This is a genomic window from Achromobacter sp. 1014246743 (assembly GCF_059760725.1).
In genome coordinates, this window is the sequence record NZ_JCBANA010000033.1 from 1 (window position 1) to 56,343 (window position 56,343).

The 56,343-nt window shown below is 68.6% G+C and carries 50 protein-coding genes, 1 pseudogene and 2 riboswitches (1 of these 53 only partly in view); of the genes and pseudogenes, 25 read left to right on the forward strand and 26 right to left on the reverse strand.

The genetic code is table 11. The features are described from left to right. Positions 1-265, reverse strand: a pseudogene (locus AC6LJ2_RS15320) (lytic murein transglycosylase); the annotation flags it as partial. A gap of 208 nt (positions 266-473) precedes the next feature. After that, entirely contained in the window at positions 474-1,127 is a 654-nt protein-coding gene (locus tag AC6LJ2_RS15325; protein ID WP_263911110.1) for a hypothetical protein, read from the reverse strand. Positions 1,128-1,339: 212 nt separating this feature from the next. On the opposite strand from AC6LJ2_RS15325, the gene AC6LJ2_RS15330 reads away from it, so the two are divergent. The 8 genes from AC6LJ2_RS15330 to AC6LJ2_RS15365 all read left to right on the forward strand — a co-directional run bounded on the left by AC6LJ2_RS15330 (position 1,340) and on the right by AC6LJ2_RS15365 (position 11,029). Then, positions 1,340-2,257, forward strand: a complete 918-nt coding sequence (locus tag AC6LJ2_RS15330; protein ID WP_498151665.1) for a LysR family transcriptional regulator — start codon at positions 1,340-1,342, stop codon at positions 2,255-2,257. A gap of 12 nt (positions 2,258-2,269) precedes the next feature. Then, positions 2,270-3,220, forward strand: coding sequence for an adenosine deaminase (locus AC6LJ2_RS15335; RefSeq protein WP_263911113.1), 951 nt, complete (start codon positions 2,270-2,272; stop codon positions 3,218-3,220). A 155-nt stretch (positions 3,221-3,375) separates the two neighbouring features. Beyond that, complete coding sequence (locus AC6LJ2_RS15340; RefSeq protein ID WP_498151666.1) at positions 3,376-4,704, forward strand: carboxylesterase/lipase family protein; 1,329 nt, start codon at positions 3,376-3,378, stop codon at positions 4,702-4,704. Between the two features lie 71 nt (positions 4,705-4,775). Further along, positions 4,776-5,726 (forward strand): Bug family tripartite tricarboxylate transporter substrate binding protein, encoded by a 951-nt coding sequence (locus AC6LJ2_RS15345; RefSeq protein WP_498151667.1) that lies wholly within the window; start codon positions 4,776-4,778, stop codon positions 5,724-5,726. Positions 5,727-5,856: 130 nt separating this feature from the next. After that, on the forward strand, positions 5,857-7,350 hold the full coding sequence (locus AC6LJ2_RS15350) for an MFS transporter (RefSeq protein WP_498151668.1): 1,494 nt from the start codon (positions 5,857-5,859) through the stop codon (positions 7,348-7,350). Between the two features lie 212 nt (positions 7,351-7,562). After that, complete coding sequence (locus AC6LJ2_RS15355) at positions 7,563-8,951, forward strand: amidohydrolase (protein WP_445656936.1); 1,389 nt, start codon at positions 7,563-7,565, stop codon at positions 8,949-8,951. Positions 8,952-9,137: 186 nt separating this feature from the next. Beyond that, the gene (locus tag AC6LJ2_RS15360; RefSeq protein ID WP_498151669.1) at positions 9,138-10,115 is read left to right on the forward strand and encodes a Bug family tripartite tricarboxylate transporter substrate binding protein; all 978 of its coding nucleotides are present in this window, start codon (positions 9,138-9,140) and stop codon (positions 10,113-10,115) included. Then, positions 10,112-11,029, forward strand: coding sequence for a BMP family ABC transporter substrate-binding protein (locus tag AC6LJ2_RS15365; RefSeq protein ID WP_445656938.1), 918 nt, complete (start codon positions 10,112-10,114; stop codon positions 11,027-11,029). Before AC6LJ2_RS15360 ends, AC6LJ2_RS15365 begins: the two co-directional genes overlap by 4 nt. Before the next feature lie 22 nt (positions 11,030-11,051). On the opposite strand, the gene AC6LJ2_RS15370 is transcribed toward AC6LJ2_RS15365, so the two are convergent. Continuing rightward, entirely contained in the window at positions 11,052-11,552 is a 501-nt protein-coding gene (locus tag AC6LJ2_RS15370) for a GNAT family N-acetyltransferase (protein WP_263911123.1), read from the reverse strand. Between the two features lie 274 nt (positions 11,553-11,826). Here AC6LJ2_RS15370 and AC6LJ2_RS15375 point away from each other — a divergent pair, with 274 nt between their 5' ends. The 3 genes from AC6LJ2_RS15375 to AC6LJ2_RS15385 all read left to right on the forward strand — a co-directional run bounded on the left by AC6LJ2_RS15375 (position 11,827) and on the right by AC6LJ2_RS15385 (position 15,948). Then, positions 11,827-12,630, forward strand: coding sequence for an aspartate dehydrogenase (locus AC6LJ2_RS15375; RefSeq protein ID WP_263911125.1), 804 nt, complete (start codon positions 11,827-11,829; stop codon positions 12,628-12,630). An 87-nt stretch (positions 12,631-12,717) separates the two neighbouring features. Further along, positions 12,718-14,448, forward strand: coding sequence for an Hsp70 family protein (locus AC6LJ2_RS15380; protein ID WP_498151670.1), 1,731 nt, complete (start codon positions 12,718-12,720; stop codon positions 14,446-14,448). A gap of 3 nt (positions 14,449-14,451) precedes the next feature. Continuing rightward, positions 14,452-15,948, forward strand: a complete 1,497-nt coding sequence (locus AC6LJ2_RS15385) for a TonB family protein (protein WP_498151671.1) — start codon at positions 14,452-14,454, stop codon at positions 15,946-15,948. Here the strand turns inward: AC6LJ2_RS15385 and AC6LJ2_RS15390 are convergent. Then, entirely contained in the window at positions 15,945-17,774 is a 1,830-nt protein-coding gene (locus AC6LJ2_RS15390; RefSeq protein WP_498151672.1) for an ABC transporter ATP-binding protein/permease, read from the reverse strand. The two genes, AC6LJ2_RS15385 and AC6LJ2_RS15390, sit on opposite strands and share 4 nt — an antisense overlap. A 152-nt stretch (positions 17,775-17,926) precedes the next feature. Then, positions 17,927-18,814 carry a LysR family transcriptional regulator gene (locus tag AC6LJ2_RS15395; RefSeq protein WP_263911130.1) on the reverse strand — a complete coding sequence of 296 codons (888 nt, stop codon included), beginning with the start codon at positions 18,812-18,814 and terminating at the stop codon, positions 17,927-17,929. Between the two features lie 129 nt (positions 18,815-18,943). Between AC6LJ2_RS15395 and AC6LJ2_RS15400 the strand changes: the two genes are divergently transcribed. The 4 genes from AC6LJ2_RS15400 (at position 18,944) to AC6LJ2_RS15415 (ending at position 23,107) form a co-directional block, all read left to right on the forward strand. After that, entirely contained in the window at positions 18,944-19,780 is an 837-nt protein-coding gene (locus AC6LJ2_RS15400; protein WP_498151673.1) for an amidohydrolase family protein, read from the forward strand. After that, the gene (locus AC6LJ2_RS15405) at positions 19,777-20,766 is read left to right on the forward strand and encodes a tripartite tricarboxylate transporter substrate-binding protein (RefSeq protein WP_263911134.1); all 990 of its coding nucleotides are present in this window, start codon (positions 19,777-19,779) and stop codon (positions 20,764-20,766) included. The genes AC6LJ2_RS15400 and AC6LJ2_RS15405 overlap by 4 nt, the downstream gene beginning before the upstream one ends. 191 nt (positions 20,767-20,957) lie before the next feature. Then, complete coding sequence (locus tag AC6LJ2_RS15410) at positions 20,958-22,667, forward strand: putative bifunctional diguanylate cyclase/phosphodiesterase (RefSeq protein ID WP_498151674.1); 1,710 nt, start codon at positions 20,958-20,960, stop codon at positions 22,665-22,667. A gap of 59 nt (positions 22,668-22,726) precedes the next feature. Next, complete coding sequence (locus AC6LJ2_RS15415) at positions 22,727-23,107, forward strand: RNA-binding S4 domain-containing protein (protein ID WP_263911137.1); 381 nt, start codon at positions 22,727-22,729, stop codon at positions 23,105-23,107. A gap of 82 nt (positions 23,108-23,189) precedes the next feature. Here AC6LJ2_RS15415 and ppk2 read toward each other — a convergent pair whose 3' ends face one another. Beyond that, positions 23,190-24,443 carry a polyphosphate kinase 2 gene (ppk2, locus tag AC6LJ2_RS15420; RefSeq protein WP_498151675.1) on the reverse strand — a complete coding sequence of 418 codons (1,254 nt, stop codon included), beginning with the start codon at positions 24,441-24,443 and terminating at the stop codon, positions 23,190-23,192. A gap of 242 nt (positions 24,444-24,685) precedes the next feature. On the opposite strand from ppk2, the gene AC6LJ2_RS15425 reads away from it, so the two are divergent. Together AC6LJ2_RS15425 and AC6LJ2_RS15430 are read left to right on the forward strand one after the other, a co-directional pair. Further along, the gene (locus tag AC6LJ2_RS15425; protein ID WP_498151676.1) at positions 24,686-25,144 is read left to right on the forward strand and encodes a hypothetical protein; all 459 of its coding nucleotides are present in this window, start codon (positions 24,686-24,688) and stop codon (positions 25,142-25,144) included. A gap of 77 nt (positions 25,145-25,221) precedes the next feature. Further along, positions 25,222-26,286: a hypothetical protein gene (locus AC6LJ2_RS15430; protein WP_498151677.1), complete on the forward strand. Its 1,065-nt coding sequence runs from the start codon at positions 25,222-25,224 to the stop codon at positions 26,284-26,286. Between the two features lie 86 nt (positions 26,287-26,372). On the opposite strand, the gene AC6LJ2_RS15435 is transcribed toward AC6LJ2_RS15430, so the two are convergent. From AC6LJ2_RS15435 to AC6LJ2_RS15465, 7 genes are all read right to left on the reverse strand, one after another. After that, positions 26,373-27,563 (reverse strand): trans-sulfuration enzyme family protein, encoded by a 1,191-nt coding sequence (locus AC6LJ2_RS15435; protein WP_498151678.1) that lies wholly within the window; start codon positions 27,561-27,563, stop codon positions 26,373-26,375. 48 nt (positions 27,564-27,611) lie between these two features. Beyond that, positions 27,612-28,268, reverse strand: coding sequence for a methionine ABC transporter permease (locus AC6LJ2_RS15440; RefSeq protein ID WP_263911145.1), 657 nt, complete (start codon positions 28,266-28,268; stop codon positions 27,612-27,614). Then, entirely contained in the window at positions 28,249-29,364 is a 1,116-nt protein-coding gene (locus tag AC6LJ2_RS15445) for a methionine ABC transporter ATP-binding protein (protein ID WP_445656948.1), read from the reverse strand. The genes AC6LJ2_RS15440 and AC6LJ2_RS15445 overlap by 20 nt, the downstream gene beginning before the upstream one ends. Positions 29,365-29,371: 7 nt before the next feature. Next, positions 29,372-30,211, reverse strand: coding sequence for a MetQ/NlpA family ABC transporter substrate-binding protein (locus tag AC6LJ2_RS15450; RefSeq protein ID WP_445656949.1), 840 nt, complete (start codon positions 30,209-30,211; stop codon positions 29,372-29,374). A 197-nt stretch (positions 30,212-30,408) separates the two neighbouring features. Then, positions 30,409-30,834 (reverse strand): CopD family protein, encoded by a 426-nt coding sequence (locus AC6LJ2_RS15455; protein WP_498151679.1) that lies wholly within the window; start codon positions 30,832-30,834, stop codon positions 30,409-30,411. 144 nt (positions 30,835-30,978) lie between these two features. Then, the gene (locus AC6LJ2_RS15460) at positions 30,979-31,884 is read right to left on the reverse strand and encodes a DUF2242 domain-containing protein (protein ID WP_498151680.1); all 906 of its coding nucleotides are present in this window, start codon (positions 31,882-31,884) and stop codon (positions 30,979-30,981) included. A 158-nt stretch (positions 31,885-32,042) separates the two neighbouring features. Then, a complete protein-coding gene (locus AC6LJ2_RS15465; RefSeq protein ID WP_498151681.1) occupies positions 32,043-33,443 on the reverse strand; it encodes a spinster family MFS transporter in 1,401 nt (466 codons plus the stop codon). Between the two features lie 182 nt (positions 33,444-33,625). On the opposite strand from AC6LJ2_RS15465, the gene AC6LJ2_RS15470 reads away from it, so the two are divergent. The 3 genes from AC6LJ2_RS15470 to AC6LJ2_RS15480 all read left to right on the forward strand — a co-directional run bounded on the left by AC6LJ2_RS15470 (position 33,626) and on the right by AC6LJ2_RS15480 (position 36,888). Then, entirely contained in the window at positions 33,626-34,618 is a 993-nt protein-coding gene (locus tag AC6LJ2_RS15470) for an AraC-like ligand-binding domain-containing protein (protein WP_498151682.1), read from the forward strand. Between the two features lie 174 nt (positions 34,619-34,792). Then, positions 34,793-35,890 carry an NAD/NADP octopine/nopaline dehydrogenase family protein gene (locus AC6LJ2_RS15475; protein ID WP_498151683.1) on the forward strand — a complete coding sequence of 366 codons (1,098 nt, stop codon included), beginning with the start codon at positions 34,793-34,795 and terminating at the stop codon, positions 35,888-35,890. A gap of 2 nt (positions 35,891-35,892) precedes the next feature. Further along, entirely contained in the window at positions 35,893-36,888 is a 996-nt protein-coding gene (locus AC6LJ2_RS15480) for a 3-hydroxybutyryl-CoA dehydrogenase (RefSeq protein ID WP_498151684.1), read from the forward strand. A gap of 6 nt (positions 36,889-36,894) precedes the next feature. On the opposite strand, the gene AC6LJ2_RS15485 is transcribed toward AC6LJ2_RS15480, so the two are convergent. The 7 genes from AC6LJ2_RS15485 to ampC all read right to left on the reverse strand — a co-directional run bounded on the left by AC6LJ2_RS15485 (position 36,895) and on the right by ampC (position 45,425). Beyond that, the gene (locus tag AC6LJ2_RS15485) at positions 36,895-37,881 is read right to left on the reverse strand and encodes an ABC transporter ATP-binding protein (RefSeq protein WP_498151685.1); all 987 of its coding nucleotides are present in this window, start codon (positions 37,879-37,881) and stop codon (positions 36,895-36,897) included. After that, positions 37,878-38,933: an ABC transporter ATP-binding protein gene (locus AC6LJ2_RS15490; protein ID WP_498151686.1), complete on the reverse strand. Its 1,056-nt coding sequence runs from the start codon at positions 38,931-38,933 to the stop codon at positions 37,878-37,880. The genes AC6LJ2_RS15485 and AC6LJ2_RS15490 overlap by 4 nt, the downstream gene beginning before the upstream one ends. Further along, on the reverse strand, positions 38,930-39,820 hold the full coding sequence (locus AC6LJ2_RS15495; RefSeq protein WP_498151687.1) for an ABC transporter permease: 891 nt from the start codon (positions 39,818-39,820) through the stop codon (positions 38,930-38,932). Before AC6LJ2_RS15495 ends, AC6LJ2_RS15490 begins: the two co-directional genes overlap by 4 nt. A 5-nt stretch (positions 39,821-39,825) precedes the next feature. Next, positions 39,826-40,779 carry an ABC transporter permease subunit gene (locus AC6LJ2_RS15500; RefSeq protein WP_263911158.1) on the reverse strand — a complete coding sequence of 318 codons (954 nt, stop codon included), beginning with the start codon at positions 40,777-40,779 and terminating at the stop codon, positions 39,826-39,828. A gap of 63 nt (positions 40,780-40,842) precedes the next feature. Continuing rightward, on the reverse strand, positions 40,843-42,504 hold the full coding sequence (locus AC6LJ2_RS15505; protein ID WP_263911160.1) for an ABC transporter substrate-binding protein: 1,662 nt from the start codon (positions 42,502-42,504) through the stop codon (positions 40,843-40,845). Positions 42,505-42,817: 313 nt separating this feature from the next. Beyond that, positions 42,818-44,095, reverse strand: a complete 1,278-nt coding sequence (locus AC6LJ2_RS15510) for a Zn-dependent hydrolase (protein WP_498151688.1) — start codon at positions 44,093-44,095, stop codon at positions 42,818-42,820. Between the two features lie 121 nt (positions 44,096-44,216). Next, the gene (gene ampC, locus AC6LJ2_RS15515; protein WP_498151689.1) at positions 44,217-45,425 is read right to left on the reverse strand and encodes a class C beta-lactamase; all 1,209 of its coding nucleotides are present in this window, start codon (positions 45,423-45,425) and stop codon (positions 44,217-44,219) included. 134 nt (positions 45,426-45,559) lie between these two features. Beyond that, positions 45,560-45,650: riboswitch (glycine riboswitch) on the forward strand. Between the two features lies 1 nt (position 45,651). Further along, a riboswitch (glycine riboswitch) is annotated at positions 45,652-45,742 on the forward strand. A 44-nt stretch (positions 45,743-45,786) separates the two neighbouring features. On the opposite strand from ampC, the gene AC6LJ2_RS15520 reads away from it, so the two are divergent. Next, positions 45,787-47,016: a D-amino acid dehydrogenase gene (locus AC6LJ2_RS15520; protein ID WP_498151690.1), complete on the forward strand. Its 1,230-nt coding sequence runs from the start codon at positions 45,787-45,789 to the stop codon at positions 47,014-47,016. Between the two features lie 3 nt (positions 47,017-47,019). Here the strand turns inward: AC6LJ2_RS15520 and AC6LJ2_RS15525 are convergent, their stop codons facing one another. From AC6LJ2_RS15525 to AC6LJ2_RS15535, 3 genes are all read right to left on the reverse strand, one after another. Beyond that, positions 47,020-47,763 (reverse strand): sulfite exporter TauE/SafE family protein, encoded by a 744-nt coding sequence (locus AC6LJ2_RS15525; protein WP_498151691.1) that lies wholly within the window; start codon positions 47,761-47,763, stop codon positions 47,020-47,022. A 174-nt stretch (positions 47,764-47,937) separates the two neighbouring features. Continuing rightward, positions 47,938-48,525 carry an SUKH-4 family immunity protein gene (locus AC6LJ2_RS15530; protein ID WP_498151692.1) on the reverse strand — a complete coding sequence of 196 codons (588 nt, stop codon included), beginning with the start codon at positions 48,523-48,525 and terminating at the stop codon, positions 47,938-47,940. A gap of 13 nt (positions 48,526-48,538) precedes the next feature. Next, positions 48,539-49,327, reverse strand: a complete 789-nt coding sequence (locus AC6LJ2_RS15535) for a PhzF family phenazine biosynthesis protein (RefSeq protein WP_445656958.1) — start codon at positions 49,325-49,327, stop codon at positions 48,539-48,541. Between the two features lie 221 nt (positions 49,328-49,548). Between AC6LJ2_RS15535 and AC6LJ2_RS15540 the strand changes: the two genes are divergently transcribed. Then, positions 49,549-50,364 carry an alpha/beta fold hydrolase gene (locus AC6LJ2_RS15540; RefSeq protein ID WP_498151693.1) on the forward strand — a complete coding sequence of 272 codons (816 nt, stop codon included), beginning with the start codon at positions 49,549-49,551 and terminating at the stop codon, positions 50,362-50,364. On the opposite strand, the gene pdxR is transcribed toward AC6LJ2_RS15540, so the two are convergent. After that, positions 50,365-51,921: a MocR-like pyridoxine biosynthesis transcription factor PdxR gene (pdxR, locus tag AC6LJ2_RS15545; RefSeq protein WP_498151694.1), complete on the reverse strand. Its 1,557-nt coding sequence runs from the start codon at positions 51,919-51,921 to the stop codon at positions 50,365-50,367. A gap of 152 nt (positions 51,922-52,073) precedes the next feature. Here pdxR and AC6LJ2_RS15550 point away from each other — a divergent pair, with 152 nt between their 5' ends. Beyond that, positions 52,074-53,774, forward strand: coding sequence for a M24 family metallopeptidase (locus AC6LJ2_RS15550; RefSeq protein ID WP_498151695.1), 1,701 nt, complete (start codon positions 52,074-52,076; stop codon positions 53,772-53,774). Between the two features lie 42 nt (positions 53,775-53,816). Here the strand turns inward: AC6LJ2_RS15550 and AC6LJ2_RS15555 are convergent, their stop codons facing one another. After that, positions 53,817-54,311 carry a nucleoside deaminase gene (locus tag AC6LJ2_RS15555; protein ID WP_498151696.1) on the reverse strand — a complete coding sequence of 165 codons (495 nt, stop codon included), beginning with the start codon at positions 54,309-54,311 and terminating at the stop codon, positions 53,817-53,819. A 150-nt stretch (positions 54,312-54,461) separates the two neighbouring features. On the opposite strand from AC6LJ2_RS15555, the gene AC6LJ2_RS15560 reads away from it, so the two are divergent. Then, complete coding sequence (locus tag AC6LJ2_RS15560) at positions 54,462-54,908, forward strand: SRPBCC family protein (RefSeq protein WP_498151697.1); 447 nt, start codon at positions 54,462-54,464, stop codon at positions 54,906-54,908. A 74-nt stretch (positions 54,909-54,982) separates the two neighbouring features. Here AC6LJ2_RS15560 and AC6LJ2_RS15565 read toward each other — a convergent pair whose 3' ends face one another. Next, the gene (locus tag AC6LJ2_RS15565) at positions 54,983-55,930 is read right to left on the reverse strand and encodes a Dyp-type peroxidase (protein ID WP_263911177.1); all 948 of its coding nucleotides are present in this window, start codon (positions 55,928-55,930) and stop codon (positions 54,983-54,985) included. A gap of 118 nt (positions 55,931-56,048) precedes the next feature. Between AC6LJ2_RS15565 and AC6LJ2_RS15570 the strand changes: the two genes are divergently transcribed. Continuing rightward, positions 56,049-56,343, forward strand: the 5' portion of a protein-coding gene (locus AC6LJ2_RS15570; RefSeq protein WP_263911178.1) for a CorA family divalent cation transporter. It continues 749 nt past the right edge of the window; 295 of the gene's 1,044 nt are visible here — the first part of the coding sequence; its start codon is at positions 56,049-56,051; the stop codon falls past the right edge of the window.

The window sequence follows — 56,343 nt, forward strand, 5'->3', positions numbered from 1 at the left end:
GCGCAGCATCGGGCACGCGGGTGCCGGGGTCTGCGGCAGGGGCCGGCGCCGCGGCGGGCGCGGCCGGCGTGGCTGCCGGTTCATCGAAGCTGCGCTTGGGCGTGAGCACCGGCGCGGGCGCCGGCTGGCTGGCGGAACTGCGCGAGCCCGTGGCCGAGGACGGCCCCTCGGCCTGGGCGACGCCGGTGGCGGCGGCGCAGAATGCAGCGGCCAGGACCACGCGGGCAAAGGGATCAATTCGAGCGCGAAGGGAATGCTGACGCATGGCAATCCTGAAAAATCGGAGTCAGCCCGGATCGTACCCCGACCGGCCGCCGAAATCGAACCCGGTGGCACCGATTTATCCATCGGTAACCACCGGCCCCGCCTGCGCACCAGAGATCGCTACCGCATGCCTGCGGGCACCGCCGCGGCGGAAGAGGCAGCCGCGTCCCTCGCGATTCGATCCGCACGCCGTCGCGCGCTCGCGCACCTCATGGACGCACCGTCGCCGGCGCGAACCAGTACTGCGCCTGCTCGCTGTCGGACGAATACCAGGGCAACAGACCGATGCTGTGGGATTCCCGCTGCACGCTGACCAGCAGCCCACCCTGCTGGGGCCGCAGCAGCGCGACGTAGCGGTACACGCCCATGGATTCGTACTGATGCCAGTCGCGCCGCGCCGTCACCCAGAAGCGGCCTTGGGTGCAGCCGGTATAGCGGCTGGCGCCGACCCGGGGCGGTTGCGGCGGGTCGGCAGGATCGGGGTCTGCCGCGCCATCGCGTTGCCGCAACAGCGCCGCGCTCTGGCCGCCCTGGCCGTCTTCGGCCTGGATGTTCCAGCCGCCGGCAGCGGGACTGAAGGTCACGCGGGCCGCGGCCGTGGGCTGCCATTGGCGCTCGGCGGTGTCTTGCAGGTCCGGCAGCGCCAGCGCGTTGGCCAGGAAGCGCTGCAGGTCGGACAGGCCGGCCACCGAGGCCTTGCCGCCGCGCAGTTCGCCGGCCGCGAGATACGTGCCGCCCAGGTCCGGGCATTGCGCCGGGTCCGACGGCAGCACCAGCGGCGCGCCCTGCTTGAAGTCGGGCCAGGCGACGCGCACGTCGTCCACCGTGGTGACGCCGCAGGCCGACAGGCCGGCCAGCGCCATGACCGCCCACGCCAGACGGGCGGCGCGGGCCGCGACCCCGCCTGCCCTGCCCGTCCGCAACGGCGCAGGCAGTGTCTCCGAAGGGTCCGTCTTTATTACCATCGTGTCGTGTCCCATGGCCACGCACTATACCGAAACCCCGCGTTGCCAAGGCCGTGGCGGGGGGGAATAATCGGCGGATCGCCCTGCGCCCTCTGCCCACCGCCGCTCCCATGACGCCCTTCAAAGGAAAACTCCGCACCCGGCACCTGGAAATCGTGCTGACGGTGGCCGAGCTGGGCAACCTGTCCAAGGCGGCCACGCAACTGCACAGCACGCAGTCGGGCCTGTCGCGCGCCATCGCCGAAATCGAGGAACTGGTGGGTGCGCGGTTGTTCGAGCGCACGGCCCGCGGCACCAGCTGCACGCCGCTGGGCGAGGCCATGTGCCGCCATGCGCGCCAGTTGCTGACCGGCTTTCGCAAGGCCGAGGTCGACCTGGCCGCGCTGTCGCGCGGCGACGAAGGCAGCCTGACCGTGGGCTGTTTTTCCATGTTCGCCGGCTGGCCGGTGGCCCAGGCGGCGACGCGCTTTCGCCAGGCCTATCCGCGCATCACCCTGACGCTTGAGATCGGCACGCACGAGCGCCTGATCGAAGACCTGGACGCCGGCGCGCTGGACGTGCTGATCAGCCGCTTCTCGTCCACGGTCAATCCGCAGGTGTACCGGTCGGCCACCTTGCTGGAAGACGACGTGGTGCTGGTCTGCGGACCGAACCATCCGCTGGCGGGCCGGCCCGACGCCGACCTGGCCGAGTGCGTGACCTATCCGTGGATCACCGCCCTGCCCGGCAGCCGCATCCGCGGCGAGCTGGAAATGCTGCTGCACCAGGAGGGCCTGCCGATTCCGGATATGATCGGCGCCCTGTCGCTGGAATTCGGCCGTGAAATGCTGCTGGACGGGCACTATCTGTGGATGCTGCCGGGCAGCGTCGCGGCAGTGCGGGCGGCGCGCGGCGAAGTCGTCGTGCTGGCGGCCCGGCCGGCCCTGCGCAAATCGCCGCTGGCGGCCATCTGGCGCCGCGACCGACCCAGCACCCGCCAGGCCCGCGCGTTCGCGGACACGCTGGCCCAGGCCATCAACGCAATATAGGAGCACCCATCCATGTACGACTGGCTCAATGCCCTGCCCAAGGCGGAACTGCACCTGCACCTGGAAGGCTCGCTGGAACCCGAGCTGCTGTTCCGGCTGGCCCGCCGCAACGGTGTCGCCCTGCCATGGCCCGACATCGATGCGCTGCGCGCCGCCTACAACTACGGCAATCTGCAGGAATTCCTGGATCTGTACTACCTGGGCGCCGACGTGCTGCGCACCGAACAGGACTTCTACGACCTGACCTGGGACTACCTGGTCAAGTGCCACGAGCAGAACGTGGTGCACACCGAACCCTTCTTCGATCCGCAGACCCACACCGACCGCGGCGTGCCGTTCGCGGCGGTGCTGGGCGGCATCAGCCAGGCGCTGGAAGATGGCCGCAAGAAGCTGGGCATCAGCAGCGGCCTGATCCTGAGCTTCCTGCGCCACCTGCCCGAAGAGCAGGCCATGCGCACGCTGGAAGAAGCGCTGCCCTACCGCGACGCCTTCATCGCCGTGGGCCTGGACAGCAGCGAAATGGGCTTTCCGCCGCGGCTGTTCCAGCGCGTATTCGACCGCGCCCGCGCCGAAGGGCTGCCCGCCGTGGCGCATGCAGGCGAAGAAGGCCCGCCGGAATACATCTGGGAAGCGCTGGACCTGCTGAAGGTGCTGCGCATCGACCACGGCGTGCGCGCCGCCGAAGACCCGCGCCTGATGGCCCGCCTGATCGACGAACAGATCCCGCTGACCGTCTGCCCGCTGTCCAACACCCGCCTGCGCGTGTTCGAACACATGTCGCAGCACAACATCCTGTCGCTGCTGGATGCGGGGGTGAAGGTCACCGTCAATTCCGACGACCCGGCCTACTTCGGCGGCTACGTCACCGAGAACTTCCATGCGCTGTACGAGCACCTGGGCATGAGCCAGGCGCAGGCGCAGGCGCTGGCCGACAACAGCATGGATGCGCGCATCCTGAAGTAACCGGCGTCGCCCGCGACGGCCGGGCCATGCGCAACCCGCATGGCCCGGATCGAAACCGGCATGCCATGCCGGCCCCGTTCGTCCCTACCATAGTCCGAAGACGGCAATGCCATCCGGCGTTGCCGCCCACGATGACAATGACCAGGGGCAACACCATGACCGAATCCGTCCAGGTCCGGCTGCGCGCCGGCCTGCTGACCGGCCTGCGCGAAGGCGGCGTCAGCCGTTTCAGCGCCATTCCCTACGCCGCGCCGCCCGTGGGCGCGCTGCGCTTCGCACCGCCCGAACCCGCCCGCTGGCAAGGTCCGCGGGACGCCACCCGCCCGGGCCCCGTGCCGCCACAGCTGCCGTCGCGGCTGCGCGGCGCCATGGGCGACTTCGATGCGCCGCAGTCGGAAGACTGCCTGCACCTGACCGTCTGGACGCCGGCAGCCGGTACGCCGGTAGCCCGTATGCCGGCAGCCCGTACGCCGGCAGCCCGTATGCCGGCCCCCGATGCGCGGCGCCGACCGGTCGTGGTGTGGCTGCACGGCGGGGCCTGGCAAAGCGGCGCGGGCGCACTGGACTGGTACGACGGCGCCCGCCTGGCCGCGCTGGGCGACGTGGTGGTGGTGGCGGTGAACTACCGGCTGGCCGCCCTGGGCTGGCTGCACGTGCCGGGGCAGACCGCCAACGTCGGGCTGCTCGACCAGGAAGCCGCCATCGATTGGGTGATGGACAACATCGAAGACCTGGGCGGCGACCCCGCGCGCGTCACGCTGATGGGACAGTCCGCCGGCGCCTCGTCGATCTGCGCCATGCTGGCGCGCCGGCCGCGCTTTGCCCGCGCCATTCTGCAGAGCGCCGCGCTGGGCCGCGGTTTTCGCAGTTCGGCACAGGCCGCCGCATTGGGCCAGGCGTTCCTGGAAGCGGCCGGCGCCAACTCGCTGGACGAGGCCCGCGCCCTGCCCGTCGACCGCCTGCTCGCCGCACAGCAGGCGCCGCAAGTGGTCGCGGCGCTACAGGCCGAGGGCGGCCGCCGCAGCCTGTTCGGCCCGGTGCTGGATGGACAGGTGCTGCCCGCCGACATCGCCCCGGCATTGCACCGGGCGGCCGGCCGCGCCGATGTGCTGGTGGCCTATACCCGCGATGAGATGGCCGCGTTTCCTGGCTACGGCACCGGCCCCGACAGCCAGGCCGCCAGCGAGGCCGTGTTCGGCGCGCCGTCGCGCCAATGGGCCGAACACGCCGCCGCCCAGGGCCGCCAGGCCTGGCTCGCGCGCTTTGACGTGGCGCCCACCGATGCCTTCCGGGCGTGCCACTGCATCGAACTGCCGTTCGTGTTCGGCACCCTTGACGCTTTTGCCCAGGCGCCCATGCTGCACGGCCTGCCGCCCGCGCAGGCGGCGCGGCTGACCGCGACGACCCAACGCGCCTGGCTTGCCTTCATCCGCGGCGAGGCGCCCGACTGGCCCGCGGCGCCGCACCAGCAATTGCTCGACTGAGCCACACGCCGGTCGGCTGCGACCCGGCTCGCGCGGCCGGCGCACCCACAACATACATAAGGGGAATATCCATGTTGAAGTCTCTCGCGATCTCGCTTGCCCTGCTGTCGCCCGCCGCCGCCAGCGCGGCCTATCCCGACAAGCCGGTCAAGATCATCGTGTCCAACCCGCCGGGCGGCCCCGTGGACGTCATGCTGCGCGTGCTGGCCAGCAAGCTGTCGCAGGTGTGGGGCCAGGCGGTGGTGGTGGAGAACAAGCCTGGCGCGTCCGGCATCATCAGCACGGGCGCGCTGGTCAAGTCGGCTCCGGACGGCTACACGCTGGGCATGGTGGTGGCCTCGTCCGTGACCATCGTGCCGTTCGCGGTGGACAGCCTGCCGTTCGATCCGCAGAAGGACCTGCAACCGGTGGCGCTGGTCGCGCGCACGCCATTCCTGTTCATCGTGCCCGCCGACAGCCCGATCAAGACCTGGCAGGACTTCGTGCGGGAAAGCCGCGCGCGCAACCTGTCGGTGGGCTCGTTCTCGATCGGCACCGCGTTTCACCTGGTGTGGGAGCAGACCGCGCGCCGTGCCGGCATCAAGGCGCTGTACATCCCGTCGTCATCGTCCGGCAAGACGCAGAACGACCTGATCGGCGGCCAGCTCGATGTGGGGCTGGACGCGCCATCCAGTTCCAAGGGGTTGATCGACAGCGGCCGCCTGCGTGCGCTGGCCATCACCAGCCCCGAACGTTTCGCCGGCCTGCCGGACACGCCGACGCTGCGCGAATCCGGCATGGCGGACTACGCGCCGCAGCCGTGGATCGGCCTGATGGCGCCCGCCGGCGTGGCGGCCGACCGCGTGGCGCTGATCCAGAAGACGGTGTCCGACATCCTGAAGGAACCTGCCATGAAGGCGCAGATGCAGACGCTGGGCATGATTCCCATCGGCGGCACCGCGCAGGAATTGGCGGACACCATCGCCGCCGATCGGGCAGAGATGGGTCCGCTGATCAAGGAACTGGGGATCAAGCTGAATTAGGGCCGTCATGCGGCCTGCGGACGGCCCGCCCTGCGCCGGCACGATTCGCCGCGGAATGATTCTCTTACTCATTGACCGACGGTCAGTCAGTAATTAGAATACGGCTCACTTTCCTTTCCTGGCGATCCGTATGACCCCCAGCCGCCGCCGTGCCCTGGTGCTTGCCGTCAACCTGGGCAGCTTCATCACCATCCTGGACATCAGCATCGTCAACGTGGCCCTGCCCACCATGCAGGCCGCGCTGCGCATCGACATGGCCGGCTTGCAGTGGGTGGTGGACGCGTACGCGCTGTTCCTGTCCGCCTTCATGCTATCGGCGGGTCCGCTGGGCGACCGCTACGGCCGCAAGCGTTCGTGGCTGGGCGGCGTGCTGCTGTTCACCCTGGGTTCCGCGCTGTGCGGCGTGGCGGACAGCCTGCCGATGCTGCTGATCGGCCGTGCCGTGCAAGGGGTGGCCGGGGCCTTGCTGATCCCCGGCGCCCTGTCGCTGTTGACGCAGGCCTTTCCCGACCCGCGCGAACGCGCCCAGGCCATCGGCGTCTGGGCCTCGTGCAATGCCATTTCGCTGATCGTGGGGCCGATGCTGGGCGGCGTGCTGGTGGCGCATTTCAGCTGGCAGAGCATCTTTCTCATCAACCTGCCCGTGGGCGCGCTGGCCATCGGGCTGGGCCTGTGGGGCATCCAGGAAAGCGCGCACCCGGAACACGCCGCGTTCGACCCCGCCGGGCAAGCGCTGAGCGTGATCTGGCTGGGCGCCCTGACCTACGGCCTGATCGCCGCGGGCGAGCATGGCTGGCGGGCGCCGGACACCGTGGCGGCGCTGGCCATCGCCGCCGTCGGCCTGAGCGCCTTCCTATGGGTCGAGCAGAAGGTGGCGCGGCCGCTGCTGCCGCTGGGCCTGTTCCGCGATGCGGGCTTCGCGGTCACCAACTTCGCGTCGTTCGTGCTGGGCTTCGGCGGCTACAGCAGCCTGTTCTTTTTCTCGCTGTACCTGCAACACGTGCAGGGCCTGTCGCCGCTGGCCAGCGGCTGGCAGCTGGCGCCGCAATTCGTGGCGTCGGGCCTGGTGTCTACCGTCTTTGGCCGCCTGAACGCGCGCGTCGGCCTGCCGCGCCTGATGATTGCCGGCTACAGCCTGATCGGCCTGGCCATGCTGGGCATGATGAGCCTGGACGCGCACACCCCCTACGCGCTGACGGGTTCGCTGATGGTGGTGCTGGGGCTGGGCATGGGGCTGACGGTGCCGTCCACCAGCATGGCCGTCATGGCGACGGTGCCGCGCGAACGCTCGGGCATGGCGTCGGCCACCATGAATGCGCTGCGCCAGACCGGCATGACCATCGGCATCGCGCTGCTGGGCGCGCTGATGAGCGGCCGCGCGGTCGACCACCTGGCCGCGGCACTGACCCGGCTGGGCCAACCCGACGCGCAGGCGGTGGCGCGCGCCGCGGTCACGCAGCATGTGCTGCCCGCGCAGCCCGACGGCATGGCGGCGTTGTTTGCCGATGCGCTGGCCGGCGGCTTTCATGCCGCGATGCTGGGGGCCGGCGCGATGTCGGTGCTGGCCGCGCTGCTTTTGCTGGCGGTCACCCGGGGCGCGCGGCCGGTCTTGCGCACGGTGTGAGGATAGCGGGTCTGCCCCCTTGCAACGCCGGACGGACCGCGCGGCAAGGCGACGCAACAGGCCGCGCCGCGCCCGGTTCCATCGTTCGGAATTCCAGCGCGCGGAATCAAACGGCAGGGTGTTTAAGCAGGCGTAAAAAACGCGGCAAGGGACGGTTGCTCCGGTAATATCTTCGGCCAATAACAGGTTAACAACCGAAGAGGAGACAAGCCATGAAGCACCATAGAACCCTGTTCCGCCTGGCGCCGCTGGCGCTTGCCGCGCACCTGGCCCTGAGCGGCCCCGCCGCCGCGCAAAGCGCGCCCGGCACGCAAGGCCCGCTGCAAGCGGCGCCCGACGCGGCGCTGGCCGCGCAGATCGACCAGCGCGCCAAGGCCATCGAAGACAAGCTCATCGCCTGGCGCCGCGACATCCACCAGCATCCCGAACTGGGCAACCAGGAAAACCGCACGTCCAAGCTGGTGGCCGACCACCTGCGCGCATTGGGCATGGACGTGAAGACCGGCGTGGCCGGCACGGGCGTCGTCGCGGTGCTCAAGGGCGGCAAGCCCGGCCCGGTGGTGGCGCTGCGCGCCGACATGGACGCGCTGCCCGTGAAGGAACAGGTCGACGTGCCGTTCGCCTCGAAGGCCAAGGGCACCTACCTGGGCAAGGAAGTCGACGTGATGCACGCCTGCGGCCACGACGCGCACACCGCCATCCTGATGGCCACGGCCGAAGTGCTGGCCGGCATGAAGGACCAGTTGCCCGGCAGCGTCAAATTCATCTTCCAGCCCGCCGAGGAAAGCCCGGCCGACTTCGAACCGGACGGCAAGAAGATCTGGGGCGCCAAGATGATGGTGCAGGAAGGCGTGCTGGACAATCCTAAGGTCGACGCGATCTTCGGCCTGCACGTGTCCAGCAGCTACCCCGTGGGCAAGCTGTCGTGGCGCAGCGGCCCGGCCATGGCGGCGGCCGACCAGTTCTGGATCGACGTCACCGGCAAGCAGACCCACGGCGCGCGGCCCTGGTCGGGCATCGACCCCATCGTGGTCAGCTCGCAGATCATCCTGGGCCTGCAGACCATTCCCAGCCGCCAGATCAACAGCATGCTGGAGCCCGCCGTGATCACCGTGGGCGCCATCCACGGCGGCAACCGCATGAACATCGTGCCGGACAGCGTCGCCATGACGGGCACCATCCGCACGTATGACGAGGGCATGAAAAAAGACATCCACCAGCGCATTGAACGCACGGCCACGATGATCGCGCAGAGCGCGGGCGCCAAGGCCGATGTGCGGGTGGTCGAGCTGTACAACGCCACCGTCAACAACCCCGGCCTGACCGAGGAAATGGGCCCCACCCTGCGGCGCGTGGCCGGCGAAGGCAACTACGGGCTGCAGCCCAAGTCGACGGCCTCGGAAGACTTTTCCTTCTACCAGGAAAAGGTGCCGGGCATGTTCTTCTACCTGGGCGTGACGCCCAAGGGCACCGATCCGGAGACCGCCGCGCCCAACCACTCGCCGCGCTTCTATGTGGATGAATCGGGCCTGATCAACGGCGTGCGCGCCTTGTCGAACCTGACCGTGGACTACATGGCCAAGGCCAAAAAAGGCAGCTAGCCTTCTTCGCCTGCCGGCCCGGGCCTGCCCCGCGCGGCAGGCCTGCAAGGCGCACGTGCAAGGCGTGCGCCGCCCGCCCCGCCCGCGTCTGGCGCGGCGGGCATAAGCAAACCGCCATAAAGTCTTTGTGGGACGCCGCGCGGTTTCCTACAGTACGGCCCTTTGCCGCCCAAGAGCCGTACCGCCATGCCGATTTCCCGACGCCGACTATTGCTTGCCAGCGCGCTGGTGCTACCGCTTGCACGGCCCCGCCCGGCACGCGCCGCCGCCTGGCCCGAACGTCCCATCCGGCTCGTGGTGACCTTTCCGCCCGGCGGCGCCAGCGACATCGCCGCGCGCATCATTGCGCCGGGTCTGGCAGACCTGCTGGGCCAGCCCATCGTGATCGAGAACCGCCCCGGCGCCGGCTCGACCCTGGGCGCGGCGCAGGTGGCGCAGGCCCCGGCCGATGGCTACACGCTGCTCATGTCGAACTCGGCGCCGCTGTCGATCTCGCCCGCGCTGATGCCGCAGCACAGCTACGACCCGCTGGCCAGCTTTCGGCACGTGGCTTATATCGGCGCCGTGCCGACGGCCTTCGTGGTGCATCCGGCGGTGCCCGTCGACACCTTCTCGCAACTGACCGACTGGATCAAGGCGCAGCCCGAGCCCGTGCAATACGGCAGCGGCGGCCTGGCCTCGGTCGGCCAGATCGTGGGCGAACTGTATGCGCGCCAGACCGGCGCGCCGCTGCAGCACATTCCGTACAAGGGGTCGGGCGCGATGCGCAATGACCTGCTGGGCGGCCAGATCCGTTTTGCGGTGGACGCACTGCCGCAGAACCTGCCGTTCCTGCGGACCGGCCAACTGCGCCTGTTGGCCGTCACCACGCAGCAGCGCGTGCCGCAGGCACCGGCCATTCCGGCGGTGGGCGAGCTGGGTTACCCCGGCCTGGTGGCCGAGAACTTCATCGGTCTGTCCGGGCCGGCCGGTTTGCCCGACGCCGTCAGCCAGCGGCTGCACGCCGCCTTGACGCAGGTGCTGCAAACGCCTGACGTGCGCGCCAAGCTGGAGGGCCAGGGTTTCGTGCTGGCCCGGAAATCGCCCAGCGAATTCACCGACTTCGTGCGCCGCCAGGCCGACGCCTGGGGCCCGGTGGTGCGTGCAACCGGAGCCAGCCTGTGAGCGCCCGCCGCGTGCTGGTGCTGTTCGGCCACCCCGGCCGAGGCGGCTTCAACGAAGCCGCCGTCGAAGGCGCTGCACGCGCGGCCCGGGCCGGTCATGCGTTGCAGATCGAATGGATCGCCGACAACGATACGGACCGACGCACCGAACGCCTGGCGCAGCTGTGCGCGGCCGCTCCCGACCTGGTCATCGTGCATGGCGGCCAGGGCGACGTGCCGGTGGCGCGCATCGCGCCACGGTTTGCGCGCACGCAGTTCGCCATCACGCAGGGCAGTCATCACGCCGCCAATGTGGCCTCGTACGACATCCTGCAGGAACACACCGCCTTTCTGGCCGGCGTGCTGGCGGGGCTGCGCGGCGGCGCGGCTCACCTGTCCGGCGAACGCGTGCGGCCCGGCCTGAAGGGCCGTGCGGCCTATGCCGACGGCGTGCGCCGCGTGCGGGGCCAGGACCCGCTGACCGGCTTTTGCGGCAACCAGCACGACCCGGACCTGGCCAGCGCCTGGACCGACGGCCTGGCCGCGCGCGGCGCCCGAGTGGTGTTCGCGATGATGGATGGCGGCCGCGAGGGCATCACCCGGTCGTGCCGCCGCCACGGCCTGCGCCAGATCGGCAACGTGCTCGACTGGGTCGCGCGCGATCCCGCCGTGTTCCTGGCGTCGGCGCTGGCCGACTCCGGCCTGTGCGTGGAGCGCGCCGCCGCCGACCACGCGGCCGGGGCGCTACGGGTGGGCGAGGTCACGCATTTCGGCCTGCAAGCCGATGCGTCGCTGCGACTGGTGCTGGGCGCGGACGTCAGCGCCGAGGAACGCCGCATTCTGGACGACTGGTCGGCCCGCCTGGCGCGCGGCGACGTGCAGGTGGCGGGCGAGTACCGCGGACGGGAGTTCGCGCTGGAGGGCGCGGCGGCTTGAGGGCACCGGATAAGGCGGCAGGCTATGCCCCGGTTGCCGCGAAGCCCTGGTGGTACGTCACCTGCCCCGACGCCGGCCGCCTGTAGGCCTGCGCCATGAAGTATTCCGGCGGCACGCCGGGATAGACCAACGCCGCAGTGGCCGTGAAGCCGAAGCGGCTGTAATAGGCCGGATCGCCCAACACCACGCAACCGGCCGCGCCAAGCGCCTTCAGTTCGGCCAGGCCCGCCTGGATCAACGCCGTACCAATGCCCAGGCCCTGCATCGCAGGCAGCACGGCCACCGGCCCCAGCCCGTACCAATCGGCCGCGCCGTCGCTGATCGTCACGGGTGAAAATGCGACGTGGCCCACCGGACGCCCCCCATCGCGCGCCACCAACGATACCGTCAGCACGCCGGCAGCACGCAAGGCGTTGATGATGTGCCCCTCGGTCTGCTGACTATGCGGATGGTCGCGAAACGCTTGCTGCGTCAAGGCGAAAATGGCGTCGATGTCGGCGGGAGTCTCGGCGGAAATCTGCATGGCCTTTCTCGTTGCGATGGCAAGCATGGTGCGAAAGCGCAAGTTTACGCGGCCGACACCGGGATGGCTGTCCCCGCTCGACTGTCGCGGCTCGACTCGCCGGGCCACGCCCCGGCGAGCGATGGCCCGTCCGGGCGTCCGACAATTCCCGACCCGGATTGACGCCTGCCCGCCCCCTCGCTACAGTGACCGCCGATCCTGGCCGGGCGGCCCGCCGCCCGCATGCCGAGCCTTCGACCCCGCGGTTCGCCGCGACCTTCATCCGGAATCTTCCATGAACAGCTACCGCGTCGGCATCGCCGGCTTCGGCGCCATCGGCCAGGCCGTGGCGCAATCCCTGGATGCCGGCCTGCCCGGCCTGACGCTGGCCGCCGTAGCCGTGCGCGACCCCAAGGCCCCGCCCGCCTTCGCCTGGCAGCAGGCCACGCCCACGTTCACCACCATCGACCAACTGGTCGAGCACTGCGACGTCGTGGTCGAATGCGCCCCCGCCGCCGTGTTCCGCCAACTGGCCGAACCGGTGCTCAAGGCCGGCAAGAAGCTGGTGGTGCTGAGCTCGGGCGCGCTGCTGCGCCACGACGACCTGATCGAACTGGCGCGCGCCCACCAAGGCCAGATCCTGGTGCCGTCCGGCGCCATCCTGGGGCTGGACGCCATCACCGCCGCCGCCGAAGGCGTCATCCATTCAGTCACCATGATCACCCGCAAGCCGGTACGCGGCCTGCTCGGCGCACCGTACCTGACGGACAACCACATCGACATCGCCGACATCACCGAACCGCGCCTGATCTTCCGTGGTTCGCCGCGCGAAGCGGCCGTGGGTTTCCCGGCCAACCTGAACGTCGCGGTCAGCGTATCGCTGGCCGGCATCGGGCCGGATCGCACCACGCTGGAAATCTGGGCCGACCCGTCGCTGGAACGCAATATCCACCGCGTCGAAGTGGTGTCCGATTCGGCCTCGTTCTCGATGGAAATCCAGAACATCCCGTCGGCCAACCCCAAGACCGGCCGCATCACCGCGCAAAGCGTCATCGCCGCGCTGCGCAAGCTGACCGGGCCGCTGCGCGTCGGGACTTGAGCGATCCTCGCCCCTGACCGAGTCTTGCAGGCCCGCCCCGGGCCTGGCGTACCCGCTTTGGCGGAATCTGAACGGAAGCACGTTTTCATGATCATCGGTATCGACCTGGGCACGACCAACAGCCTGGTGGCATTGTGGCAAGACGGCAAACCCAGGCTGGTGCCCAACGCCCTGGGCAGCCTGCTCACCCCGTCATGCGTCAGCCTGGACGACGACGGCACCATCCTGATCGGCGCCGCCGCGCGCGACCGCCTGCAGACCCACCCGGAGCGCACGGCGTCGCTGTTCAAGCGGCATATGGGCAGCGATAAGCGGTTCCGCCTGGGAACGCAGGAATTCCGCGCCGAAGACCTTTCTTCGCTGGTGCTGCGCGCCCTGAAAGAGGACGCCGAGGCCGTGCTTGGCCAAGCCGTCACCGAAGCCATCATCAGCGTCCCGGCGTATTTTTCCGACGGCCAGCGCAAGGCCACCCGCATCGCGGGTGAACTGGCCGGCCTGAAAGTGGAACGGCTCATCAACGAACCCACCGCCGCGGCGCTGGCCTACGGTCTGCACCAGAGCGAGGTCGAAACGCAGTTCCTGGTCTTTGACCTGGGCGGCGGCACATTCGACGTGTCGGTGCTGGAACTGTTCGAAGGGGTGATGGAAGTACGCGCCACCGCGGGCGACAACTTCCTGGGCGGCGAAGACTTCGTCAACGAGATCGTCCAGAAATTCTTCCTGACGCATGGCCTGTCGAACGCCGCGCGCGATGACCGGCGTTTCATGCAGCAATTGCTGGCGCAGGCCGAAGCCGCCAAGCGGCAGTTGTCGCAAGACGCTGACGCCCGCATCGCCGTATCGTGGCGGGAATCCGAGTACGCGCTGGACCTGACCCAGAACCAGTTCGCCGAACTGAGCGAACCGCTGCTGGCGCGGCTGCGCGGGCCGGTGGAACGATCATTGCGCGATGCCGACATCCGCACGTCCGACATCGCCACCGTGGTGCTGGCCGGCGGCGCCACCCGCATGCCGCTGGTGCGCCAGCTGGTCACCCGCATGTTCGGCCGCTTTCCTTCCATCGACATGAATCCCGATGAAGTGGTGGCCGCAGGAGCGGCGGTCATGGCGGGCCTGAAAATGAAGGACCAGACGCTGGACGAAGTGGTCATGACCGACGTCTGCCCCTATACGCTGGGGGTGAATACCTCGCGCACGACGGCCACCGGCCAGCATCTGCCCGGACATTTCTCGCCGATCATCGAGCGCAATACCATCGTGCCGATCAGCCGCCAGGAAACCTACTATCCGCTGCACGACAACCAGGCCTACGTCGAACTGGAAATCTACCAGGGCGAGTCGCGACTGGTGCGCGACAACATCCGTCTGGGCGCGCTGAATCTGCCGCTGCCGCGCCTGTCGCGCCAGGAATGCGCCATCGACGTGCGTTTCACCTACGACGTCAACGGACTGCTTGAAGTCCAGGCATCCCTGCAGCGCGGCGGTCCGGTGCAGAGCGTCGTCATCCAGGGCGGCGGCACGCAGATGTCGGAAGCCCAGGTGCGCAAACGCCTGGCGGAACTGGCTGAACTGAAGATCCATCCGCGCGAGCATGCCGCCAACCGCGCCTTGCTGGCCAAGGCCGAGCGGGTCTATCAACTGCTGCGCGGGGAACAGCGCCAGGGCCTGGCCGATGAGATCCTGCTGTTCGAACAGGTGCTTGAACAGCAGGACGAACGCTTGGTGCCCGATGCCCGCGACCGGCTGCGCCAGGTCGTAGACCATCTCGAACGCGCCAGTGTCTTCGACCAGGCGTTCGACCCATCTCACCGCGACTAGCCCATGCCCGCCGCCTTTTTTTCGGTGCTGGGCATCACGCCCACCCCAGACCAGAAATCCATCCGGCGCGCCTACGCCGTGGCATTGAAGAAGATCGACCAGGCCGCGAACCCGGAAGGCTTCGCAGCGCTGCGCGACGCCTACGAGCGTGCGCGCGCCTGGGCGGACGGTCAGGGCTCGTCCGCGAAGGCGGCAGCGCCCTTCCCTGACCCGGCCGCCGCCCCCGCGGGGCGCCCTGGCCCAGAGGTCCCACCAGACGCCCTGCGGCGCTCGTGGTCTGACGAACCCGCCCCCGACGAGCCGGCTCCGGAATCGGGGCCGGCGTCGGCCCAGGACACGCCGGCCTCCGGCCGCCGACGACCACCTCGCCAGTCGGCAGACCGAGCCCACGACACGTCTTCACGGCCCGACCCGGCGCCGCCTGCCGACCCCGCCCTGCCCAGCGCCACCGAACGGGCCGAAGCCGTAGCGCACTGGACCGAAGAACTGATGGCTGCGGCGGACGACCAAGTGCAGCCGATGATGGACCGCGCGCTGCTGGACGAACGCCTGGCCCACCTCGATGCCCGGCAGGACCTGGCCGTGAGCTTGGCGCATGCCCTGCGCGCCCGGCCCGGCGGGCGGCTGGCGCTGTTCAATACGGCTCGCCGCGCGTTCGATTGGAACGGCTTGAATGCCCCCTTTCCCTCCGATCCGGAGCTCTCCCGCTGGCTCGGCCACTTGCACGACCAGATGGAACTCTACGTCCATCTTCCCCCGGAACAACGGGTGCCCCTGGACGCCGTGCTGGCGCTGGCGCGCACGCGGGCCCAGCCCAGCCGCGTCGATGCGGTATTGCACGGTGAACAATTCGAGCGGCTCTATCTGGTCGCCCCGGAACTGGCGATGCTGGACCTGGGCGAAGCCCGCATCACTGCCTGGCGCACCGCCATCGCCCGCGCCGAACGCCTTCGGCGACTGGCTGACTGGCCCGCCAAGAACAAGCTGCTGATCGTCCTGGGCATCGTGGTCATCCTGGGCCTGGCAGCCATGTACCGGGACGCTCGCGACGGCACCACCTACCGGCCGGACCCCGCCAAGATGGCCCTGGCCGATACCCGCATCACCTTGCAGGCCCAACGCGCTGCGGCCGCGATCCGCCCCTGCGACAAGCAGGTGCTGGGCCCGCCGCTGGGTTGCCCGGCGCTGATCGACGGGCAATCCGAGCCCTGGCCCCTGGATACGCCAAAGGTGTTGGTCATCACGGAAAAACCAGACCTGCGCTATCCCTACGAAGCCCAGATCAAGGGCTATGCCGGTCCGGTCTGGGTGCGCGTGCTGCTCGACGAGCACGGCCGGGTCCAACGGACCGCCTTGCTGTTTTCATCGAACCACGCCGACCTGGACGTGGCGGCGGTGAACGCCGCCCGGGCGGTGCGCATGATGCCTGCCACCCGCGACGGCCAGCCCGTGCCCAGCCAGGTGTTGTTGATGTTCGACTACAAGCTGGACAAGCGCTAGGCGGCCGCGCGTTGCGGTGCCGCCGCGACCGCATCCATCCCTCCCATCGTCCACCCGCCCTCGCCGTCCAGCGCCAGCCGATGCGTATGGAACGGGTCCAGCGTGCTGCGATGCCCCACGCTGACCAGCATGCAATCCGGCAGGTCCTGGCGCAGCAGGCTGTACAGCATGTGTTCCAGGCCTTCGTCGGTAGCCGACGTGGCCTCGTCCAGAAAGACAATGGCGGGCCGGTTGAACAGCACGCGGGCAAACGCCACGCGCTGCTGCTCGCCAATGGACAGGATGCGCGACCAGTCGGCCACTTCGTCCAGGCGGCCGGCCAGGTGGCCCAGGTTCACCTGCCGCAGCGCGGCCGCCAGGCGGGCGTCATCGCCCGGCTGCGCGTGGCCCGGATACGCCACCGCGTCGCGCAGCGCGCCCAGCGGCAGATAGGGCCGCTGCGACAGGAACAGCGCTGCCGCGCCCAGCGGCCGCTTCACGTTGCCCTGCGCGTACGGCCACAGCCCCGCCAGGGCGCGCAGCAAGGTGGTCTTGCCGCTGCCTGAAGGCCCTTTGATGAGCAGGGCCTGACCGGGACGTAGCGACAGATTCAACTGGCACAGCAGGGCCTGCCCATCGGGCCGCGAGACGTCCAGGCCGGTGATCTCCATGCCGTCGGGCAACGGTTGTGGTTCGATCGCCGGCAGGTCGCGCGCCGCCGCGTTGGCATCCAGAAAGCCCGCCAGCCGGTTCAACGTGGCGCGGTACTGGGCGAAGGAATCGTACGAGGTACGAAAGAACGACAGCGAATCCTGCACCTGGCCAAAGGCCTGCGCGGTCTGGATCACATCGCCCAGCTTGATCGCGCCACTGAAGAAGCGCTGCGCCTGCAACAGGAAGGGGAACACCACCGCCACCTGGCTGACCGCCAGGTTGAAGCCGTCGAACTTCAGGCCCCGGTACACCCGCGCCCACAGGTTGGCGATGTAGGCCGAAAAGCGCGTCCAGAGCGTGGCGCGCTCGACGGCTTCGCCCTGGTAGAAGGCCACGTTCTCGGCGTTCTCGCGCAGCCGCAGCAGGGCATAGCGGAAGTTGGCGGTCAGGCGTTCGGACAGGAAGTTCAACAGAATCAACGGCCGCCCGATCTTGAAGGCGAACAGCGTGGCGACGATGACGTACAGGTACACCATGAAGACCATGGCGCGCGGAATCTCGACGCCCGCCACGTCCAGCGGACCGGACAGATTCCACAGGATGGCGGTAAACGCCACCAGCGACACCATGGCGCTGAGCGCACCGATGGCCAGGCTGCGCGAACCGGTGACGAACAGGGCGATGTCCTGCTCGATGCGCTGGTCGGGGTTGTCCACCGGCTCGCCGACGAAATGGCTGCGATAGTAGGCGCGCGCGCCGAGCCAATCCCCGGTCAGGCGCTCGTTGAGCCACACCCGCCAATGGATGTCGAAGGCCTGGCCGGCGTAGCTGTCCACCAGGGTGCGCACCACGTGCACGCAGGCCAGCACCGCGAAGATGCCCAGAAAGCGCCAGAAGGCGGTCGGGTCCAACGCCTGCAAGGCGCTGTAGAAGCCGTTGTACCAATACGAAAACAGCACGGTCATGCGGACCGAGAACATCGCCAGGAACAGCAGCGCGGCCAGCGTCAACAGCGGCCGCCAACTGCGCCGCGGCGTCAGGTAGGGCCAGGCCAGGCGCCAGAACTTGCGCCCCCAATCGGTCCAGCGCGACAGCGCCAGGGTCACCCCCACCAGCCCGACGGCGGCAATGCCAAATGCGCGCGCCAACCAAAGCGCGCTTTCCCACAGCTGCTGCTGCCAGTTCAGATCCATGTCATGCCCCTGTCACATCGTTTCTGGTTAGAACGACGCAGGAGGGCTAGTTCCGGCAAAAGCGGCGTCTTAAGCGTGGCTTAAGCGTTCGGCGGCGCAACTGAAGGCGGACTGAAAGCCTGGGTGAACCCGGGGCGAGGCCGTCCTCGGCCCTACTGTGCGCCCAGATCCAGATTGGCGAACGTATCGGCCAGCGTCGGCACCGACCGCGCCGGCCAGATGGCGCTCAGGTCGAAGCTGGGCAGGCGTTCGCCATCGCGCACCTCGCAGAAACGCACGCCGCTGAAATCCAGCGACCGGATCCAGCTGGGCAGCAGCGCCACGCCGCAGCCGCCGGCCACGCACGCCAGCACGGTGAGCGTGCGATTGGCTTCCTGGTTCACGTGGGCGTCGTGGCCGCCCTTGCGCATGGCGTCCAGGATGTCGGCATAGAAGGCCGGCAATTGCGACTGCGGATACATCACCAGGCCGGCCTGCGCGATCTGCGCCATCGACACCTGGCCATCCGGCGCAACCTCGAATTCGTCCGGCACCGCCGCCACCAGGCGGTCGCGCAGCAGCTGGCGTTCGCGCATGCGGCCGCCCACGGCCACCGGCGTGTGCATCAGGCCGATATCGATCTCGCCGGTCTGCAGGGCTTCGGCCTGCTCGGCATTGCTCATTTCGCGCAGGATGATGCGCACGCCGGGCGCTTGCCGGCGCATTTCGCGCAGCGCCCGGGGCAACGTGTTGAACAGCGCCGAGGACACCAGCCCCACCGTCAGTTGCCCGGCGCTGCCGCGGCCGATTTCCTGGGCGCGGCGGGCGGCCGCGTCGATGCGGGTGACGCTGGCACGCACATCTTCCAGGATGGCGAGGGCGGCCGGCGTGGGCGTGCTGCCCTGCCGCGAGCGTTCAAACAAGCGCACGCCCAGGTCCTTTTCCATGCGGCCCAGCGCCTGGCTGAGCGCCGGCTGGGCAATGCCCAGCCATTCGGACGCGCGGCTGACGCTGCCGTGGTCGACCACCGCCAGGAAATAGCGCAGATGCCGGGTTTCCATATCGATTCAATATAAATAAAGCGTTTTCAAACAATAGAAAACTATACCCGGTCTTCCTACAATCCCGCCTTACAAAACCTTACAGAAGCGGGTGGGCCCCCGGCGCCGCACCCGCCCCAGGAGACTGCCTTGCCCCCGTCCGCGACCGGCCCCGCCGTCGACACCCACGCCCACGTATTCCGGCAAGGCCTGGCGCTGGCCGATACGCGCCGCCACACGCCTGACTACGACGCCACGCTGGCGCAATACCTGGCCCTGCTGGACGCACACGGCCTGACGCACGGCGTGCTGGTGCAGCCCAGCTTCCTGGGCACCGACAACAGCCATCTGGTCGAGGCGCTGCGCGCGCAGCCCGAGCGGCTGCGCGGCGTGGCGGTGGTCGATCCCGCCATCACGGACGAGGCCTTGCAGGCCCTGGCCGCAGCCGGCGTGGTCGGCATCCGCCTGAACCTGATCGGCCTGCCCTTGCCCGAGATCCAGACGCCGGCCTGGCGCCACCTGCTGGACCGCATCAATGCACTGGGCTGGCATGTTGAAATCCACGTGCAGGCCGCGCGCCTGGCCGATATCATGCCGGCGCTGCTGCAAGCCGGCTGCCGCCTGGTGGTGGACCACTTCGGTCGGCCCGACCCTGCGCTCGGCGTGACCGACCCGGGCTTTGCCTATCTGCTGCGCCAGGCCGACAGCGGCCGCGTCTGGGTCAAGCTGGCGGCCGCGTACCGCAACTGGCCCGCCGCCGACTGTGCCGCATCCGGGCGCGAGGCGACGCAGCAATTGCTGCGGGCCTGCACGCCCGCCCGACTCATGTGGGGCAGCGACTGGCCCCATACCGAGCATCGCCACCTGGCGTCCTACCCTGCGGCGACGCAGTGGCTGGACGCCTGGATCGACGACCCCGCGCAACGGCGCGCCGTGCTCGCCGACACGCCGTTGCAGCTGTTCCAATTCCAAGGAGACCCACGATGACCCCTCTGTTCAAACGCCTCGCGCGGCGCGGCTGCCTGCTGGCCGCCGCCGGATTGCTGGCCGGCGCTGCCGGCGCGGCACAGGCCGCCTATCCCGAGCGCGCCGTCACGCTGGTGGTGACCTATCCGCCCGGCGGCACGGTCGACGTGGTGGCCCGCCTGATCGGCCCCAAGCTGGCGGCCGAACTGGGCCAGCCGGTGGTGATCGAAAACCGCGGCGGCGCCGGCGGCATGATCGGCGGCGCCGTGGTGGCCAAGGCCCAGCCCGACGGCTACACGCTGATGCTGGACGCCTCGAACCACGCCCAGAACCCCGCGCTGCACCCCAAGATGCAGTTCGACACGCTGACCGCCTTTGCACCGGTATCGCTGCTGCTGCGCGTGCCCAACGTGCTGGTGGTGACGCCGTCGTACGAAGTCAAGACCGTGGCCGACCTCATCAAGCTGGGCCAGCCCGGCGCCAAGGACCCCGTCTATTTCGCCTCGGCCGGCCCCGGCTCGGCCCAGCACCTGGCTGGCGAACTGTTCAACCTGCTGGCCAAGACCCAGTTGCAGCACGTGGCCTACAAGGGCGGCGGTCCGGCCATGATCGACGTCATGTCCGGCCAGGTGCCGGTCATGTTCGCCAGCATGGGCTCGGCCTGGCAGCACGTGAAGAACGGCAAGCTGCGCGCCGTGGCCGTCGGCGGATCGCAACGCTCGACGGCCGCGCCCGACCTGCCCACCATCGCCGAATCCGGCGTGCCGGGCTACGAGACCTACGAATGGAACGCCGTCTTCGCGCCCGCCGGCACGCCGCCCGAGATCGTCAACCAGGTCTCGCAAGCCCTGGCCAAGGTGCTGAAGGACCCGCAGATCGCCGCACAGCTCGAAGGCATCGGCGCCGAGCCCATCGGCTCGACGCCCGCCGAACTGGACACCTTCCGCCGCGCTGAAATCGACAAGTGGCAGCGCGTGGTCAAGGAAGCCGGCCTGAAACTGGATTGAGTACTGCCCGGACCTGGCCGCGGCGGCATCCCCGGGATGCCTGACACGCGGCCTCACGGTCCGCAACCGGATTGCCGGTCTTGGGGCGCCCTTCGGGGCGCCCTTTTTTTGGTGCTTGTTCGGGTTTTACGGCGCCCTGCCGATGCGATACAAAGAGCGGATCGCATGCGCTCAGGGAAATCCGGAACGAGATGAACCAAGACAGCAACGAGCCCTCCCCGCCCCCGCCCGCCGGCGCGGCCAGAACACCCGCGGCAGCCCTGGACGGCGCCGCCCTCGACGGCCTGGCCGACGGCTTCATCTCGCTGGACCGTTCGTGGCACGTGCGCCATGTGAACCCCGCCGCCGAACGGCTGCTGCGGCGCAGCAGGCAGGACCTGATCGGCCAGGCTTTGTGGGACAGCTGCCCCGACCTGGTCGCCACCGGCTACTACGAGGCGTGCCGGACGGCCTTGCAGACCGACAGCCCCGCCAGCCATACCGGCTACTACGCGCCGCTGGCCTGCTGGTACGAGGCCCGCGCCTTTCCCAGTGCCGGCGGCGTGGCGGTATTGCTGCGCGACGTCTCGCGCGAACGCGAAGCCGCCGCCCAGCTCAAGTACCAGGCCACGCACGACTACCTGACCGGCCTGCCCAACCGCCGCCAATGCATGGAGACCCTGTCCGGCGCCATCGCCGACGCGGCGCCGGGGCTGACCGCGCAGAACCCGTCGCTGGCCGTGCTGTTCCTGGACCTGGACCGCTTCAAGGAAGTGAACGACGCCTTCGGCCACGCCGAGGGCGACCTGCTGCTGTGCGACGTGGCCGAGCGGCTGCGCAGATTCCTGACGCCGTCGATCTTCTGCGCCCGCGTCGGCGGCGACGAATTCCTGCTGGTGCTGCGCGACACCAACGAGCGCGCGGCCGAAGCACTGGCCAATTCGATCCTGAACGCGCTGTCGCGGCCCAGCGACATCCACGGCCGTTCGGTATCGCTGGGCGCCTGCATCGGCATCGCGATGCTGAACTCGCCCGGCGAATCTGCCGAGATGCTGCTGAACTACGCCGACGCCGCGATGTACGCCGCCAAGTCGGCCGGCCGCTTCCAGGTACGGCTGTACCACCGCGAACTGATGCAGGGCCTGGGCGCGCGCCTGTCGCTGCGCGGCGACATCCAGGGCGCGCTGACCCACAACCAGTTCGAACTGCACTTCCAGCCGCAGATCAGCATGCACGACGGGTCGCTGTGCGGCGCCGAGGCGCTGCTGCGCTGGCGCCATCCCACCCGCGGCCTGCTGGGCCCGGCCGCGTTCCTGGACGTGATCCTGGATTCGCCGCTGGAATCGGCGCTGACCGAGTGGGTGGCCAATGCCACCTGCCAGCACATCAGTGAATGGCTGGCGGATGACCTGCCGGTGCCACGCATCTCGTTCAACCTGTCGGCCCGCCAGCTGGTGGCGCCCGACCTGGCCGGCACCATCGTGCGGCTGGCGCAGGCCCACGGCGTGCCGCCGGCGCTGCTGGATGTCGAAGTGACCGAGAACTCGCTGATGAGCGATGTCGAAAAGGCCTCGGGCATCCTGATGGAACTGCGCCAGGCCGGCATCTCGGCATCGCTGGATGACTTCGGGTCCGGCTATTCCAGCCTGGCCTACCTGGTGCGGCTGCCCATCGACACGCTCAAGATCGACCAGTCGTTCGTCTGGGCGCTGGGCAAGATGCCCACGGCCACCGCCGTGATCCGTGGCGTCGTGCGGCTGGCGCATTCGCTGGGCATGCGCACGCTGGCCGAAGGCGTCGAAACCGAGGCGCAACGCCAGATGTTGATCGAGGAAGGTTGCGATGCCATGCAGGGCTTCCTGTTCAGCCGCGCCCTGCCCGCCGGCGCCTTCGCCGCGCTGCTGCGCGATTCGCGGCGCTGAAGACGACGCGATGTCGCCGCGGCCGCTATGATGTCTGGCTGATGTCTGGATGAACCACGATGGAAAAGATACGGCTGGATAAATGGCTCTGGGCGGCGCGCTTCTACAAGACGCGCAGCCTGGCGGTGGACGAGATCGGCAAGGGCCGGGTGCAGGTCAATGGCCAGCCCGCCAAGCCGGCGCGCGAAGTCGGCGCCGGCGACCTGGTCAGCCTGCGCAAGGAAGACCCCGCGCTGCACGTGCGCGTGGTGGCGGTCAGCGGCGTGCGCGGCCCGGCGCCGGTGGCCCGGCAACTGTACGAGGAAACCCCCGAAAGCGCCGCCGCCCGCGCCCGCGCGGCAGAAATGCGGCGCCTGGCGCCCGAGCCGGCGCTGGATATCGCAGCGGGACGTCCAACCAAGCGCGATCGGCGACTGATCGATCAGATGCGCGGCAAGTAAGCGGCGCGCCTCGCACGCAGCGGCGGCGCCGCGCCGGTGCGCGGCCCGGCCAACGCGCAGGCCCGGCCCAACGCACCCGGCTTTACAGCGCCCGCCCCACGATCAGCGAATCCAGCGCCATTTCAGGCTCGGCGCTCTTGCCTTCGTACGGCAGGCGTCCGATCAGGTAGCGCATGGCGTTCAGGCGCGCGCGCTTCTTGCAGTCGGACTTGACCACGATCCACGGCGCATCGGCGGTGTCGGTGTGCGCGAACATCGCTTCCTTGGCGCGGGTGTAGTCGTCCCACTTGTCCAGCGAGGCCAGGTCGACGGGGCTGAGCTTCCACTGCTTGAGCGGATGCACCTTGCGTTGCAGGAAGCGGCGGCGCTGCTCTTCCTGGCTGACCGAGAACCAGAATTTCACCAGGTGGATGCCGCTGGCGACCAGGTTGCGTTCGAAGTCCGGCACCTGGCGCAGGAATTCAAGATATTCCGCCTGCGTGCAGAAGCCCATCACGCGTTCGACGCCGGCGCGGTTGTACCAGGAACGGTCGAACATCACGATCTCGCCCGCCGTGGGCAGGTGCTGCACGTAGCGCTGGAAATACCATTGGCCGCGCTCGGTGTCGGACGGTTTTTCCAGTGCCACCACGCGCGCGCCGCGCGGATTCAGGTGTTCCATCATGCGCTTGATGGTGCCGCCCTTGCCGGCGGCGTCGCGCCCTTCGAACAGGATCACCACGCGTTGGCCGGTGGCCTTGACCCAGGCCTGCAATTTCAGCAGTTCCACCTGCAAGGCGTACTTCTGCTTTTCGTAATTGCGGCGCAGCATGCGGTGCTTGTAGGGGTAGATGCCCTCGCGCCAATCGGTGGCCAGCTCTTCGTCGGGATTGCGGCGGGCGGCGGGTGCCTGCGCACTGGCCTCGAGCAGCGCGCGGTGCACGGCCATCGCGTCATCGGGCGACAGTTCTTCGATCACCGAGCGCAGCGCCTCGTGGGCCTCGCCGGATTCGCCCACGGTATAGCGGCGGGCAATGTCCGCCAGCACGGCGGTGGTTTCCTGGCGGGCCGCGGCTTCCCGCGCGCTGACGCGCTTGCGGGCCGTGACGGCGGGCTCGATGGACGGCAGTTGGGCGGCGGCCTGTACGCGCTTGCTGCGCGAGGCGGTCGTTGCAGCGCCGGGCGCGCGGCGGGCGGCTTGCGTGCGCTTGGCGGCCGATGCACGTACCCCGGCGGTGCGCGTGGCGGCGGACTTGGTGGCGGGCTTGTTGGCCGATTTGGTGGCCGACCTGGAGGCCGGCTTGGTGGTGAGGTCGGCCTGGGTGGATTCGGAGGCTTGCGAGGTCTTGTCTGTCATGGATCCCTGTCCTTGCTGCGCGTGGGCCCCGGCCAGTCGCCGGCGACCCGTCAGGAAAAAGCGCAACCCTAACCCGCGCCATGGCGCGGGACGTTGATATGAATCAAGACTTGTAACATCATTGCAGCCTGCGGCCCGCAGGCTCCACCGGGGCCGCATTGCGCATAGGGCCGCGCCAGTCCTCCCGCCAGCGCCGTGCCGCCGCTACACTGCCGCATCGAAACCGCTTCCCCGACGCCATCATGTGGTCATTCCTGAAAAGGCTGCTTGCCGGCCCGCCCGCCCCGCCCGACCCCTTCGCCGAAACCATCCGCTTCGACGACGCCGGCTTCACGCGCGCCAGCGAGCTGGCCGCGCGCATGGGCCTGCGCCAATCGTGGCCCTGGGAAGACGTGCATGAATTCGGCTTTCGTTTTCGCCAAGCCGTGTTTCCAGACCCCTGGCACGGCGACTACATGGAAGGCCTGTGGTACGTGCGGGTGCAGGACGACGGCGCGTTGATGGCGGTGGAGTTCGACGAGGACGTGCTGGATGTGGATGCCTTGCCGCCGGCCCTGCTGCGGCACATGCCGGGTCTGAACCACGAGGTGCTCCGCGCCGGTCTGGCCACCGCGCAACGCGGGCCGCGCCACTTCGACGGCGCGGGCGAATGGGTGGCCTGGCAGCGAGATTCGATTGCGCCGGAAAAGGCCGCACAGTAACATTTACCGCCAATTATTTCTCGCCCCTTCCGCCCGCCGTGGACACGCGCAAAGCCCCCATCCCGAGTCTGGAAAGCGTGCCCTCCGATATGGCGGCCGACCCCGTGCCGCCCTCGCCCGCCCCCCCTGCGGCGGCCGATCCGCTGGCCGCCGCCCTGCGTACCCCGCCCACCGCCAGCCGCGCGCTCACGTTCTGGACCTGGGCGATCTATCTCGGTCTGTGGTTGATGGCGATCAGCGTGCGGCGAGATTCACCCACCCTGGATACCGGCACGGCGTCGACCCTCGGCTACGGCATTGGCGCGGCCCTCGCGCTGGCGATTCCGCCCGCCGTGGCGATACTGGTGCTGTCGCTCTTCAAGCGGCTGCGCACGCCGCGCAACCGCACCCGCATCGCATTCGGCGTGGGGGTGGCGCTGCTGGGCACGTGCGTCACGCTGAGCGCCATCGGCGCCTACCAGCGCATGCAGAAAGACACCGCCTACGCCGAGATCCGCCATGCCGGCGAGCTGATGCGCACGGCCCTGTACGCAACCGACCATCCCACCGGCGACGTGCCGGACATCGACCCCACGCCCAAGGCTCGCGGCACCTATGGCCAGATCGAGCGCGGCGTGAAGATCATGCTGGGCCAGCGCCTGGCGCAGTACCGCGCCTACATGAAGGAACTGGAAGAGGTGCGACTGTCTGAACTGTTCATCGCCAACCGACTGGCGCGCGACCGCGGCCTGGTGGAAAGCCGGCTGATCCTTGAACAATCGCAGCGCATCGTGCAGAAATACAGCCAGCAGAACCAGAAGCTGCTGACCGACGTGCCCGTCATCATCCGCAGCCTGGACCTGACCGAACAGCAGAAGAACCAGATGATCGAAGGCGCGCTCAAGTCGCGCACGACCCAGCGGGCGACCCTGGCGCGCAACTGGGAAATCGAACGCCTGACGCTGGCCGAGTTCGAAAAGATGATCAACCTGCTCGACGACAACCGCCGGTCTTGGCGCGCCCAGCACGACGAAATCGTGTTCGACCAGGACGCGCTCTTGACGCGGTTTCAGGCGCACCAATTGACGGTGCGACGCCTGACCGACGAACGCACACGGCTGGAATTGCAGCAGTTCGACAACCTGACGTCGGACCTGCGCTGATGCCGGCGCTGCCCTGACGCGGATCCGGCGCCATGGCGGGACCCGCGTTATCGCCGATCCGCCACCCAGGCGCCGTTTCGCAGCGCCTACACCCGATCCAGCCCCTGCTTCAGGTCGGCCAGGATATCCGCAGCGGTTTCCAAGCCCACCGACAGCCGCAACAGCCCTTCCGACAAGCCGTATTTCTCGCGGTCTTCGGCCGTGTAGCTGGCGTGCGTCATCGACGCCGGATGCTGGATCAGCGTTTCGGGATCGCCCAGGCTCACGGCGATGCGCGCCAGTTTCAGGCTGTTGAGCAGACGCCGGCCGGCGGCCAGCCCGCCCTTGAGTTCAAACGCCACCAGGCCGCCGCCCGCCGCTTGCTGGCGTTGGGCGATGTCGGCCCCCGCGGTGCCGGCCAGGCCGGGATAGAACACGTCGGCCACGGCCGCGTGTTCACGCAGGAACTTGGCCACCTTCAAGGCCGATTCGCTGTGGCGTTCGACCCGCAGTTCCAGCGTCTTGATGCCGCGCAGCACCAGGAATGCCGTGAACGGCGACAGCGTCGCGCCGGTGAAGTAGCGCAAGCCTTGCAGCCGGATCGCGTCGATATGTTCCTTGCGCCCCACCACGGCGCCGGCCAGCAGGTCGCCATGGCCGCCCAGGTACTTGGTGGCCGAATGCAGCACGATGTCGGCGCCGTGCTCCAGCGGGCGCTGCAGCACCGGCGTGGCGAAGGTGTTGTCGACGATGGTCAGAAGCCCCTTGCCGCGTGCAATCGCCGACACGGCGGCAATGTCCACCAGCCGCAGGTTGGGGTTGGCCGGCGTTTCAAAGTAGACCGCGCGGGTCTTGGGGCCGATGGCGGCGGCGACCGTTTCCGGGCGGGTGAAGTCCGCGAACACGGCGCGGATGCCCAGGCGCGGCAGGCCCTGCGCGAACAGCGTGAAGGCGGTGCCATAGACGATCTGGTCCACCACGATCTCGTCGCCGCTTTGCAGCAGCGACAGCAGCGTGGCCGAAATGGCCGCCATGCCGGACGCCGTCACCACGCCGGCCTCGGCGCCTTCCAGCGACGCCAGCCGCTCTTCCAGCAGCGCCTGCGTCGGGTTGCGGGTGCGGCCATAGACGTAGCCGGCTTTATCGCCCAGGCGGATCTGGTCAAAGGCCTCGATGCTGTCCTGGGTGTAGGTGGACGTCAGGTACAGCGGCGGCGACAGCGCGCCCTGCTCATCCAGCGGCTCGTAGCCCAGGTGGATGGCGCGGGTAGCAAAACCGTGTTGGGGCGAATCGGACATGAGGGGACTCCAGGAAAAGTCAGGGGATGCGGACGGCGCGGCGCGCCCTCAACGCTTGTGGTCGGCGCGGCGCGACAGCCATTCGCCGGTGAATTGCACGATCGACACCAGCGCGATCAGGATCACGATCACTTCGAACATCACGCGGGTTTCATAGCGTTCGTAGCCGTAGCGGATGGCCAGGTCGCCCAGGCCGCCCGCGCCCACCGCGCCGGCCATGGCCGATGCGTTGATCATGGCAATGACGCTGACGGTCATGCCGCCGATGATGCCGGGCAGCGCCTCGGGCAGCAGCACGTGGCGCACGATGTGCCAGCGACGGCAGCCCATGGCGCGGGCGGCTTCCACCAGTCCGTGGTCGACGTCGTTCAGGCTGACCTGGGCGATGCGCGCAAAGAACGGCACCAGGTTGGCCGATAACGGCACGATCGCGGCCCAGGTGCCCAGCGTGGTGCCCACCAGCATCCGCGTGAACGGCAGCATCGCCACCAGCAGGATGATGAAGGGAATGGCACGAAAGGTGTTCACCGTGACCGACAGCGCCTTGTTCAGGCGCGGCTTGGGGTACAGGTTGCCGGGCGCGGTCACCGTCAGCACCACGGCCAGCGTCAGGCCGGCGATGATGGCGATGGCGGCGGAAATGCCCACCATCGTCAGCGTCTGCAGGAAGGCCTGCAGGTATTTATCAAGCATTGGCAGCGACATATCCCAGCACCTTGATCTGATCGGCCACCAGCGCGGCGCGCGCGGCCTCTTCCTGTAGAACGGCGGCGGGCACCGACACCAGCAGGCTGCCCTGCGCATGGCCGCGCAGCCGGTCCAGCCCGCCATGCAGCAGCGTCGCGCCCGGCCCCAGCGCTGCCAGCGCTTGCAGCGACACGCCTTCGGGGCGGCCCTGGCCGGTGAAGCGCAGGCGCAATACGGCCACGCCCGGCCGGCCGTCCAGGCCTTGCAGGTCGGGCACCAGCCGCGCCGCCAGGTCCGCCGGCAGGTCGTGCTGCAAGGGCCGCAGCAAGGCGCGCGTGGCGTCGGCCTGCGGATCGCCGAACACGCGCCAGACCTCGCCGTGTTCGACCTTGCGGCCGCCGTCCAGCACCAGCACCTTGTGGCAGACTTCGCGGATCACGGCCATGTCGTGGGTGATCAGCACCACCGTCAGGCCCAGCTTGCGGTTGATGTCCTGCAGCAGCGCCAGGATGGACTGGGTAGTCTCCGGGTCCAGCGCGGACGTGGCTTCGTCGCACAGCAGGATTTCGGGGTTATGCACCAGCGCCCGGGCGATGCCCACGCGCTGCTTCTGGCCGCCCGACAGCTTGGCCGGATAGGTATCCGCCTTGTCGCGCAGCCCGACCAGGTCCAGCAGCGCGTCGACCCGCACCCGCGCCGCGGCCGGCTTCACGCCCGCCACGCGCAGCGGCAAAGCCACGTTTTGCGCCACGGTCTTGGCCGACAGCAGGTTGAAGTGCTGGAAGATCATGCCGATGCGGCGGCGCAGGCCCACCAGCGCGTCCTCGTCCAGGCTGCCGACGTCCACGCCGTCCACCCGCACCCGGCCGGCGCTGGGCCGCTCAAGCATGTTGATGGACCGCAGCAGCGTCGACTTGCCCGCGCCGCTGCGCCCGATGATGCCGAAGACCTCGCCGCGCGAGATAGAAAACGAAATGTCCGACAGCGCTGCCACCGGGCCCTGCGGGCCGGGATAGTGCTTCTGCAGGCCTTCGAAGACGATGTGCGCATCCTGCGCCGCGCCGGCCTCGGCCTGCGCGGCTTCGTGCGGCAGGGAAAACTCGTGTTGGATCATGACGCGCCTAGAAGACCGGAATCACCGAGCCTTCGTACTTGCTCAGGATGAACTGGCGCACTTCCTCCGAGTGGTAGGCCTTGACCAGCTCCGGCACCCAGGGCGCGTTCCTGTCCTTTTCGCGCACGGCGATGATGTTCACGTACGGGTTGTTTTCTTTCTTCTCGACCGCGATGCCGTCGCGAGTGGCGATCAGCCCGGCCTGATAGGCAAAGCTGTTGACGATGGCGGCGGTGTCAACATCCGGCAGCGAACGGGCAAGCACCACCGAGGCGCTTTCCACGAAGTCCAGCTTTTTGGGGTTGGACGTCACGTCCGCCAGCGTGGCGGTGCCCGTGGCCGGATCGAAGCCGTCGCGCAGCGTGATCAGGCCGTTGTCGCGCAGGATCACCAGCGCGCGGGTCTGGTTGCTGGGGTCGTTGGGAATGCCGACCTTGGCGCCGTTGGGCAGGTCTTTCAGCGACTTGTACTTCCTGGAATAGAACGCGATGGGCGAGATCAGCGTGTTGGCCACCGACACCAGCTTGTAGCCGCGCTGCTTGATCTGGTCGTTCAGGAAGGGAATGTGCTGGAAGGCATTGGCGTCCAGGTCACCGTTGTTCAGCGCCTCGTTGGGGCTGGCGGTGCCGGTGATGACGACGGGTTCGACGGCCAGGCCGTTCTTCTTGGCGACCTGCGCCACGACTTCCCAGATCTGCTCGTCGACGCCGCCGCGCACGCCCACCTTCAACGGCTTGGGATCGGCCGAGAATGCCGGTCCGTGGAACATCGCCGCAGCGGCCAGCACGGCGCCAAAGAAGCCCTTGATGAGCGTGCCCGTGCGGGCGGAGAAAGTACGGGGAGTCATATGGAAATCGCCTCTAAGTCAAGCCGGTTATGAGAGAGACGATTCTAGGGATGGCCCCTGCGCGCACGAACGAATAGTTGGTTGAGTCCTTATTACAGGGGTGTTTGGTTATGTGGCGGGCGCATATGACGGCACGGTGATTGGCCGGAACCGCTTGGGGCGGACGGGCGCAGAGTCCCGGTCCGCCAACCTGGCCTTCAGAACGGCTTGACGACCACCAGCGTCACGATCACCGCAGCCGCAATGACGGTGAACGGCGCATACAGGTCAACCAAGGGCGGGCGCTTGGCGCCGCCCAGGGCCAGGCGGCGCAGCGCGGCGCTCTGGATGCCGAGCAGCGCCGACAGTGCCAGCGCCACGCCGGCCTTGATCCACAGCCAGTCCATGGCGAACCAGCCGAAGGTCACGGCCAGGTGCAGGCCGATCAACCAGGCCAGCACCATGGCCGGCGTGGTCACGAACAGCGTCCAGCGGCGCAGCGCGCCCAGCATCTTGCGTTCCTTGGGCGCCTCGTCGCTGTCGGGCGGCTGCGACGACAACAGGAACAGGGACACGAACAACGAGCCGCCCAGCCATGCGACCACGGCGGCGACATGCAGCATTTTCAGAAGTTGATAGGTCATGCGCGGCATTATCGCCGGAGGGCGGACGGATGCGGGGCGGTATTGCGGCCCGGGTTTGCGCTGGGGCAAACGGGATGACGCCGTGGCGACCAGGCGGCCTGCGGATGACGCCGTCGCGGCGGTCCGGGCCGCCGGCCCGGGAAATTACTTGGCGGCGTCGGTCGCCGGCGGCGTGGCGGGGGTCGCGGCAGCGGGCGCGGCGGGCATGACGCCCGTGGGCGCAGCGGGGGTGGCGGCAGCCGCAGCGGGCGCCGGCGCGGACGTCGGGGCCGCCGAATCCGTCTTCGGCGCCGGGCTGGCCGGCGCGGTGGACGCCCCGGTAGCGTTGGCTGGCGCCGCGGCAGGCTGCCCCCGGGCCGGCTCGGGCGCCGGCTTGTCGCCGGCCGCCGACGCACCGCTGGCCGTGGAGGGATTCAGCGTATCGGCCGGCGCGTCCGGCGTGGTCACGGGATCCGCGGGCGGCTTGGGCGCGGCGGCCTTGCCGCGGCCAGGCGGCGGCACATGGGGCGCGGCGGCGGCCTGCGCGTCCGGCAGGAAGCGCTGCAGCAGCTGGAAGAAACCTTCATAGAACGCCGGCCGCGACACGGTCTGGCTGGCCGTCTTGACCAGCGAATCGTCGCTGGCGCCGAACGGCATCGACACCTGCCCCAGCACGCTCACGCCCACGCTGGCCGAGCTGGAGGTGCGTTTGATGGAATAGCGGTCCTGCACGGCGTTGGCGAACACGGTGGCGCGCTCGTTGGCGGCGCCATCGGATGCGCAATCGATGTTGAAGCTGATCTGCGTATGCTGGCCGTCGTCGCCCTGGAAGTTCTTGTGCCCGGTGACGCGCGACCCTTCGAACTTGTCGATGTTGTAGCCCTGGCTGAGCAAGGCCCGCCGTCCGGCGTCGCACGCCGTGGTGCTGCCCGCCGGGAACGTCCGGGAATAGGTGTCGTTCTGGGCGAAGTCTTCTTTTTCGAAAGCGGCTTTGGGAGCGGCGCATCCCGTGAGGACGGCTGCCAGGGCAGCGCACAACGGAAGGGCAAGACGAGGGGTGACGCGGGGCATGAAAAAATCCGGCTGGGGGGCGACGAGAGGATTATCTGCCAAGGGCAGGACGTCCAGCGCCCGCGCGAGCCTGCGCAGTGATGGGTTGAAACAGCTTTATAGCGCATATGGGGCCGGAATGCCTGTTGCCTGCGGGCACATGCCGTAACGCTTGCGTGTCAAGGCGTAGCCCGCGCCGGCAAGGGCGTCGCGCCGCCCGGGGCGCCGCCCGGGTCCGCCAGGGCCTCTTCCCGCACCAGACTGCGCCGATAGTTGCCGCAACCCACGGCCAACAGGCCGATGCACAGCAGCGTGGCCACGCCGATCAACAGCGACATCGAATGCCCTACCGCCGCCGGCAGCTTGAACAGGCGATCCGTCAGCAACGCCACCGCAGTCGTGCCCGCCCCCAGGCCGATCAGGTTCGATATCAACAGGAACAGGGCCGATATCTGCGCCCGCAACTGGTTGGGCGGCAGGATCTGCATCGCGGCGGTGGACGTGGGCATGGGAAACGAGGCGAAGAACATCGCCGGCAGCAGCAGCCCCACCGACAGCCACAGGCCGTCGACCTGGGTAAACGCCACGGCCGGCACGGCCATGCCGACGGCGCCGATGACCCCGGCGCGCAGCGGCGCATCGCTGTAGCCGCGCCTGGCCAGCCAGTCCATCAACCAGCCGCCGCAGAACACGCCGGCCGTATTGGCCACCAGCACCACCACGCCCAGCATGTAGCCCACGTCCACCGGCGACAGGCCGAACTTGCGCATGTAGAAGGCCGGCGTCCAGCCCAGCAGGCAGAACAGGATCATGGCGTAGAACGAAAACCCCAGGTAGTGGCAGAAGAACGTGCCGCGATGGCGCCCCAGGAAACGCAAGGTCTCGCCCACCGACGGCTTTTGCGCCAGGCCGGCGGCATCGCGACGCACCCCGCGGCGCTGCGGATCGCGCACGGTCAGCAGAATCAGCAGCGCCACCAGCAACCCGGGCAAGCCGACGATGAAGAATGTCACCTGCCAGGGTCGCAGCGCGCCCAGCAGCGGCACGGCCACGCTGTCCACGCTCTTGAGCAGGTTGATGACGTAGCCGCCAATCAGGAAAGCCATGCCGCCGCCGATGAACGAGCCGATGGAATAGATGCCCACCGCGCGGCCCAGCTTGTGTCGCGGGAACATGTCGCTCAGCATCGAATAGGTGGCGGGCGACAGCGCGGCCTCGCCCACGCCCACCCCGATGCGCGCCAGGAACATCTGCGCGAAACTGCGCGACAGGCCGCAGGCGGCCGTGGCCAGGCTCCAGAATGCCACCCCGATGGCGATGATGCGGGGCCGCGAATAGCGGTCGGCCAGCAGCGCGATGGGGATGCCCATGAAGGCATAGAACAGCGAAAACGCCAGCCCGTGCAGCAGGCTGAACTGCGTGTCCGATAGCTGCAGATCGTGCTTGATGGGCTCGATCATCAGGGCCAGGATCTGCCTGTCGACGAACGAAAATATGTACGCTAGCATGCAGATCAGGACGACATACCACTCGTAGGCATAGCTGGTCCTGGCCGCGTCGTTTCGGGGGTCGCCCATCATGTTTTTCCCTTGTATCGCAACGGGATCGCGCCGGCCCCGCCAGCGTGGCGGCTGCGTCCCCTTGTCTGGTTCGCCAATCAGGGCCTGCGTGGCAGGCCCCAATGGCTGCATCTTTTGTAGGCCTTTGCGCCAGCCGGCTCTATACCGGGCGCGCAACGGCTATTCCCGGGGCGCAGGAAAGCATGTTCCAAGACACCTATCCGTTGCAACGCCACTGCCTGCTCAATTCGGGCAATGTCTCTGAAATCACGGACCAGGTCAGCCAGCACCTGTGGTCGCACCGCATGTGCGTGGCGCCGGGCGAGCCGATGCGCTCGCGCCTGTACGGCGTGTTCTTCGGCAGCGCCGCACTGTTCGACCTGCACTACGGCGCCGACGTGGAAATCGATGCCGGCGACATCGCCCGCTACTACCTGGTGCGCGTCACGCTGCAAGGCGCCGGGCTGGTCACGCTGGGCAAGCGCAGCGCCCCCTTGCGCGAAGGCAGCCTGACCATCTCGTCGCCGTCCGAACGCAGCATCATCCGCATCGGCCAGGACTGCCGCAGCCTGATCCTGCGCATCGAACGCCAGGCCCTGGAACGCCACCTGCAGCAGCTGCTGGACCGCCCGGTCAAGCAGCCCCTGGTGTTCGACCTGGAAGCCGCCCCGGGCTCGGCCGGTCTGGCGGCCGTCCAGGAAACGCTGGACTACCTGTGCCGCCTGTACCGCCACCCCGCGATCGAAGGCGTGACGCAGACGCTGGCGGCGGGCTTTTCCGACTACCTGGTGTCGTTGCTGCTGACCCAGCTGCCGCACAACTATTCCGACGCGCTGCGCGCCGACCGCCGCCAGCCGCTGCCGCAGCACGTGCGCCGCGCCCGCGACTACATCGAAGAACACATCGACGCGCCCATCGCCCTGACCGACCTGGCGGCGCATTGCGGCGTGTCCATCCGCACGTTGCAGAACGGCTTCACCCAATTCCTCAAGCAAAGCCCCAGCGACTACCTGCGCAACCGCCGGCTGGCGCTGGCGCACGCCGCGCTGGAGCAAGCGCGGGACGGCGACAGCGTCACCGACATCCTCTTGCGCTGCGGCGTCACCAGCTTCGGCCACTTCGCCACGCATTACCGCAAGCGGTATGGCTGCCTGCCGTCCGACACGCTCAGGCAGCGGCGCGCCTGTACGCCCTGAGCCACGGCGATTGCGCCGGGATCAACGCGTGAAGGCCCCCTCGCGGCCGCCTTCATGCCACGCTTGCGCCCCGCCCGCATTTGCTTGCCGATTCGGAATCCCGCCTGCGCATTCGGCGCAGCCCGCGCCTGGCCCCGCCGCTAGGATCAAAGCCTCTATCGAAGGAGCTTGATCATGCGCATCGGCGTAATTGGCGGCGGCCACGGCTGCTACGCGGCGGCAGCCGACCTGGTGGAAAAAGGGCATCGCGTGCGGCTGTGGCGCCGGGACGGCGCCGCGTTCGACCGCCTGCGCCAGGCGGGCGCCCTGACGGTGACCGACTACCGCGGCACACGCCGCATCCCGCTGGGCGACGGCCCCGGCCAACTGGAGCTGGCTTCCGATCTGGTCGCCGCCACCGACGGCGCGCAACTGTTGGTGATTCCGCTGCCGGCCACGTCCCACGCCGCGCTGGCGCCACACCTGGCCCCCCATCTGCAAGACGGCCAGGTCGTGTTCCTGCCGCCCGGCACCTTCGGCAGCCTGCTGTTTGCCCGCGCCCTGAAAGACGCCGGCAACCCGGCCGAGGTGGCCTTCGCCGAAACCGGCACCCTGCCCTACCTGGCGCGCAAACATGGCGACCGCGTCGTCATCAGTGCCTACGCCACGCGCCTGCCCACCGGCGTCTTTCCCGGCCGCCTGTCCGGCCCGGCCCTGGAAGTGCTGGCGCAGGCCTACCCCAGCATCGAACCGATCGAAGACGCCCTGTCCGGCGCGTTGATGAACGCCGGGCCGGTGATCCATCCGCCGCTGATCCTGATGAACGCCGGTCCGCTGGAACACTTCGACACGTGGGACATCCACAATGAAGGCACGCAGCCGTCCATCCGCCGCGTGACCGACGCGCTGGACGCCGAACGCATCGCCGTCCGGACGGCGCTGGGCTATGCCGCGCCGCACTTTCCGCTGGCCGACCACTACGCCGCCGAGGGCGATGAATGGATGTACGGCCGCGGCGCCCATGGCAAGCTGACCGACAGCGGCGACTGGCGCGAGAACATCGACCTGGCCGGCCACCGCTACATGCTGGAAGACACGCAGCTGGGCCTGTCCTTCCTGGTGTCGACGGGCCGCTGGGCCGGCGTGCCCACGCCGGTGGCGCAGGGCCTGCTCAGCGTGGCCTCGGCCGTGACCGGCCGCGACCTGTACGCCGAAGGCCGCACGCTGGAAGCCCTGGGCCTGCACGGCCTGTCGCGCAGCGCCATGGCCGAACTGCTGGCGCAAGGGGTCTGACCATGGACCAAACCTTGTGCGTGGTCGGCCCCGGCCGCATGGGCATCGGCATCACGCTGTCGTACATCCATGCCGGATTGCCCGTCACCCTCATCGACATCAAGCCGCGCGAACACGGCGAACAGGCCGAGTACGTCGCCCGCGTGCTGGGCGAGCTGCGGCGCGAACTGGCCACGCTGACGCGATTGGGCCTGCTGGATGCGGCCCAGGCCGACGTCGCGCTGGGCCGCGTGCGCCTGACCACGCGCGAGGACGCCCGCGCGGACCTGGCCCGCGCCCGGGTCGTGTTCGAAGCCGTGCCCGAGCGCCTGGACGTCAAGCGCGACACCTTCGCCTGGCTGGGCCGCGCCTGCGCGCCGGACAGCGTCATTGCGTCCACCACGTCCACCTTCCTGGTCACCGAGCTGGCCGAACAGGTGCACGGCCCCGCCCGCTTCCTGAACGCGCACTGGCTCAACCCGGCGTATCTCATTCCGCTGGTGGAAGTGAGCCGCGGCCCGCAGACGTCGGAAGCGGCGTTGCAAGCGCTGCTGGCCGTGCTGCGGCTGGCGGGCAAGACACCGGTGCAGTGCGCGCCGGCGGCCGGCTACATCGTGCCGCGCATCCAGGCCCTGGCCATGAACGAGGCGGCCCGCATGGTCGAGGAAGGCGTGGCCAGCGCCGCAGACATCGACACGGCCGTGCGGCTGGGCTTCGGCCTGCGTTTCTCGGTGCTGGGCCTGCTGGAATTCATCGACTGGGGCGGCGGCGACATCCTGCATTACGCGTCCCGCTATCTGGCGGACGCCATCGACCCACGCTTTGCCGCGCCGGACATCATCGCGCGCAACATGGCCGCAGGCCGCAACGGCCTGCGCGACGGCCAGGGCTTCTACGACTACGCCGGCATGGACGTGGACGCCTACAAGCTGCGGCGGCTGGGAGAACTGTGCGAACGGCTGCGCATCATGGGGCTGCTGCCGCGCCATGACGGGGCCAAGGCGGCAGGCCAGGCCTGAGCCCCGTCAGGCCGCCAACGTCTCCTCCACCCGCACGCAACGTACCTCGTGTCCTGGCGCGATGGCGGTGATGGCGGGCACGGCGGCCAGGCAGGGCGGTGCCGCCAGCCGGCAGCGCGGCGCAAACGAACAGCCCGGCGGCAGGGCCGCCAGGTCTGGCGGCGATCCGGGTATGGTTTCCAGGCGCGTACCCTTTTGCATCGCGCCATGCGCACGGCCCTTGAGCAACGCCTGGGTGTAGGGATGACGCGGCGCGCGCAACAGGTCGGCAATCGTGCCCTGCTCCACGATGCGGCCGCCATACATGACCGCCACGCGGTCGGCAATCTCCGCGGCCGCGCCGATATCGTGCGTCACGAACACGATGGCCAAGCCCAATTCACGTTGCAGTTCGCGCAACAGCAGCAGTATCTGAATCTGCACCGTGGCGTCCAACGCGGTCGTCGGCTCGTCCGCCAGCAACACCTTGGGGTTGCAGGACAGCGCCAGCGCGATCATGGCGCGTTGCCGCATGCCGCCCGACATTTCGTGGGGATAGGCCTGCAGCCGGCGTTCGGGGCTGGGAATGCGCACGCGCTCGAACAGCGATAGCGCGCGCGCGTGGGCATGGGCGCGCCCTTGCCCCGAATGCCGCCGCACCATTTCTTCGATCTGGCGGCCCACCGGGTAGACGGGATCGAGCGCCAGCAGGGGCTCCTGAAACACCATCGACACGACCGGCCCGCGCATTGCCGCCAATTCGCGCGGGCTCATCGCAAGCACATCCTTGCCATCCACCCGCATTTCACCGGTGATGCGCGTGCGCCGCGGCGGATGCAGGCGCATCAACGCGCGCAAGGTCACGCTCTTTCCCGAGCCGGATTCGCCGATGAGCGCCACGGCTTCGCCGCGCCCCACGTCCAGGTTCACGCCATTCAAGGCATGCACGGTCTTGGCGCCGGCCTTGAAGGCCACGTCCAGGTCGCGGATACTGACCAGAGGCGTTGTCGTCATGCCAATGCTCCAGAGGCCTGATAGCCGGATTCGGGTTGATACATGAGGCAGCGCACGGCCTGCCCGTCATGCGCGGCCAGCACCGGCGCTTCCTGGGCACAGGCCGCGCGCGCCTGCGCGCAACGCGTGTGGAATCGGCAGCCTGGCGGCGGGTCGATGGGGTTGGGCGGATCCCCCGACAAGGGCGCCGTCTCGGTCCGCTGGCCGGGTTCCATGGACGGCATGGAACGCAGCAGCGCCTGCGTATAGGGGTGGCGCGGCGTGTCGAATACCTGATCCACCGGCCCCAGCTCCACGACTTCCCCCAGGTACATCACCATGACCCGATCCGAGATGTACCGCACGACATTCAGATCGTGGCTGATGAACATGTAGGTCAGGCCGAAGTCCGTTTTCAGGTCCAGCAGCAGATTCAGCACCTGCGCTTCCACGGATTTGTCCAGGGCCGAAACGGCTTCGTCCAGGATCACCAGGCGCGGATGCAGCGCCAGGGCGCGCGCGATGTTCACGCGCTGGCGCTGGCCCCCTGACAATTCATGCGGATAACGTCCGGCAAAGCGCTGCGCGTCCAGCCCCACCCTGCCCAGCAGCCCGCGCGCCACCCCGATCGCGTCGCGCCGGGGCATGCCGTGCACTTGCGGACCGAAAGCAATGGAGTCCTCGATGGTCATGCGCGGATTGAGCGAGGAATAGCTGTCCTGGAACACCATCTGGGTCTGCCGCCGGAACTCGCGCAGCGCGAGTCCGCGCGACCCCACTGTCACGCCGTCGAACACGAGTTCGCCACGGTCTTGCCGGGTCAACTGCATCACCAGGCGCGCCGTCGTGGATTTGCCGCAACCGGACTCGCCCACCACGCCCAGGGTTTCGCCTTTCTTCACGTCGAAGTCCACGCCGTCGACCGCGCGCACGGCGCTGCCGCCCTTGCGCCGCGACAACGGATCGCGCTTGAGCGGGAAGTGCTTCGTCAAGCCGCGCACGCTCAGCAGCGGTTGCGCGGGGCCGCCCACGTCCTCGTGCACCACGGGCAATACACCGGCAAGCGCATTCATTCCTTGACCTCCATGGCTGAGCGCAATCCGTCGGAGAACAGATTGAAGGACATGGACGTGATGAAGATCATCACGCCGGGCAGCGCCGCGACCCACGGCTGGGTATAGATGGCGGTACGCAAGGTATTGAGCATCAGGCCCCACTCCGGCTCCGGCGGCCGCACGCCCAGGCCCAGGAACGACAGGCCGGAGGCGAGGATCATCGACACCGATATCAGGCTGGTCGAATAGACGAAAATGGGTCCCAGCACATTGGACAGCACGTGGACGCGCACGATGGTGAAGCCGGACGCGCCGGACGCCCGCGCCGCATCGACATAGTCGCTGCGCCGAACCTGTGTCGTGACGCTTTCCGCCACGCGCACGATCTGCGGCACGAACACGATCGTCAGCGACAGGATCGCGTTGAAAATGCCGGCGCCCAACGTGCCGGACAATGCAATCGCCAGCAGCACGGAAGGAAACGCGTAGAACACGTCCACCACGCGCATGATGACGGTGTTGACCCAGCCTCCGGCGTAGCCGGCCAGAATGCCGATGCCGCTGCCGATGGCAAACGCGACGATGACCGGCACCACCCCCATGAACAGCGACAGACGCGCACCCAGCATCAGGCGCGACAGCATGTCCCGCCCCAATTCGTCGGCGCCCAGCGGATAGCCTTCGGTGCCGATGGGTCGCAGACGCTTGAGCATCGACGCCTGGAACGGGTCCGCGGGCGTGATCCACGGCGCCAGCAGTGCCATGACGACCAGCGCCAGGATGAGGATGCCGGCGCCCATCGCCACCGGATCGCGCCGCAGACGGCGCAGGGCGTTGGCCCAATAGCCGGGCGAACGCGCCACGGCGACTGTCCCGGGGGAACCGCTTGCAAGGGAAATGGCCATGTTTCTCAGCTCCTTTCGATGCGCGGATCGAACAGGCCTTGCAGAATGTCGACCGCCAGGTTCAGGACCACGAAGAACAGCGCCAGCACCAGGATCGTGCCCTGCAACAAGGGAAGGTCCCGTTGGAATATGGCGGCATTGAGCAGAAAGCCCGTGCCCGGCCACGAAAACACCGTCTCGATCAGGATGGATCCGCCCAGCAGATACCCAAGCTGCAGGCCCATCACGGCAAGCGCCGTCGGCGCGCAATTCTTGACCACATGCAGGAACACCCCCAGCTCCGTCAGGCCGCGCGCACGCAGGCCCACCACGAATTCCTGCGCCAGGGTTTCGGCGACCAGGGCGCGCACGGTGCGCGCGATGATGCCCATCGGAATGACGGACATGGTCACCGCAGGCAGGATCATGTGACGCAGATGGGCCCAATCGGCCGTCCACTCGCCCGAGCCGCCGGGCCCCGCACCGGTCGGCGGCAACCATGCCAGTTGCGCCGAGAACACGATGACCAGCACCATGCCCAGCCAGTAGTGCGGCACGCTGACGCCTATCACCGAGACGAACGAGGCAATGCGATCCAGCAAGGAATTGCGGTGATAGCCGCCGACAAACCCCAGGAATGCGCCCACGACGAAGCCCAGCATCGTCGCCACGCAGGCCAGGCGCAGCGTATTGCCCACGGCGTTGAACACTTCGGCCGCCACGGGTCGGCCGGAGGCGATCGAGGTGCCCAGGTCTCCGTGCAGCGCGCGCCACAGCCAGCCCGCGAACTGCTCGGGCAAGGGTCGGTCGAAGCCGTACAGCTGCATCAACTGCCGCTGCAGGTCGGCCGACGCGTCGGGCGGCAGGATGGACACCAGCGGATCGCCTGGCGCCAGGTGAATCAACAGGAAACAGAGCAGCGCGACCCCCGCCATGATGGGCAGGGCATACAGCACGCGCCGAAGTAGGTAGAACAGCATAGGCGGCACCCGCTCAGTGCGCCGAATGCCCTCCTCGCGGAGCGGCATCCGGCGCGTTCCAGGTCAGTCCATGGACATCGTGGCGATATCGATGAACCAGCTCTTGGGCTGGACGACGCCCTTGACCTTCGGCGAAATCGCGCGCGGGCCCACATCGTGAGCGATCCACACGAATGGCGCTTCTTCGACCACCCGCGCGTGCAGCCTGGCCAACGCCGCATCGCGTTCGGCCGGCACGAAGGTCGTGCGCGCGTCCTTGATCAGCCCGTCGATCTCGGCGTTGCCGAAGTAGCCCCAATTGTTGGAGGTGGGCGGAAAGGTCTTGGTGCTGACAAACCGCACGATGGCGAAGAACGGGTCCATGGCCGCGAAGCTGACGTTGATCGCATCGCTGCCGTTGGCGGATGGATCCTTCGCGCCCTTGCGCCAGTTGGTGAACAAGGTGTTCCACTCCACCACGTCGAAGCTCACGTCGAAATAGCAGTCCTTCAGGTTCTGCTGCACGAACTCGTTCATGGGCAACGGCTGCATCTGGCCGGAGCCCGAGGCCGATGTCTGCACCTTCACCTTGACGGGCCTGGCCTTGGAATAGCCGGCGTCGGCCATCAACTTGCGGGCCGCGTCCGGGTCATACTTGATGTCGAACTTGGGATTTCCCCACCAGGGATGGCCCGGGGGCACCGTGCCCTTGGGCTCTGCCATCATGCCGCCCAGCAATTGCTTGAGCTCGCCCCGGTTCACGCACAGGTTGGCGGCCTGGCGCACGCGCGGGTCCAGCCACGGCGAGCCCTCCTTGAACGACAGCTGCCATGGCCATACATGCGGCTGTTCATTGGAGTAGATGATGAACCCGCGGCTCTTGATTGCCTCGAAGGCGTCGGAAGCCGGCGCCTCGATCCAGTCCACCTGCCCCGACATCAGTGCGGCCGTGCGCGAATTGGCCTCGGGCAACGGCAACATCACCACGCGGTCGATCTTGGGCCGCCGCTTCTCGTCCCAGTACAGATCGTTCTTGACCACTTCCAGGCGCTCACGCGGCACGAACTTCGACATCTTGAATGGCCCCGTTCCCGAAGCGTCCGCGGCAAACGCCGCCCACGCCTTTTGCGACCGCTCGGCCGGGTCAGTCACCGACGCCGGCACCTCGGCCAGCTTCTTGTTCCATTGGGCCGGCGACGCCATGAACAGATTGGCCAGGTTGATGGGCAGGAAGGAATCGGGCTCGGACGTGGTCAGCTCCACCGTCAGGTCGTCGATCTTGCGCGCCGACACCAGCGTAGGCATGCGCGACGCCGTGACGCCGACCTGGCTGGGATCGAACTGCGGCGCCTGCTTGTCCAGTACCTTGCCCACGTTCCACACCACGGCGTCGGCATTGAAGGCTGACCCATCGTGGAACGTCACGCCCGGACGCAGCTTGAAGACCCACTTGGTCTTGTCCGCGGCATCCACGTCCCAGGACACGGCCAGGTCGGCGATCAGCACGCTGGGGCCGTCCTTCCTGGACAGGTCCCATTGCGTCAATCCGTCGTACATCGGAATGCCGGTAAAGCGGTTGCCCTCGAAACCCTGGTCGGGCTGGCCCAGGGTGCGGGGAATGTCGCCTGCGGTCATGCCGATGCGCAGGACTTTTTCGGCGTGGGCTGCGCGGGGTGCGATCCCGACGACACCCGCCAGGGCCAGGGCGGCGATCAGGACGTTGCTGCGGATACTTCGCGTCTGCATTGTGATTCTCCGAAGTCTTGAGGGGCATGAAGCCGTCATGAGGAACCAGCACCGGGCCCGCCCCGCGCAGGCCTGTCAGGCAGGTGCACAGTGCTGGTACACAATTTTTGTACAAGCAACTTCCATGCCATTGATCGCAGATTTGACGAAGTACAGGGGTAAATACGGAGTCCGCGCGGAAAATCCGCCCCCCGCGGGCAATATCGAGACGCCAGCCATCCGCCCGCACGAAGACGAGCCAGCGGCCACGGGTGAGCCGCGCCGGGGCAGGCACCAAGGCGGCGCAGCGCGCCCGCTCTTGGTGCGCCGGGCGTTACGCCGCCACGCCCGCCTGCGCCAGCATGGCGCGCAGCAGGACGTTGCATCCTGCTTCCAGGTGATCGGGGCGCGCGTCTTCGATCTCGTTATGGCTGATGCCGTCCTTGCAGGGCACGAAGATCATCGCCGCCGGGGCCACCCGCGCCATGTATACGGCGTCGTGTCCCGCGCCGCTGACCACCTCCATGGCCGACAAGGACAAGTCCCTTGCGCCATCCCGCACCGCCTGGACCAGCGGCTGCGCAAACGGCTGCGGCGCGAAGTACACCACCTGCTCCACGTGCGCCGACACGCCGCCGCGCCGGGCCGCGGCGTCCACCGCGGCGCGCAAGGCAACGTCCATCGCCGACAGCGTCGCGTCATCGGCGGCGCGCAGGTCCACCGAGAGACTCACGCGGCCCGGAATGACATTGCGGGAATTCGGGAACACGTCCATCCAGCCTACGGTGCCACGCGCGTTCGGGGCGTGCGCCAGCGCAATGTCGTTGACCGCGCGCACCAGGTCCGATGCCGCCAGCAGCGCATCGCGCCGCAACGGCATGGGCGTCGGACCGGCATGCGCTTCCACGCCGGTCAGCACCACGTCGTACCAGCGCTGGCCCAGCGCCGCCGTGACCACGCCGATCACGGTGTCTGCGGCCTCCAGCACCGGCCCCTGTTCGATATGCGCCTCGAAATAGGCGCCCACGCCATCGCGCACCGCCGGGGGAACGGCCGCTGCGCCGGCATAGCCGATCGCGGTCAAGGCGTCACGCACGCTGACGCCGTCGCGGTCACGCTGCCCCAGCGCATGGTCCAGCGTAAAGGCGCCGGCGTACACGCCCGAGCCCATCATGACCGGCACGAAGCGCGATCCCTCTTCGTTCGTCCACACCACCAGTTCCAGCGGCGCCTCGGTCTGGACACCGGCGTCGTTCAGCGTGCGCAGCACTTCCAGGCCCGCCAGCACGCCGTAGTTGCCGTCGAACTTGCCGCCGGTGGGCTGGGTATCGATATGGCTGCCCGTCATGACGGCGGGCAAGGCATTGTTGCGGCCCGGACGGCGCGCGAAGATGTTGCCGATGGCGTCCACGCGCAGCTCGCACCCCGCCTGGCGCGCCCAGTCCGAAAACAGGTCGCGGCCCTGGCGGTCCAGGTCGGTCAGGGCCAGCCGGCAGACCCCGCCCTTGTCGGTCGCGCCGATACGGGCCAGATCCATCAACGACTGCCACAAGCGCGCACCGTCCACGCGCAGATCAGCCAGGGAATCGAAGGCAGTAGAGGCAAGGGTCATGCAAGCTCCTGATACGCGAAGGGGACGTCGCCACGCCGCGCGGGCGGGCGGAGGATCGGCCATCGAAAAATAATGGCTGGTGTACCAGGCGCTGCAAATACACAATCGCGCTGAATCAGGCTCACTGTACAGGCGCGTTCGGGCTATCTGTATAGGTCAGAATCCGCAACGCCAACCGCACGCGGGCCTCGTTGGGATAGTTGCGGTTGGCCAGGATCACGATGCCCAGCTTGCGCGACGGCACGAAGGCCACGTAGGCGCCAAAGCCGTTGGTGGCGCCGGTCTTGTTGATCCACACCGCCTCCTGCGGCGCGCTCGGCGGCTGCACGGCCTGCACGGGCAGGGTTTCGAACGCCACCTTGGCCGAGTTGCCGGCCACCAGGTCATCCACCGATACCGGGTAGCGGTACTGCTCCCAGATCAGGTCCTGCGTCATCGCGCCCAGCTGGTAGTAGCCGGTATGCGTGGCCGCGATGGCGCGCTGGATGGCGGCATCCGCGGGCGCCACGCCCAGGTTCACCTCGACGAAGCGGATCATGTCGCGGGCGGTCGATTTCACGCCATAGGCCTCGTCCGCCAGCACGCCCGGATTCAACCGCACCGCCGCGTTCTGCTTGTTGTAGCCCCAGGCGTAGTCCGGCATTTTTTCAGGCGGTACGTTCACATAGGTGCTGCGCAGCCCCAGCTTGGGAAACAGGCCCTGCTCCAGCGCCGCCACGTAGGGCTGGCCCAGGCTGCGCGCCGCCACCACGCCCAGCATGCCGATGCTGGGATTGGCGTAGGTGCGGTGCGTGCCGGGCGCGTACTGCGGCGTCCAGGCCTTCAGGTAGGCCATCAACTGGGCCATGTCCTGCACGGCGTCCGGCACCTGCAAGGGAAAGCCCCCGGCCGTGTGCGTGGCCAGGTTGATCAGCGTGGTCTTGGCAAAGTCGGTGCCTTGCAGTTCGGGCACGTACCGGGCGGGGCTGTCGCCCAACGACAGTTTGCCCGAGGCCTCTGCATAGCCCGCCAGCGTCACGGTGAAGGTCTTGCTGATCGAGCCCAGCTCCAACAGCGTGTCGGGCGATACCGGCTTGCGCGGTGCGCGCGAGGCATCGCCGTAGTTGAAAAAGCGCTGCTCGCCGTTGCGGGTGACGGCGATCGCCATGCCGGGGATGTCGTACTGGCGCATGACCTCGGCCACGGCAGCGTTGATCGCCTCGTCAGCGGCCCGCGCCGACACGGCCGCGGACACCGCTGCCGCGGGCTGCCCCGCCGCCAGGGCGGGTCCGGCGCCTGCGGCCAAGGCCAGCAGCCCCATCGAAGCACGGAGTTTTTCTCTCAGGCGCATGCCATTCTTCCTGTCGTGTCATACCGGCTGGCGCCGGCCAAATGGCCGCCCAGTGTAGGACGAATTTGACGCATCCTGGTACTAACCCTAAGTCTCGTCCGACCGAAATTTTGGCTATCCTGCTCCGGTCGATTCAAAACCCCGCAGAAGAGACTCGCCCCCGTGGCGGGCGCCGACGGAGCAACCGCCCCGGAAACTCTCAGGCAACAGGACTGCGCGGTGTAGACAATCTGGAGAGAGGCGCCAGGCGCGCCCACCGAAGGGGATCCCGCGGCGCTCGCCGCCCGGGTGAAGCTCTCAGGTACCAAGACAGATGGGGTGCTGCTGCCGGTTGGCCGCAGCCACGCTATCTGGAGCCACCATGCCCCGCATCGCCATCATCGGCGCCGGTATCACCGGCGTCACGTCTGCGTACGCCTTGAGCAAACTGGGTTACGACGTCACGGTCTACGACCGCCAGCGCTATCCCGCCATGGAAACGTCCTATGCCAACGGCGGCCAGCTGTCCGCCAGCAACGCCGAAGTCTGGAACAGCGCCGCCACCGTCATGAAGGGCCTGCGCTGGCTGGGGCGGCGCAATGCGCCGCTGCTGCTCAACCCGCGCTTCAGCTGGCACAAGTATTCGTGGCTGGCCCAGTTCATGGGACAGATCCGCAATTACCGCCAGAACACCATCGCCACCACCCGGCTGGCCATCGAGGCGCGCCAGCACCTGTACGCCATGGCCGAGGAAGAAGGCATCGACTTCGACCTGGAACGGCGCGGCATCCTGCACATCTACCACGACGCCGCCAGCTTCGAGACCGCACGCCGCGCCAACGCGCTGCTGCGCGAAGGCGGACTGGAACGCCACGCGGTCACGCCCGACGAAGCACGCGCCATCGAGCCCGCGCTGCAAACGGCCTGCCACGGCGGCTTCTACACGCCGTCCGATGCCACCGGCGACATCCACAAATTCACCAGCGGCCTGGCCCGTGCCTGCGCGCGCCGCGGCGTGCGCTTCGAGCAGGACGCCGACATCCGCGCCATCAGCCGCGACGGCCTGCCCTACGTCTTGGACATTGCCCGCGAAGGCGGCACGCAACACGAACAGCACGAGGCCAGCGCCATCGTCATCTGCGCCGGCGCCGCCAGCCGCCAGTTCGCGCGCCAGCTGGGCGACTCGCTGAACATCTACCCGGTCAAGGGCTATTCCATCAGCGTGCACCTGGACGAGCCCGACAGCCGCGCTGCCGCCCCCACCGTCAGCCTGCTCGATGAAGCCGCCAAGATCGTCACCAGCCGCCTGGGCGACCGCTTCCGCGTGGCCGGCACGGCGGAATTCAACGGCTTCAACATGGACATCCGCGCCGAGCGCATCCAGCCGCTGGTGGACTGGACCCGCAAGCACTTCCCCGGCGTACGCACGTCACGCGTGGTGCCCTGGTGCGGCCTGCGCCCCATGACCCCCAACATGATGCCGCGCGTTGGCCCGGGCAAGCGGCCCGGCGTGTTCTACAACACCGGGCACGGGCATTTGGGGTGGACGCTGTCGGCAGCGACGGCGCAGATGCTGGCGGCGAGTGTGCGGGACGGGGTGTCGCTGGCGTAGCGCCTACCGCGCCAGCAACTGCGGCACCGAAGACGCCAGCAACGTCAGCCCCGAACACGTCAGCAGGCCCAGTACCGTGCGCCGGAACGTCACTTCGGAAATGCCGATGTACAGGCGGGTGCCCAGCAGCGTGGGGATCAGCATGGCCGGCGCCACCACCGCGAACATGGGCGCCATGTCGCGGGTGACGATGCCGGTGGCCAGGTAGGTGGCCATCGTCACCGACAGCATCGCCAGGTTGAAGTTCTGGATCACGGCGCGCTGGGTGTCCTTGTTGAAGCCGCGCAGCGTGCACCACAGCGTGGGCACGCTGCCCGCGAAACCGCCGATGCCGCCCAGCACGCCGCCGACCATGCCCACGGCGCCATCGCCCAGGCGGTTGCCGCCGATGCGCGGCAGCCGCTGCGACATCAGCATGACCGGGCACCACAAGGCCAGCAAGGCGCCCAGCACCGCCTTGAACCAGTCCATGTCCAGGTGCGGCAGCACCAGCACGCCCAGCGGAATGCCGGCCAGGCCGCCCGCCAGGAAGGGCCACAGCAGTGGCCAGTCAAAGCCCCGGCGCACCGAAAACACGGCCAGCAGTTGCCCGGTCAAGGCGCCGAAGACGGCCAGAGCGGCGGCCAGGCGCGGGTCCAGCACCCAGGCCCAGAACGACATGGCCACCATGCCGAACGCAAAGCCCGACAGGCCCTGCACGAAGCCCGCCACCGCCGCGCCGATCGCCACCACCCATACCGCGTCCATGCCTGCTGTCTCCTTGATTCCGGGGCCGGTTGCGGCCTCTTGATGTCATGACCGGGGATTCTAGGCAGGTGCGGCGGACCGGGCTATTTGAAGTGCTGATGAGGGAATAGGTTTTCGATGATGGCGCGCCGAAGCCTCGCGCGCGCCGTCGCACCCGATCCGCAAGCGTTCCGGCTAGCCTTGCAGGACCTCGTAGAAGCTTTCGGCCTCGCCCCGGTCGCCCAGCACGGTGGTCAGTCGGTCGAGCACGGCATCGCGGTAGGCCGGCTTGATGTCCCAGTCGTCGTCGCGCAGGTCTTCGTCCGCGTCCAGGTAGATCTCGCCCACGGCGGCCAGGGCGGCGGCCAGGGTCCAGAGGTCGGGCGCGATGTCATCGGGTGCCCATGTGCCGGTGCCGTGCATCGCATACAGGATGCGGCCGCTGCCCGTGTCCAGAATGAAGGGGTCGGCGTTCAGGTCGGCGATGACCAGCCAGTGGTCCTGCCAGGCCGGCACCCGTTGGCCGTTCGAGGCATCCCAGCGGTAGCCGGCCTGCAGATCCCACAGGCGGCTGAGCGCGGGAAAGCACACATTGGTTTCGGACAGCGTGACGCCGACCGGGCCGATGTGCGCGTGATAAGTCTCGCCCAACGGGCCGATGCGGGCATAGAAATCGGCCAGCGCGTCGGGCAGCGGGATGTCGCCGCGCCATTCGTCGCGGCCTTGCGGGCGAAGTTCACCGAAACGGGCAAAGCGGTCCCGCAACGCGTCGATGTCGATCATGCTGGCCCTTGGGTCAAAGGTAGATCGTGCCACGCAGGTACAGCGCCGCCTGGCCGCTGATGATGACGCGGCCGTTGCCGGGCAGTTCGCATTGCAGCTGCCCCTTGCGCGCCCCGCCCTGCTCGGCCGTCAGCGTCGTCTTGCCCAGGCGCTCGGCCCAGTACGGCGTGAGCGAGGTGTGGGCCGAGCCGGTGACGGGGTCTTCGTTGACGCCCACGCGCGGGCCGAACCAGCGCGACACGAAGTCGTAGCGCGTGGACGGCGCCGTGACCGCCACGCCGCGCACGTCGAACGCGGCCAGCGCCGAGAAATCAGGCTTCAGGCCGTCGATCAGGGTTTCATCGTCGATGACCAGCAGGTAGTCGTCGGTGCGGTACAGCGCCCGCGCGTCCTTCAAGCCCAGCGCTTGCAGCAGCGCGGCCGGGATGGCCTCGGCCACCGGTTGCTTGACGGGGAAATCCATCGCCAGCGCCTTGCCGGCGCGGCGCACTTGCAATTCGCCACTGCGGGTCGAAAAGCGCAGCAGGTCGTCCTGGACGCCCAACTGTTCGAACAGCACCCAGGCCGTCGCCAGCGTGGCGTGGCCGCACAGGTCGACCTCGACCGCGGGCGTGAACCAGCGCAACTCGTAGACATCGCCCTGGCGCACGAAGTAGGCGGTTTCCGACAGGTTGTTTTCTTCGGCAATGCGCTGCAACGTCGCGTCAGGCAGCCACGCGTCCAGCGGCACCACCGCGGCGGGGTTGCCGCCGAAGGGAGCGGCAGTGAAGGCGTCTACTTGGTAAAGGTCGAGCTGGGGCATGGGAAATTCCTGTGTCGTACGCGATGAAGCAGCCGTTATTTTGCTACAAGGCGCCGGGCGGGTGCTTGCGGCGGGTTGTCCTGGACTGCGCGTCTGGATTTTTCCAGACACTGGATTTTCGCCCGCCGACCCGATATGATGATGCTTCTTTCAAGACGCCCTCCCGGTCCGCCGGGAGGGCGTTTCTTTTGGCTTTTTCCAACCCAGAAGGAACCCTTGAAATGACCCATCTCCCCTCCTCCCGTTCGAACGTCGGCAACGACACCGCCGCGGCGAGCCTGTTGGGCTTTGTCCGCCACGGCCACGGCCCGGAACCCGTGCTGGTGCTGCACGACTGGCTGGGCGACCACGGCAACTACGCCGCGATGACGCCCTATCTGGACGGCGACGCCTGCACCTATGTGTTCGCGGACCTGCGCGGCTATGGCCTGTCGCGCCATCTGACGGGCGCCTGCTCGGTCGATGAGATCGCCGCCGATTGCCTGGCGCTGGCCAACCACCTGGGCTGGCCGCGCTTTAGCGTGCTGGGGCATTCGATGACGGGCATGGTCACGCAGCGCCTGGCGGCGAATGCGCCGGACCGCATCAAGCGGGCGATTGCCGTGTGCCCGGTGTCGGCCGCGGGCCATCGGCTGGGCCCGGACGCGTATGCGTTCTTTGCCAGCACGGCGCACGACGACGAGGCCTTTTGCCGCCTGATGCAATACGTGACCGGCGGCCTGGGCCGCGGCTGGGTGCAGGCCAAGCTGCGGCGGCATCGCGCGTCGGTGGCGCCCGCTTGCCGCATTCCCTACCTGGACATGCTGGTCCACACGGATTTCGTGGACGAGGTACGCGGGCTGACGACGCCGTACCTGGTGATCGTGGGCGACAAGGACCCGGGGCTGGACGAAGCCGCCATGCGGCAGACGTTCCTGGCGTGGCATCCGAACGCCCAACTGCGGGTGATGCCGAACTGCGGCCATTACCCGATGCAGGAATGCCCGCCGGCGTTTGCGGCGCTGATCGAGGCGTTCCTGGCGGACAAGGCCATCTGATCAGGCGCCGGCCCCACGCAGCAGCGCCCCCACCTGTTCCAGTTCGGCCTCGCTACGTGCGCTGTAGCCGATGACCACGCCGGGCGGCATTGTCACGCGCAGGCAGAAGTCGGCTACCGACTGGATGCCGATGCCGCGTGCCTGTGCACGGCGCAGCAGGTCCGCCAGGTCCCTGCCGGGCGGCAGCCACCACACCAGGTGAAAGCCCGCCTGCTCGCCGCTGACCCGCAGCGGCGACGAGCCTGCGGCCAGTTGCAGCAGCCGCAGCAGCTGGTCGCGCCGGGCCGCGTAGACGGGCCGTACACGGCGCACGTGGCGGGCGAAGCTGCCGTCTTCCAGGAAGTTGGCCAGCGTCATCTGTTCGATGATGCTGTTGGACCGCCCCGTGGTGTGGCGCGTCCGCGTGAACGCCGCCACCAGCGGCCGCGGCAGCACCGCATAGCCGATGCGCAGCGCGTTGAACAGGGTCTTGTTGAAGCTGCCGCAGTGGATCACGCGGTCGGCGCTGTCCAGGCTTTTCAGGGCGGCCAGCGGGGCGCTGTCGTAGTTGAATTCGCTGTCGTAGTCGTCTTCCAGGATCCAGCTGCCGGTCTGCGCGGCCCAGTCCAGCAGTTCCAGGCGGCGCGACACGGGCATGGTGACGCCGGTGGGCGACTGGTGCGCGGGCGTGACGTGCACCAGCTTGACGCCGCGCTGGCGGCGGGCGCTGGCCACCGAAAAGCCGTGCTCGTCGATCGCGATGGGCGTGATGCGGCGCGTGTACTGGCTGAACAGCGGCACGGCGTTGAGGTAGCCGGGGTCTTCCACCAGCACCTTGTCGTCCTGCGACAACAGCACGCGGGCGCTCAGATCGATGCCGTCGCGGATGCCGGTCAGCACCACCACCTGGTCGGCATCGCAGGCGATGCCGCGCGCCGCGCCCAGGTAACGCGCAATCTGCTCGCGCAGCGGCTGCCAGCCCTGCGATTCCTCGTTGGCCAGTTGCGACGGCGTGACGCGCTGGGCGCTGGCCGCCAGCCCCTTGCTCCATGCCGCCATCGGGAACAGCGAGGCGTCGGCGCTGCGGGCCGTGAAAGGCGGCTCTGAACGCGGCGGCGGTACCGGCGGCAGGCCGGTTGCCGGGCGTACCGATACGGCACGCGGTGACGGAGCGGATGCGCCAGGCGCTGCCGGCGTGGACGGGCGGCCGCCCCCTTGCGCCGCCTCGCCGGGCAAGCCATCGCGAAAGAAATTATCGGGAATGACCGCCGCCACATAGGTGCCCGACCCGACCGTGCCCGCCGTATAGCCTTCGCTGTGCAACTGATCGTAGGCAGATTCGACGGTGGACCGGGCAATGTGCCAGCGTCCGGCCAGGCTGCGGGTGGACGGCAGCCGGCTGCCCGAGGGCAGCACGCCTTTGAGGATGCGCTCGCGGATCTGGCGATAGACCCAGGTCTGCTTGGATTCCCCGGCCCGGGGCGGGTCCAGCGGCAAGTCCAGGCTGGCTTCCTGGCGCGGCACCCGCGAGGCGCTGCGGCGGGCGGCCTGCCGGGTGCCGCGTGGGGGGACGGACAACGCGTCAGGCTGGGCGGCCGAGTCGGAGCCCCGTGGCGCTTCCCGCAAAAGTGGCTTGGTCATATTCATAAAAATGGCCCTGGAGACAAAGCCATTCTATCGCTACATTGCGCTCCATGCGCCCCCCACGGGTCTATCAACGGAAACGCGCCATGACCACGCCCTCCCTGTACACCATCACCCTTGATACCGGCCACTTCACCACCGACGGCACGACGACGCTGCTGGACGCCGCGTTGGCCCAGGGGGTGCCGGTGCCCTTTTCCTGTCAGCGCGGCGAATGCGGCTCGTGCCGGGCCACGGTGGTGGACGGCCGCCACGAACGCCTGGCCCCGCCCACCGAACGCACGTACGTCACCGCCGACGATGAACTGCTGATGTGCCAGTGCCGCGCGGCGGGCGACCTGGCGCTGCGCTTTCCGCATTGGCGCGAACCGGCCCTGCAAGCGCAACGCCGCGAGGCCGTCGTCGTGTCGCGCGTGCCGCTGACCGAAGACGTGACCCAGCTGATCGTGCAGGTGCAGGGCGAAGACGCCTTCGCCTGGCAGCCCGGGCAACACGTCGAATTCCTGCTGGAAGACGGCAGCCGGCGGCCTTTTTCCATTGCCAGCCTGCCGTCGGCCGCGGGCCCGGCCCGGCTGGAATTCCAGATCCGCCGCATGCCCGGCGGCGGCTTCACCGAACGCCTGCTGCCGCGCCTGATGCCCGACGACACCCTGGCGCTGGAAGGTCCGCTGGGCGGCTGCACCTGGCCCGACGAAGGCTGGCCGGACGACATCGAACACCTGGTGCTGCTGGCCACGGGCACGGGCTATGCGGGCGTATACCCGATCCTGATGGCCGGGCTGCAAAGCCCGGCCATCAAGAGCGTGACGCTGTACTGGGGCGGCCGCTCGGCCGACGACTGCTATGCCGCGCCGATGTTGAACGCCCTGCTGGCCAAGGGCGGCTTTCAATGGCATGCGGTGGTGCCGCAAGACGACGCCGGTGCGACCCCGCAGGCCCACGCCTACGTGCAGGACAGGGCCGCGGCCGCCGACCATGACTGGGCCCGCACGGTGGTCTATGCCTGCGGCAACCCCGCCATGGTGCGCGCGGCGCGCGACCGGCTGCGCCAGGCCGGCCTGCCCGACGACCGCTTTCTGTCCGAAGCCTTCGTGCCCGCGACCGGCGCCGGCCCCGTCGTGGCGCCCGCCCCGGCCCACCCGTGGGAACGGGTCAGCCCGCGCTTCACCATGGACGGCATCCTGCGTGCGCGGCGCCGCTCGCTGACGGCCGTGCGCGAGATCGCCGCGCTGATACGGCCCGGCATGACCACGCGCGAAGCCATCACCGCGGCCGACGCGCACCTGCGCCGCATGGGCGCATCGCACAACTGGCATCCGACCTACGTGCGGTTCGGCGCCGATACGCAATCGCCCACCGTGCATCCCACCGACTTCCAGCGGCGGCTGGGCGACAAGGACATGTTCGTGGTGGACATCGGCCCGGTATGGGACGGCTATGAAGGCGACTACGGCGACACCTTCGTGGTGGGCGCGGACGCCGACCGCCAACGCTGTGCCGAGGCCGCCCGCCAGGTGTTCGCCCGCACCCGCGAGGCCTGGCTGCAGGGGTTGAGCGGCGCGGCCCTGTACGACCGCGCCGAAGACTTTGCGCGGGAACATGGCTGCGAACTGGTGCGCGAGATTCCCGGCCACCGCGTGGCGGATTTTCCGCATGCGTTGTATGGCAAGCACCAGTTGGCAGACGCCGACTTCGTGCCGGCCGATGGCATCTGGGTGCTGGAGATCCAGGTGCGCGACCGGACGCTGCCGATCGGCGCGTTCTACGAAGACGTGCTGCTGCGCTAGGCGGCCGGGTCGGTCAAGCCCGTCAGGCGGGTCAGCCCCCCATCAGGCCGACCCCGCACCCGCCGGCCGCTGGCGCGCCCGGTGCAGCGCCCCGACCTGCTCGGCCAGTTCGTCATCCGGCCCGTCCACCGGCGTGTCGGTGATGACATCGGTGATGCGCAGCGCCTTGACCCGCGGCGCGGGAAAACCCAGTTCCTGCATCCACGCGCTCAGTTGCGGGGTGGAACTGGCGTAGACGATGCGGCCCAGCCCGACCCAGCCGTGCGCGGCGGCGCACATGGCGCAGTGCTCGCCCGACGTATACACGGTGCTGGCGGCGCGCTGGGCGGGCGTCAGGTTGGCGGCGGCCCACCGGGCGATCTCGAATTCCGGATGGCGCGTGTGGTCGCCCCCGGCCACGCGGTTGCGGTCTTCGAACAGCACCTGGCCGTCGGCCGACAGCAGCAGCGAACCGAAGGGCTCGTCGCCCTGCGCCAACGCCTGCCGCGCCAATTCGACGCAGCGCGCCAGGTAGGGTTTGTCTTGTGCCGTGATCATGCCCATGCTCCTTTTGCCTGGCGCCCGGGCGGCCATCCCGCGCGCCCCGACACCCTAGGGTTTGTCCTGATCCGTGTCCTGTCGATTTGCGGGAGGCTCATGCGTCGAGCCAGTACACCCCCCCACTTTCCCTTCAAGGCGGAAATGACCATGACGACAGGAACCGTAACTTTGCACCGCGTGCTGCGCGCCGCCCCCGACCGCGTGTACCGCGCCTTTCTCGAACCCGACGCCATCGTGCGCTGGCTGCCCCCGTATGGCTTCACCTGCCTGGTCCACGAACTGGACGCCAAGGTGGGCGGCTCGCACCGGATGTCGTTCCGCAATTTCGGCACCGGCCATAGCCACGACTTCGGCGGCAAGTACCTGGAACTGGTGCCGAACGAGAAGATCCGCTACACGGACCAGTTCGACGATCCTAACCTGCCGGGCCAGATGCAGACCACCATCACGCTGCGCAAGGTGTCCTGCGGCACGGAAATGACCGTGGTGCAGGAGAACATCCCGGCGGTGATACCCACCGAGATGTGCTACCTGGGCTGGCAGGAATCCCTGACCCAGTTGATGCGACTGGTGGAACCGCAGATTCCGGATTGACGGCGCCTGGCTGCGGGGGGTGCGCGGGCGGCCGCGCGCCCTCATTCGCCTGGCGGCCGCCCCCGCGATGCGCGTCAGCTTTCGCGTTCGGCCAGCGCTTCCAGCAGCTCGGCCGACGGCGCGAAGAACAGGCCGCCGGTGACGGCGCGGCTGTAATCCAGCAGGCGGTCGTAGTTGCCCGCCGGACGGCCGACGAACATGTTTTCCAGCATCTGCTCGATGGGCGCGGGCGAACGCGCGTAGCCGATGAAGTAGGTGCCGAATTCGCCCGAGCCCGGGCGGCCGAACGGCATGTTGTCGCGCAGGATCTTGACCTCTTGGCCGCCCTCGTCCAGCGTGGTCAGCGAACTGTGCGAATACGACGGCTTGACGTCGTCCGGCAGTTCGACGTTGGTGAGCTTGCGACGGCCGATGATGCGTTCCTGCTGCTCGGTCGGCAGCGCTTCCCAGGCGGTCATGTCGTGCAGGTACTTCTGCACCAGCACGTAGCTGCCGCCGGCGAACGCCGGGTCTTCGTCGCCGATCAGGGTGAAGTCGGCCAGCTCGAAGCCCTGCGGGTTTTCGGTGCCGTCGACGAAACCGATGATGGCGCGGCGGTCGAAATAGCGGAACCCATGCACTTCGTCGACCACCTTGGCGGCCGTGCCCAGGCCGGCCACCAGCAGCGTGGCCAATTCGAAACAGGCGTCCATGGCTTCGGCACGGATGTGCAGCAGGATGTCCCCGGGGGTGGACACGGCTACCCGGTCGCCCGAACCGAATTCGCGGAACGGATGCAGCGAGGCCGGGCGCGGCGCGCCGAACAGGGCGTCCCAGGCGGCGGAGCTGAAGCCGCAGATACAGGACAGGTCGGCCGCGACGGCGCGAGTGCCGACCGTGCGGACCAGCGCGGCGACGTCTTCGCACCAGGCGCGTACGGTGGCGGCGTTGTCGGCGCCGGGGTTCAGCGTGGCGACCAGGAAGATCGCGTAGCGGGCGTTGGGGCTGAGGACGGCTTGGGGTTCGACGGGTTTTTCGGACATGGAATATCGGGCTCGGGAACGGCGGGAAGGAAATGCGCTTGAAATATAGCTGATGCGGCCCGGTCTGGCGGGCGCGCTGTCTCCGAACTGTCACGCTTTGGCGTCACCATCGCGCATCATGACGACGCCCGCGGCCCCGGCCGACTACCAATCCGACATTTCCGGCCTGATCTGCGCGTTCCGCTTCGCGGCGGGCGGCGCCGCCACCGAGATCGCCCCGCCCGCGCTCGCGGACCTGCTGGCCCGCGCCAAGGCCATCGGCCCCGAGTCTGCGCCGGACGACGGCGCCTTTCTGTGGCTGCACCTGAACCTGTCGCAGGCCGGTTGCGTGCGCTGGCTGCAGGCCCACCTGGACCTGCCGGACACCTTCATCGCGATGCTGGGCGACGAGGCTCATTCCACCCGGATCGAGC

Coding starts and splice junctions, on each gene's coding strand:
- AC6LJ2_RS15525 (WP_498151691.1), bottom strand. CDS start 47,763: ATGGACGCGGTATGGGTGGTGGCGATCGGCGCGGCGGTGGCGGGCTTC.
- AC6LJ2_RS15380 (WP_498151670.1), top strand. CDS start 12,718: ATGATCATCGGTATCGACCTGGGCACGACCAACAGCCTGGTGGCATTG.
- AC6LJ2_RS15330 (WP_498151665.1), top strand. CDS start 1,340: ATGACGCCCTTCAAAGGAAAACTCCGCACCCGGCACCTGGAAATCGTG.
- AC6LJ2_RS15555 (WP_498151696.1), bottom strand. CDS start 54,311: ATGATCACGGCACAAGACAAACCCTACCTGGCGCGCTGCGTCGAATTG.
- AC6LJ2_RS15495 (WP_498151687.1), bottom strand. CDS start 39,820: ATGGCCATTTCCCTTGCAAGCGGTTCCCCCGGGACAGTCGCCGTGGCG.
- AC6LJ2_RS15540 (WP_498151693.1), top strand. CDS start 49,549: ATGACCCATCTCCCCTCCTCCCGTTCGAACGTCGGCAACGACACCGCC.
- AC6LJ2_RS15370 (WP_263911123.1), bottom strand. CDS start 11,552: ATGCAGATTTCCGCCGAGACTCCCGCCGACATCGACGCCATTTTCGCC.
- AC6LJ2_RS15345 (WP_498151667.1), top strand. CDS start 4,776: ATGTTGAAGTCTCTCGCGATCTCGCTTGCCCTGCTGTCGCCCGCCGCC.
- AC6LJ2_RS15550 (WP_498151695.1), top strand. CDS start 52,074: ATGACCACGCCCTCCCTGTACACCATCACCCTTGATACCGGCCACTTC.
- AC6LJ2_RS15520 (WP_498151690.1), top strand. CDS start 45,787: ATGCCCCGCATCGCCATCATCGGCGCCGGTATCACCGGCGTCACGTCT.
- AC6LJ2_RS15395 (WP_263911130.1), bottom strand. CDS start 18,814: ATGGAAACCCGGCATCTGCGCTATTTCCTGGCGGTGGTCGACCACGGC.
- AC6LJ2_RS15440 (WP_263911145.1), bottom strand. CDS start 28,268: ATGTCGCTGCCAATGCTTGATAAATACCTGCAGGCCTTCCTGCAGACG.
- AC6LJ2_RS15510 (WP_498151688.1), bottom strand. CDS start 44,095: ATGACCCTTGCCTCTACTGCCTTCGATTCCCTGGCTGATCTGCGCGTG.
- AC6LJ2_RS15530 (WP_498151692.1), bottom strand. CDS start 48,525: ATGATCGACATCGACGCGTTGCGGGACCGCTTTGCCCGTTTCGGTGAA.
- AC6LJ2_RS15425 (WP_498151676.1), top strand. CDS start 24,686: ATGTGGTCATTCCTGAAAAGGCTGCTTGCCGGCCCGCCCGCCCCGCCC.
- AC6LJ2_RS15415 (WP_263911137.1), top strand. CDS start 22,727: ATGGAAAAGATACGGCTGGATAAATGGCTCTGGGCGGCGCGCTTCTAC.
- AC6LJ2_RS15475 (WP_498151683.1), top strand. CDS start 34,793: ATGCGCATCGGCGTAATTGGCGGCGGCCACGGCTGCTACGCGGCGGCA.
- AC6LJ2_RS15350 (WP_498151668.1), top strand. CDS start 5,857: ATGACCCCCAGCCGCCGCCGTGCCCTGGTGCTTGCCGTCAACCTGGGC.
- AC6LJ2_RS15325 (WP_263911110.1), bottom strand. CDS start 1,127: ATGGCGCTGGCCGGCCTGTCGGCCTGCGGCGTCACCACGGTGGACGAC.
- AC6LJ2_RS15505 (WP_263911160.1), bottom strand. CDS start 42,504: ATGCAGACGCGAAGTATCCGCAGCAACGTCCTGATCGCCGCCCTGGCC.
- AC6LJ2_RS15535 (WP_445656958.1), bottom strand. CDS start 49,327: ATGCCCCAGCTCGACCTTTACCAAGTAGACGCCTTCACTGCCGCTCCC.
- AC6LJ2_RS15485 (WP_498151685.1), bottom strand. CDS start 37,881: ATGACGACAACGCCTCTGGTCAGTATCCGCGACCTGGACGTGGCCTTC.
- AC6LJ2_RS15435 (WP_498151678.1), bottom strand. CDS start 27,563: ATGTCCGATTCGCCCCAACACGGTTTTGCTACCCGCGCCATCCACCTG.
- ampC (WP_498151689.1), bottom strand. CDS start 45,425: ATGCGCCTGAGAGAAAAACTCCGTGCTTCGATGGGGCTGCTGGCCTTG.
- AC6LJ2_RS15340 (WP_498151666.1), top strand. CDS start 3,376: ATGACCGAATCCGTCCAGGTCCGGCTGCGCGCCGGCCTGCTGACCGGC.
- AC6LJ2_RS15390 (WP_498151672.1), bottom strand. CDS start 17,774: ATGGATCTGAACTGGCAGCAGCAGCTGTGGGAAAGCGCGCTTTGGTTG.
- AC6LJ2_RS15355 (WP_445656936.1), top strand. CDS start 7,563: ATGAAGCACCATAGAACCCTGTTCCGCCTGGCGCCGCTGGCGCTTGCC.
- AC6LJ2_RS15455 (WP_498151679.1), bottom strand. CDS start 30,834: ATGACCTATCAACTTCTGAAAATGCTGCATGTCGCCGCCGTGGTCGCA.
- AC6LJ2_RS15470 (WP_498151682.1), top strand. CDS start 33,626: ATGTTCCAAGACACCTATCCGTTGCAACGCCACTGCCTGCTCAATTCG.
- AC6LJ2_RS15375 (WP_263911125.1), top strand. CDS start 11,827: ATGAACAGCTACCGCGTCGGCATCGCCGGCTTCGGCGCCATCGGCCAG.
- AC6LJ2_RS15405 (WP_263911134.1), top strand. CDS start 19,777: ATGACCCCTCTGTTCAAACGCCTCGCGCGGCGCGGCTGCCTGCTGGCC.
- AC6LJ2_RS15445 (WP_445656948.1), bottom strand. CDS start 29,364: ATGATCCAACACGAGTTTTCCCTGCCGCACGAAGCCGCGCAGGCCGAG.
- AC6LJ2_RS15465 (WP_498151681.1), bottom strand. CDS start 33,443: ATGATGGGCGACCCCCGAAACGACGCGGCCAGGACCAGCTATGCCTAC.
- AC6LJ2_RS15490 (WP_498151686.1), bottom strand. CDS start 38,933: ATGAATGCGCTTGCCGGTGTATTGCCCGTGGTGCACGAGGACGTGGGC.
- AC6LJ2_RS15480 (WP_498151684.1), top strand. CDS start 35,893: ATGGACCAAACCTTGTGCGTGGTCGGCCCCGGCCGCATGGGCATCGGC.
- AC6LJ2_RS15500 (WP_263911158.1), bottom strand. CDS start 40,779: ATGCTGTTCTACCTACTTCGGCGCGTGCTGTATGCCCTGCCCATCATG.
- AC6LJ2_RS15460 (WP_498151680.1), bottom strand. CDS start 31,884: ATGCCCCGCGTCACCCCTCGTCTTGCCCTTCCGTTGTGCGCTGCCCTG.
- AC6LJ2_RS15360 (WP_498151669.1), top strand. CDS start 9,138: ATGCCGATTTCCCGACGCCGACTATTGCTTGCCAGCGCGCTGGTGCTA.
- AC6LJ2_RS15410 (WP_498151674.1), top strand. CDS start 20,958: ATGAACCAAGACAGCAACGAGCCCTCCCCGCCCCCGCCCGCCGGCGCG.
- AC6LJ2_RS15385 (WP_498151671.1), top strand. CDS start 14,452: ATGCCCGCCGCCTTTTTTTCGGTGCTGGGCATCACGCCCACCCCAGAC.
- AC6LJ2_RS15560 (WP_498151697.1), top strand. CDS start 54,462: ATGACGACAGGAACCGTAACTTTGCACCGCGTGCTGCGCGCCGCCCCC.
- AC6LJ2_RS15335 (WP_263911113.1), top strand. CDS start 2,270: ATGTACGACTGGCTCAATGCCCTGCCCAAGGCGGAACTGCACCTGCAC.
- AC6LJ2_RS15450 (WP_445656949.1), bottom strand. CDS start 30,211: ATGACTCCCCGTACTTTCTCCGCCCGCACGGGCACGCTCATCAAGGGC.
- ppk2 (WP_498151675.1), bottom strand. CDS start 24,443: ATGACAGACAAGACCTCGCAAGCCTCCGAATCCACCCAGGCCGACCTC.
- AC6LJ2_RS15565 (WP_263911177.1), bottom strand. CDS start 55,930: ATGTCCGAAAAACCCGTCGAACCCCAAGCCGTCCTCAGCCCCAACGCC.